Source organism: Agrobacterium sp. D14 (genome assembly GCF_001526505.1).
In the GTDB taxonomy this organism is placed as follows: Bacteria; Pseudomonadota; Alphaproteobacteria; order Rhizobiales; family Rhizobiaceae; genus Agrobacterium; species Agrobacterium leguminum.
The window spans coordinates 54105-109602 of the sequence record NZ_ASXX01000006.1; the positions used below are offsets into that span (position 1 = coordinate 54105).

Annotated in this window: 54 protein-coding genes, 2 tRNA genes and 1 pseudogene (2 of these 57 only partly in view); 31 read left to right on the forward strand and 26 right to left on the reverse strand. The window is 60.7% G+C overall.

Going from position 1 to position 55498, the window contains the following annotated elements:
* Nucleotides 1-129 carry the beginning of a cisplatin damage response ATP-dependent DNA ligase gene (locus L901_RS04870; protein ID WP_059754017.1) on the reverse strand. Its footprint begins 1497 nt before the window's first position, so only the first 129 of its 1626 coding nucleotides appear in the window; its start codon is at nt 127-129; its stop codon lies off the left edge, out of view.
* Nucleotide 130: 1 nt separating this feature from the next.
* A complete protein-coding gene (locus tag L901_RS04875) occupies nt 131-1141 on the reverse strand; it encodes a ligase-associated DNA damage response exonuclease (RefSeq protein ID WP_059754121.1) in 1011 nt (336 codons plus the stop codon).
* A 237-nt stretch (nt 1142-1378) separates the two neighbouring features.
* Here L901_RS04875 and L901_RS04880 point away from each other — a divergent pair, with 237 nt between their 5' ends.
* Both L901_RS04880 and L901_RS04885 read left to right on the forward strand, forming a co-directional pair.
* Entirely contained in the window at nt 1379-1693 is a 315-nt protein-coding gene (locus tag L901_RS04880) for a type II toxin-antitoxin system RelE/ParE family toxin (RefSeq protein ID WP_059754019.1), read from the forward strand.
* Nucleotides 1674-1973, forward strand: coding sequence for an addiction module antidote protein (locus tag L901_RS04885; RefSeq protein WP_080833761.1), 300 nt, complete (start codon nt 1674-1676; stop codon nt 1971-1973). Before L901_RS04880 ends, L901_RS04885 begins: the two co-directional genes overlap by 20 nt.
* Nucleotides 1974-2009: 36 nt before the next feature.
* On the opposite strand, the gene L901_RS04890 is transcribed toward L901_RS04885, so the two are convergent.
* Nucleotides 2010-3539 carry an MDR family MFS transporter gene (locus L901_RS04890; RefSeq protein ID WP_031234360.1) on the reverse strand — a complete coding sequence of 510 codons (1530 nt, stop codon included), beginning with the start codon at nt 3537-3539 and terminating at the stop codon, nt 2010-2012.
* A 141-nt stretch (nt 3540-3680) separates the two neighbouring features.
* Here L901_RS04890 and L901_RS04895 point away from each other — a divergent pair, with 141 nt between their 5' ends.
* Together L901_RS04895 and L901_RS04900 are read left to right on the forward strand one after the other, a co-directional pair.
* Nucleotides 3681-4196, forward strand: coding sequence for a MarR family winged helix-turn-helix transcriptional regulator (locus tag L901_RS04895; RefSeq protein WP_003522221.1), 516 nt, complete (start codon nt 3681-3683; stop codon nt 4194-4196).
* Between the two features lie 82 nt (nt 4197-4278).
* Nucleotides 4279-4938 carry a glutathione S-transferase family protein gene (locus L901_RS04900; RefSeq protein ID WP_059754022.1) on the forward strand — a complete coding sequence of 220 codons (660 nt, stop codon included), beginning with the start codon at nt 4279-4281 and terminating at the stop codon, nt 4936-4938.
* Between the two features lie 150 nt (nt 4939-5088).
* Here the strand turns inward: L901_RS04900 and L901_RS04905 are convergent, their stop codons facing one another.
* Nucleotides 5089-5709 carry a glutathione S-transferase family protein gene (locus tag L901_RS04905; protein WP_059754024.1) on the reverse strand — a complete coding sequence of 207 codons (621 nt, stop codon included), beginning with the start codon at nt 5707-5709 and terminating at the stop codon, nt 5089-5091.
* A gap of 134 nt (nt 5710-5843) precedes the next feature.
* Nucleotides 5844-6842 carry an asparaginase gene (locus L901_RS04910; RefSeq protein WP_059754128.1) on the reverse strand — a complete coding sequence of 333 codons (999 nt, stop codon included), beginning with the start codon at nt 6840-6842 and terminating at the stop codon, nt 5844-5846.
* Nucleotides 6843-6915: 73 nt separating this feature from the next.
* Between L901_RS04910 and L901_RS04915 the strand changes: the two genes are divergently transcribed.
* A complete protein-coding gene (locus tag L901_RS04915) occupies nt 6916-7668 on the forward strand; it encodes a DUF3750 domain-containing protein (RefSeq protein ID WP_059754130.1) in 753 nt (250 codons plus the stop codon).
* A 4-nt stretch (nt 7669-7672) separates the two neighbouring features.
* Here L901_RS04915 and L901_RS04920 read toward each other — a convergent pair whose 3' ends face one another.
* Nucleotides 7673-9016, reverse strand: a complete 1344-nt coding sequence (locus L901_RS04920) for a chloride channel protein (protein WP_059754027.1) — start codon at nt 9014-9016, stop codon at nt 7673-7675.
* Between the two features lie 150 nt (nt 9017-9166).
* Between L901_RS04920 and L901_RS04925 the strand changes: the two genes are divergently transcribed.
* Both L901_RS04925 and L901_RS04930 read left to right on the forward strand, forming a co-directional pair.
* The gene (locus L901_RS04925) at nt 9167-9439 is read left to right on the forward strand and encodes a YlcI/YnfO family protein (RefSeq protein WP_059754029.1); all 273 of its coding nucleotides are present in this window, start codon (nt 9167-9169) and stop codon (nt 9437-9439) included.
* Nucleotides 9436-9735, forward strand: coding sequence for a type II toxin-antitoxin system RelE/ParE family toxin (locus tag L901_RS04930; protein ID WP_003522214.1), 300 nt, complete (start codon nt 9436-9438; stop codon nt 9733-9735). The genes L901_RS04925 and L901_RS04930 overlap by 4 nt, the downstream gene beginning before the upstream one ends.
* A gap of 3 nt (nt 9736-9738) precedes the next feature.
* Here the strand turns inward: L901_RS04930 and betA are convergent, their stop codons facing one another.
* From betA to betI, 3 genes are all read right to left on the reverse strand, one after another.
* Nucleotides 9739-11388 carry a choline dehydrogenase gene (betA, locus tag L901_RS04935; RefSeq protein WP_020812507.1) on the reverse strand — a complete coding sequence of 550 codons (1650 nt, stop codon included), beginning with the start codon at nt 11386-11388 and terminating at the stop codon, nt 9739-9741.
* Nucleotides 11389-11617: 229 nt separating this feature from the next.
* Nucleotides 11618-13090 (reverse strand): betaine-aldehyde dehydrogenase, encoded by a 1473-nt coding sequence (gene betB / locus L901_RS04940; protein ID WP_020812508.1) that lies wholly within the window; start codon nt 13088-13090, stop codon nt 11618-11620.
* A gap of 12 nt (nt 13091-13102) precedes the next feature.
* Complete coding sequence (gene betI / locus L901_RS04945) at nt 13103-13723, reverse strand: transcriptional regulator BetI (RefSeq protein ID WP_020812509.1); 621 nt, start codon at nt 13721-13723, stop codon at nt 13103-13105.
* A 220-nt stretch (nt 13724-13943) separates the two neighbouring features.
* Here betI and L901_RS04950 point away from each other — a divergent pair, with 220 nt between their 5' ends.
* The 6 genes from L901_RS04950 to L901_RS04975 all read left to right on the forward strand — a co-directional run bounded on the left by L901_RS04950 (nt 13944) and on the right by L901_RS04975 (nt 18762).
* Entirely contained in the window at nt 13944-14492 is a 549-nt protein-coding gene (locus tag L901_RS04950; RefSeq protein WP_031234363.1) for an HdeD family acid-resistance protein, read from the forward strand.
* Between the two features lie 240 nt (nt 14493-14732).
* Nucleotides 14733-14969: a type II toxin-antitoxin system ParD family antitoxin gene (locus tag L901_RS04955; protein WP_020812511.1), complete on the forward strand. Its 237-nt coding sequence runs from the start codon at nt 14733-14735 to the stop codon at nt 14967-14969.
* A 182-nt stretch (nt 14970-15151) separates the two neighbouring features.
* Complete coding sequence (locus tag L901_RS04960) at nt 15152-16954, forward strand: GGDEF domain-containing protein (RefSeq protein ID WP_020812512.1); 1803 nt, start codon at nt 15152-15154, stop codon at nt 16952-16954.
* A gap of 88 nt (nt 16955-17042) precedes the next feature.
* Nucleotides 17043-18056: an NAD(P)H-quinone oxidoreductase gene (locus L901_RS04965; RefSeq protein ID WP_059754031.1), complete on the forward strand. Its 1014-nt coding sequence runs from the start codon at nt 17043-17045 to the stop codon at nt 18054-18056.
* A gap of 62 nt (nt 18057-18118) precedes the next feature.
* A complete protein-coding gene (locus tag L901_RS04970) occupies nt 18119-18400 on the forward strand; it encodes a DUF6516 family protein (RefSeq protein WP_003520460.1) in 282 nt (93 codons plus the stop codon).
* A complete protein-coding gene (locus L901_RS04975) occupies nt 18397-18762 on the forward strand; it encodes a helix-turn-helix domain-containing protein (RefSeq protein ID WP_020812514.1) in 366 nt (121 codons plus the stop codon). The genes L901_RS04970 and L901_RS04975 overlap by 4 nt, the downstream gene beginning before the upstream one ends.
* 738 nt (nt 18763-19500) lie before the next feature.
* Here the strand turns inward: L901_RS04975 and L901_RS04980 are convergent.
* The 5 genes from L901_RS04980 to L901_RS05000 form a co-directional block, all read right to left on the reverse strand.
* The gene (locus L901_RS04980; protein WP_059754133.1) at nt 19501-20541 is read right to left on the reverse strand and encodes a sulfate/molybdate ABC transporter ATP-binding protein; all 1041 of its coding nucleotides are present in this window, start codon (nt 20539-20541) and stop codon (nt 19501-19503) included.
* A gap of 11 nt (nt 20542-20552) precedes the next feature.
* Complete coding sequence (gene cysW, locus L901_RS04985; RefSeq protein ID WP_059754034.1) at nt 20553-21425, reverse strand: sulfate ABC transporter permease subunit CysW; 873 nt, start codon at nt 21423-21425, stop codon at nt 20553-20555.
* Complete coding sequence (gene cysT, locus L901_RS04990) at nt 21418-22275, reverse strand: sulfate ABC transporter permease subunit CysT (protein WP_059754049.1); 858 nt, start codon at nt 22273-22275, stop codon at nt 21418-21420. Before cysT ends, cysW begins: the two co-directional genes overlap by 8 nt.
* Nucleotides 22276-22466: 191 nt before the next feature.
* Nucleotides 22467-23492 carry a sulfate ABC transporter substrate-binding protein gene (locus L901_RS04995; RefSeq protein WP_035262358.1) on the reverse strand — a complete coding sequence of 342 codons (1026 nt, stop codon included), beginning with the start codon at nt 23490-23492 and terminating at the stop codon, nt 22467-22469.
* A gap of 245 nt (nt 23493-23737) precedes the next feature.
* Nucleotides 23738-24178, reverse strand: coding sequence for an Rrf2 family transcriptional regulator (locus tag L901_RS05000; protein ID WP_003520468.1), 441 nt, complete (start codon nt 24176-24178; stop codon nt 23738-23740).
* 204 nt (nt 24179-24382) lie between these two features.
* Here L901_RS05000 and L901_RS05005 point away from each other — a divergent pair, with 204 nt between their 5' ends.
* The 3 genes from L901_RS05005 to cysN are packed head-to-tail and all read left to right on the forward strand — an operon-like array spanning nt 24383 to nt 27630.
* Nucleotides 24383-25165 carry a phosphoadenylyl-sulfate reductase gene (locus L901_RS05005; RefSeq protein ID WP_161987652.1) on the forward strand — a complete coding sequence of 261 codons (783 nt, stop codon included), beginning with the start codon at nt 24383-24385 and terminating at the stop codon, nt 25163-25165.
* Between the two features lie 27 nt (nt 25166-25192).
* Entirely contained in the window at nt 25193-26146 is a 954-nt protein-coding gene (gene cysD, locus L901_RS05010) for a sulfate adenylyltransferase subunit CysD (RefSeq protein ID WP_003520470.1), read from the forward strand.
* Nucleotides 26146-27630 (forward strand): sulfate adenylyltransferase subunit CysN, encoded by a 1485-nt coding sequence (gene cysN, locus L901_RS05015; RefSeq protein WP_059754051.1) that lies wholly within the window; start codon nt 26146-26148, stop codon nt 27628-27630. Before cysD ends, cysN begins: the two co-directional genes overlap by 1 nt.
* Before the next feature lie 838 nt (nt 27631-28468).
* On the opposite strand, the gene L901_RS05025 is transcribed toward cysN, so the two are convergent.
* Nucleotides 28469-28545, reverse strand: a tRNA-Pro gene (locus L901_RS05025).
* 264 nt (nt 28546-28809) lie between these two features.
* Between L901_RS05025 and L901_RS05030 the strand changes: the two genes are divergently transcribed.
* The 4 genes from L901_RS05030 to L901_RS05045 all read left to right on the forward strand — a co-directional run bounded on the left by L901_RS05030 (nt 28810) and on the right by L901_RS05045 (nt 32120).
* The gene (locus L901_RS05030) at nt 28810-29232 is read left to right on the forward strand and encodes a hypothetical protein (RefSeq protein ID WP_003520473.1); all 423 of its coding nucleotides are present in this window, start codon (nt 28810-28812) and stop codon (nt 29230-29232) included.
* Nucleotides 29233-29620: 388 nt separating this feature from the next.
* Nucleotides 29621-31354: a malate dehydrogenase (quinone) gene (gene mqo, locus L901_RS05035; protein ID WP_059754053.1), complete on the forward strand. Its 1734-nt coding sequence runs from the start codon at nt 29621-29623 to the stop codon at nt 31352-31354.
* 183 nt (nt 31355-31537) lie between these two features.
* A complete protein-coding gene (locus L901_RS05040) occupies nt 31538-31819 on the forward strand; it encodes a type II toxin-antitoxin system ParD family antitoxin (RefSeq protein WP_035259884.1) in 282 nt (93 codons plus the stop codon).
* Entirely contained in the window at nt 31809-32120 is a 312-nt protein-coding gene (locus L901_RS05045) for a type II toxin-antitoxin system RelE/ParE family toxin (protein WP_059754055.1), read from the forward strand. Before L901_RS05040 ends, L901_RS05045 begins: the two co-directional genes overlap by 11 nt.
* 12 nt (nt 32121-32132) lie before the next feature.
* Here the strand turns inward: L901_RS05045 and L901_RS05050 are convergent.
* Nucleotides 32133-32207, reverse strand: a tRNA-Gln gene (locus L901_RS05050).
* Nucleotides 32208-32409: 202 nt separating this feature from the next.
* Here L901_RS05050 and L901_RS05055 point away from each other — a divergent pair.
* Nucleotides 32410-33318 (forward strand): MBL fold metallo-hydrolase, encoded by a 909-nt coding sequence (locus tag L901_RS05055; RefSeq protein ID WP_059754058.1) that lies wholly within the window; start codon nt 32410-32412, stop codon nt 33316-33318.
* Nucleotides 33319-33575: 257 nt separating this feature from the next.
* Here the strand turns inward: L901_RS05055 and L901_RS05060 are convergent, their stop codons facing one another.
* Nucleotides 33576-34496, reverse strand: coding sequence for a DUF1499 domain-containing protein (locus L901_RS05060; RefSeq protein WP_059754059.1), 921 nt, complete (start codon nt 34494-34496; stop codon nt 33576-33578).
* A 519-nt stretch (nt 34497-35015) separates the two neighbouring features.
* On the opposite strand from L901_RS05060, the gene L901_RS05065 reads away from it, so the two are divergent.
* From L901_RS05065 to L901_RS05080, 4 genes are all read left to right on the forward strand, one after another.
* Complete coding sequence (locus tag L901_RS05065; RefSeq protein WP_059754062.1) at nt 35016-36380, forward strand: dicarboxylate/amino acid:cation symporter; 1365 nt, start codon at nt 35016-35018, stop codon at nt 36378-36380.
* Between the two features lie 151 nt (nt 36381-36531).
* Nucleotides 36532-36930: a hypothetical protein gene (locus tag L901_RS05070; RefSeq protein ID WP_059754066.1), complete on the forward strand. Its 399-nt coding sequence runs from the start codon at nt 36532-36534 to the stop codon at nt 36928-36930.
* A 193-nt stretch (nt 36931-37123) separates the two neighbouring features.
* Complete coding sequence (locus L901_RS05075; RefSeq protein WP_059754068.1) at nt 37124-37720, forward strand: demethoxyubiquinone hydroxylase family protein; 597 nt, start codon at nt 37124-37126, stop codon at nt 37718-37720.
* Between the two features lie 171 nt (nt 37721-37891).
* Nucleotides 37892-38164: a hypothetical protein gene (locus tag L901_RS05080; RefSeq protein WP_035260597.1), complete on the forward strand. Its 273-nt coding sequence runs from the start codon at nt 37892-37894 to the stop codon at nt 38162-38164.
* Here L901_RS05080 and ppdK read toward each other — a convergent pair.
* Entirely contained in the window at nt 38142-40868 is a 2727-nt protein-coding gene (gene ppdK / locus L901_RS05085; protein ID WP_059754071.1) for a pyruvate, phosphate dikinase, read from the reverse strand. The two genes, L901_RS05080 and ppdK, sit on opposite strands and share 23 nt — an antisense overlap.
* Before the next feature lie 228 nt (nt 40869-41096).
* Between ppdK and L901_RS05090 the strand changes: the two genes are divergently transcribed.
* A complete protein-coding gene (locus tag L901_RS05090; RefSeq protein WP_059754085.1) occupies nt 41097-42074 on the forward strand; it encodes a VOC family protein in 978 nt (325 codons plus the stop codon).
* Between the two features lie 454 nt (nt 42075-42528).
* Here L901_RS05090 and L901_RS05095 read toward each other — a convergent pair.
* The 5 genes and pseudogenes from L901_RS05095 to L901_RS05115 all read right to left on the reverse strand — a co-directional run bounded on the left by L901_RS05095 (nt 42529) and on the right by L901_RS05115 (nt 48555).
* Nucleotides 42529-45995: pseudogene (locus L901_RS05095) on the reverse strand (chromosome segregation SMC family protein).
* Nucleotides 45996-46079: 84 nt separating this feature from the next.
* Nucleotides 46080-46760, reverse strand: a complete 681-nt coding sequence (locus tag L901_RS05100) for a DsbA family protein (RefSeq protein WP_059754089.1) — start codon at nt 46758-46760, stop codon at nt 46080-46082.
* Nucleotides 46761-46967: 207 nt separating this feature from the next.
* The gene (locus L901_RS05105; protein WP_059754138.1) at nt 46968-47426 is read right to left on the reverse strand and encodes a hypothetical protein; all 459 of its coding nucleotides are present in this window, start codon (nt 47424-47426) and stop codon (nt 46968-46970) included.
* Between the two features lie 112 nt (nt 47427-47538).
* Nucleotides 47539-48063 carry a DUF721 domain-containing protein gene (locus tag L901_RS05110; protein ID WP_059754141.1) on the reverse strand — a complete coding sequence of 175 codons (525 nt, stop codon included), beginning with the start codon at nt 48061-48063 and terminating at the stop codon, nt 47539-47541.
* Nucleotides 48064-48090: 27 nt separating this feature from the next.
* Nucleotides 48091-48555 (reverse strand): hypothetical protein, encoded by a 465-nt coding sequence (locus L901_RS05115; protein WP_059754091.1) that lies wholly within the window; start codon nt 48553-48555, stop codon nt 48091-48093.
* A 128-nt stretch (nt 48556-48683) separates the two neighbouring features.
* Between L901_RS05115 and mutY the strand changes: the two genes are divergently transcribed.
* Together mutY and L901_RS05125 are read left to right on the forward strand one after the other, a co-directional pair.
* Nucleotides 48684-49796, forward strand: coding sequence for an A/G-specific adenine glycosylase (gene mutY / locus L901_RS05120; RefSeq protein ID WP_059754092.1), 1113 nt, complete (start codon nt 48684-48686; stop codon nt 49794-49796).
* The gene (locus L901_RS05125; RefSeq protein ID WP_059754095.1) at nt 49793-50404 is read left to right on the forward strand and encodes an HAD family phosphatase; all 612 of its coding nucleotides are present in this window, start codon (nt 49793-49795) and stop codon (nt 50402-50404) included. The genes mutY and L901_RS05125 overlap by 4 nt, the downstream gene beginning before the upstream one ends.
* Before the next feature lie 333 nt (nt 50405-50737).
* Here the strand turns inward: L901_RS05125 and L901_RS05130 are convergent, their stop codons facing one another.
* Entirely contained in the window at nt 50738-51883 is a 1146-nt protein-coding gene (locus L901_RS05130; protein ID WP_059754097.1) for a site-specific DNA-methyltransferase, read from the reverse strand.
* 237 nt (nt 51884-52120) lie between these two features.
* On the opposite strand from L901_RS05130, the gene L901_RS05135 reads away from it, so the two are divergent.
* The gene (locus L901_RS05135; RefSeq protein ID WP_059754099.1) at nt 52121-53221 is read left to right on the forward strand and encodes a hypothetical protein; all 1101 of its coding nucleotides are present in this window, start codon (nt 52121-52123) and stop codon (nt 53219-53221) included.
* Here L901_RS05135 and L901_RS25975 read toward each other — a convergent pair.
* Together L901_RS25975 and L901_RS05140 are read right to left on the reverse strand one after the other, a co-directional pair.
* Complete coding sequence (locus L901_RS25975; RefSeq protein ID WP_082710480.1) at nt 53181-53642, reverse strand: DUF1284 domain-containing protein; 462 nt, start codon at nt 53640-53642, stop codon at nt 53181-53183. The two genes, L901_RS05135 and L901_RS25975, sit on opposite strands and share 41 nt — an antisense overlap.
* Nucleotides 53643-53687: 45 nt before the next feature.
* Entirely contained in the window at nt 53688-54368 is a 681-nt protein-coding gene (locus L901_RS05140; RefSeq protein WP_059754101.1) for a GntR family transcriptional regulator, read from the reverse strand.
* Nucleotides 54369-54590: 222 nt separating this feature from the next.
* Here L901_RS05140 and L901_RS05145 point away from each other — a divergent pair, with 222 nt between their 5' ends.
* Together L901_RS05145 and L901_RS05150 are read left to right on the forward strand one after the other, a co-directional pair.
* Nucleotides 54591-55280: an HAD family hydrolase gene (locus L901_RS05145; protein WP_003520496.1), complete on the forward strand. Its 690-nt coding sequence runs from the start codon at nt 54591-54593 to the stop codon at nt 55278-55280.
* A gap of 71 nt (nt 55281-55351) precedes the next feature.
* Nucleotides 55352-55498, forward strand: partial view of a BrnT family toxin gene (locus L901_RS05150; RefSeq protein ID WP_059754104.1) — the 5' portion only. Its footprint extends 132 nt past the window's final position; the window shows 147 of its 279 coding nt (coding positions 1-147); its start codon is at nt 55352-55354; its stop codon lies off the right edge, out of view.

Sequence of the window (55498 nt, forward strand, 5' to 3'; positions counted from 1 at the left end):
AATCGCCGCCAGCCCGTAACCCCGGTCGGGATCGGGCGTATCGCGGAAATAATCGGTCAGCAGCTTCAGCTTGCCGTTGCGCGAGGGGGTGAGAACGAGACGGTCGAGCAGCGTGGCGAAGGCTTTCATCTCAATCCCCCTCATCCTCGTAACCGACAAGATGCAGCGGCTTGGCGGCAATGCCCTGCAATTGACACCAGCGCACCAGCGCCTCCTCACGGCCATGGGTGACCCAGACGGCCTGCGGGGAAATTTCCCTGATCGTCTCCAGAAGTTCCGGCCAGTCGCAATGATCCGATATCACCAGCGGCAGCTCCACACCGCCCTGTTTGGCGCGCTGCCGCACCATCATCCAGCCGGAAGCGAAGGCAATAAGCGGTTCGTTGAAGCGCCGCGCCCAGCGTTCCTGAAACGCCGAGGGCGGACCGACGACGATGGCGCCCTTGAAGGCGGAGGGATCGCTTTTTTCGAGCGTTGCCGGGCGCAGATCGCCGAGATCGATGCCCTGCGAGATGTAATAATCGCAAAGCCGCGCCAGCGCGCCGTGAATATAAATGGGATCGGAATAACCGTTGTCCCGCAAAAGCCGGATGACGCGCTGCGCCTTGCCGAGTGAATAGGCCCCGACAAGATGGGTTCGTTCGGGAAACTGTTTTATGGAGGTGAGCAGCTTGCCGATTTCCACGCGCGGCAGCGGATGGTGAAACACCGGCAGGCCGAAGGTGGCCTCGGTGATGAAGACATCGCAGGGCACCGTCTCGAAGGACGCGCAGGTGGGATCGACGCCGCGCTTGTAATCGCCAGACGCGACGATGCGCCGGCCGTTCATTTCCACCGAGATTTGCGCCGAACCCAGCACATGGCCGGCGGGATGGAAACCGACGGTGACGCCGTTCACCTCCACCCTCTCGCCGAAAGCGACCGCCTGCTCGCTGCCGCAGAAATCCTCACCGTAACGGATACGCATGATATCCAGCGTCTGACGCGTGGCCAGCACCGCGCCATGGCCGGCGCGGGCGTGATCGGAATGGCCATGGGTGATGAGCGCCCGCGCCACCGGTCGCACGGGATCGATATAAAAATCGCCCGCCGGACAATAGAGGCCCTTGGGCGTGGAATTCAGGAGCTGTTCCGGCTTCATATTCATTGAGATAGGGCCGCCCGCGCGAATGTAAAGTGCTGCGAGAATAACGCGGAACGGGCGTTAAATTTCCAGCGGCGGTGTTTTTGTTTTGCCACCCGTCATTTCGGCGTTGAGCCGGGGCTGTATGGCGTTTTGGTACGAAGTTCGCGGGCGCAACGCCAACGCACGACCGGCTTACAGGGTCGCCATGGGATTTAAACTTGCAGAAATGTATCCAATCGGATACATGTTGTCATGAACAGCTTTGAGAAATCGGCGGAGTTCGACGAATGGCTGAAGGCATTGAAAGATCGTGCCGGAAAGGTGCGGGTTCTTCATCGTCTCACCGCGGCCGAGCATGGGAATTTCGGCGATTGCGAGCCGGTGGGTGAAGGCGTTTCTGAAATGCGTATCCACTTCGGTCCGGGTTATCGGGTCTATTTCACTCGCGTTGGCAAGAGGGTTTATTTCCTTCTGATCGGCGGGGACAAGTCTTCGCAAAAGCGGGACATAAAACGCGCAATCGGGATGGCACAGACAATAGGAAGGGATGGCAGTGACGGAATTTAGCCAATTCGATGTGTCGGACTATCTGGATAGCGATGAAGCCATGATCGAATATCTGGCGGTCGCGATGGAAGACGAAAACCCCGATGTGTTCATTGCCGCCCTTGGCGCAGTCGCCAGGGCGCGCGGAATGTCACATGTTGCGGATGCTTCGGGTCTGGGTCGCGAAAGCCTCTACAAAGCACTTAAGCCCGGTTCCAAGCTTCGCTATGAAACCGTGCAGAAAGTCCTGCATGCGCTGGGCTTCCGACTGGCCGTCGAAAAATCATTGAGCGCCGCGTAAGGCTGGGATTTACGCCAGCCTTACGACTACGCGTCACTACTCCCCCGCCCCTTCGGCCGGCTTCGCCTGCACCGCCGCCGGCAGTCGCACCGGTTTCAGCATCAGCGCCGCCGCAAGGCCGATGGCGGCGGTTGCGGCTGCGGCGAAGAAGAGCGGCGTAAACGCATCCGAATAGAGTGAGGCGACGGCGGCCTGCGAGGCGGCCGGAAGTTCGGAGAGCATTTTCGGCGTCAGTTCCTCGATCTTGCCGACGCCGGGAATATCGACCGCCACGCCCTTGAGGCTCGACGATACGATGGCGCCATAGACCGAAATGGCAATGGCAGCACCACCCATGCGGGTCAGGGTCACCGCGCCGCTCGCCGCGCCGATATCCGCCTTGGGCGCGGAATTCTGCACGCCGATGATCGGCGCCTGCTGGCCGAGGCCGACAGCAAAGCCTTGTGCCAACATGAGGACCGCAATGACCCACAGCGGCGTTCCGGCATGCATCTGCGTGAACAGCAGCATGGCGACGAGGTTGATGGAGAGACCCGCCACCGAGAAGGGCTTGTAGACGCCTGTGATCGAAATCAGCCGTCCCGCCGAAAGCGAGCCCATAACGATGCCGCTGGTGACGGCGATGAAGAACAGGCCGGCATGGGAGGGCGAAAGCCCGGTCGTGGTCTGCAGGAACAGGGCGTAATAATTGACCATGCCGATACCGATGCCGCCGCTGGTCAGCGAGACGATCATCAACAGCGGAAAGGTGCTGTCCTTGAAGAGACGCAGCGGCACGACCGGTTCCGGTGCGCGGCGTTCCACCTGCACCCACAGGAAAGCGGCGATGACGGCGAAAGCGATGATGCCGAGGCTGGGGCCTGCGATCAGCGAGCCGAACAATTCGCTGCTGTCTGCCCAGAAGACCACGCTGGCAATGGTGGCTGCCAAGAGGACCGCGCCGAGATAATCGATCTTTGGCTGGCGGGCCGGACGGCGATAGGGCAGCATCAACGCCAGTCCTGCAATGACGATAATGCCGAGCGGCAGGTTGATGAGGAAGATCGACCGCCAGCCGAACAGGTCGCTCATCGTGCCGCCGAGGATCGGGCCGACGCTGCCTGACGCCATGATGGTGAGGCTGGAATAGCTCTGGTAGCGGGCGCGCTCGCGCGGTTCGAACAGATCCGCATTGACGGAGAAGATCGATACCATGATTCCGCCGCCGCCAAGCCCCTGCAGAACGCGGGCGGCAATCAGCGAATCCATCGACCATGCCAGACCGCAGGCGAGCGAGCCGAGCGTGAAGATGACGACCGCCGCGATCATCACATATTTGCGGCCGAACAGATCGCCGAGCTTGCCATAAACCGGCATGACCGCGCTGGTCGCCAGAAGATAGGCCGAGCCGATCCAGCCGAAACGCTCCAGCGCGCCGAATTCACCGACGATGGTGGGCAGCGCTGTCGATACGATCTGGTTATCGAGGGTCGCCATGAACATGGCCAGCATCAGGAACAGAAAAACGATGAGCCTGCGCCGATGATCCGACACAAGCGGCGCCACGGGGGCGGTGGACATATCCATGAAAAATCTCGTTGGCTTCCGGCAGTTTTGCTGCGACAATTTGTGTGCTATCAGCATATATATGTCAATGGCAAGTTTTTGACATCTGTGTTAATGCCGCTAAATGTGATCGGAAAACAGCATCGAAAGGGACGATGAAGCGTGGCGACTGAGGAAAACTGGAACGAGGATCTGCCCGAGGACATCAAGCGGATCGGCAATACAATGACGCGCATGCGCATCATGATCGGCCGCCGCATCATCGGCCGCATGGCGCTTGCCAAGCTCGCTCCGGGTCTCGAACTCTCCCATATCGACGTTCTCGATATTCTGCGCCGGGCGGAAGGCGATGTTACCGTGGGTGCGATTGCCGAGGGCATGCGCATCGACCCTTCCCGCGGCAGCCGGGTGGTGGCGGATATGGTGGGGCGCGGCCTGCTGAAACGCGGCGTTTCCCAGGAGGACGGCCGCCGCAGCATTGTCGAGATCACGCCGCTCGGCACCAGTCTTTTGCAGGAAATGCGCCGGACCAAGATGAGCGTCATCGAGGACGTGATGGATGGATGGCCGGCGGAGGATGTGGAAACATTTGCCCGCCTGTTCGAACGCTTTATCGACCGTTTCGAATATCGTCTGTCGCCGGATACGGACTTCTTCACGGATCAGAAAAAATCATAGCTGCCCCGGCGATCTGCAACTTCACTTTAAAACGACGAAACCGTAACGTGCCGCGCATCGAACTGGTCAAGGGGTAATTTCGATGTTGACGATCTACGGTGTCTACCGTTCCCGTGCCACGCGCACGCTGTGGCTTGCGGGTGAACTGGGCATAGAATTCAAGCATGTGCCCGTGATACAGGCCCGCCGCCTTGCCGATCCGCTGGCTGCGGATGCGCCGCTCAACACGCTGTCCCCCGCCTTCCTGGCCGTCAACCCGATGGGCACCATTCCCTGCATCGAGGATGACGGCATGGTGCTTTACGAATCCATGGCCATCAATCTCTACCTTGCCCGCAAATATGGCGGACCGCTGGCTCCGATTGATCTGAAGGAAGATGCGGCGATGCTGCAATGGTCTTTCTTCGCCGCCACCGAAATCGAGACCAATTCGCTGAAGATTTCCTCCGCCATCGCCGAAGGCCTGTCGGAAAGCGATAGCGGCAAGGCCGTGATCGATGTCGCCGCCCGTCTGCTGAAACGCCCCTTCCGGGTGCTGGAGCAGCACCTTTCCAGCCATGATTATCTGGTGGGCGACCGTTTCACCGTGGCCGATCTCAACGCGGCGGAAATCGTTCGTTACGCGCAGGGCCACAAGCCGCTGTTCGATGCCCATCCGGCGTTGAAGGCCTGGCTGGATCGTTGCCAGGCCCGCACAGCGTTCAAGACGATGTGGGACAGCAGGGCCGCCGAGGCGGCCTGAGCGGGTGAGCCCCTTACACCTCCGTCATGCCGGACCTGATCCGGCATCCAGCCAGCCCAAATCCTTGGGCTGAAAGGACTCTTCTCGCCGCGCAGACGCGCGTCGGCTGGATTCCGGCTCAGGGCCGGAATGACGGAAATACTGAGCCTCTCAGCCCCTCTCGCCCGCCAGCGCCCGCTGCACCGCCGGGCGGTCGTTCATGCGGCGGAAGTGGTCGTGCACTTTCGGGAAGCGGGCAATATCCACGCCATCGCTTTCCAGCCAGCTGGACATGACGAAAAGATAGGGATCGGCAACCGAATAAGCGGTGCCCAGAACCCATGGGCCGTGCAGCATGCCGTGCTCGATCAGTTCGAAGCACTCGCCCATGGTCTGCGGCACTTTCGCCTTCATATCGGCCAGCGAACTATCCTCATTCGCCCAGCGGCTGCCGCGCCGGCCATGCGCGTGGGCGACATGCACGGTGGAGGAAATGAAGGCGTTGAAGGACTGCATCAGCGCGAATTCGAACGGATCGTCGAGCGGCGCGAGCTTCTTTTCAGGCGCCATCTGCGCGATGAAGGCGAGTATGGCGGGCGTCTCCGTCAGCACGCCGCTTGCCGTGGCCAGTGCGGGCACGCGGCCCTTGGGATTGATCTTTAAAAATGCCTCGGAGCGTTGCTCGCCCTCCGCGAAATTGACGCGATGGGCCTTGTAAGGCAGGCCGGATTCCTCAAGCACGATATGGCTGGCGCGGGAGCAGGAACCGGGGGAGAAAAACAGTGTGAACATGGATATGCGACCTCCAAAGCAATGAAGCGCCCGTTTCTTCCTCATGCGGACGCCGCCCCTCGGCGGCCATGGGATGGCCGTCACACGCAGGGCACGTCATCATCGTGCCCGCAACCGGCCGCGTCAAAGGTTATTTAAAGCCCGACGACGCGGATATCGCCGACATGGATGCCGTTCCAGTTGCGCATCTGCCGGTTCGCCATGCCGCTCAAAGCCTGCTGCTCGGCGCTGCCTTCATCGAAATAGCGCGCAAGCAGTGCCGAGACCATGGCTTCCGCTGCACGCGTCGTGCCGTCTTCGCATTTCACCGCCATGGCAATGCCCTTTTCCGGCAGGGCGGCGACAAAAACGCCCTCCGCGCCGGTCTTTGCGAAGATTTTTCCCGGCGCGATCTGCATCAGTTTCGTGCAGGCGCGGCCCGTGCCCGCAACGTAAAAGGGCTCCGCCATGCAGGCCTCGACGAGACGGCGCGAAGCTTTCGCACGGCCCGCTTCCAGCCCCCTGCCCGTCGCCATTTTCGCGAAACCATGCGCCAGCCCTTTGAGCGGTACGGCATAGGTGGGGATGGAGCAGCCATCCACGCCGCAATTGTCCTGGCCGAGAGCAGCACCCGTCAGGCTTGCCATCGTGGCGCGGATTTCCCTCTGCAGCGGATGATCGTAACCGACATAACCTCTGGGATCCGTGCCGGTGTGGCAGCAGGCGCAGATGAAGCCCGAATGTTTGCCGGAGCAATTATTATGGAGCGCCGTCGGCTTTTCCAGCGTGCGGGCCTGATGGATGATGGTTTTCTGGTCGGAAGACCAGTGCGCGCCGCATTCCAGCGTATCGGCATCCCTGCCCGCTTTCGCCAGCATCGAAGCGGCGAGCTCCACATGCGCGTCCTCGCCGGAATGGGAGGAACAGGCAAGCGCCAGTTCGCGGTTGCCGAAGCCGTAGGCATCCGCAGCACCGCTTTCCACCAGCGGCAGCGCCTGCATGGCCTTGCAGGCGGAACGCGGGAAGATGCCGCGCTCGATATCGCCAGCCGAAAACAGCACGCCGCCATCGCCATCCACCACCACGGCAAGGCCCTGATGGCGGCTTTCCACGAGGTTGCCCCTGGTGACTTCGACGGTAACGGAATTGTTCATTTTCGCAGCCTCAAAAAATTCTGATTTCATGTGGTTGATACCGCAATTGATTTTTCGATGCACGGGGCTGTTCGTGAAATTTGCAAAACGTCTGCTGCTGGCGATTGCCGTTATCTATCTGCTTCCCGCGCTGGCATTGGCCGGGCTGTGGGCCATGAAAGACCATCCGCGCGGCTGGAACGCCGCCAGATGGTCGTCCTCCGGCATGCTGCCGGCGGCGTCCAGCGACGGAGAAGCCGCCGTCTATATCTTTTCCGCCATGACCGGCGGTTTCAAGGGCTCCGTCGCCAGCCATGCCTGGGTCGTTCTGAAAAAGCCGGGCGCCACGAGCTATGACCGTTACGACAAGGTGGGCTGGGGCACGCCGATCCGCCACAATGGTTATGCGGCGGATGCCTACTGGTATTCCAACATGCCGCGCCAGGTGGTGGCCATTCATGGCGCAGAGGCGGAAAAGCTGATCCCGAAGATCGAAAAGGCGATTGCCGATTACCCCTATGGCCGGCCGGGCGGCTATCGCATCTACCCCGGCCCCAACTCCAACACCTTCGTCGCCCATGTGCTGCGCAGCGTGCCGGAACTCGGCGTCGTGCTGCCGCCGGATGCGGTCGGCCGCGATTATCTGCCGGACGGCGCGTTTTACCACATCGCCGATGACTGGAAGGATGCGAGCGTTTCGCTCGGCGGCCTGTTCGGCATTTCGGCGGGTGCGCGCAGCGGTTTCGAGATCAATTTTCTCGGTCTTGTCGCCGGCATCGATTTCAGCCGGCCCGGCGTGAAGATACCGGGGCTCGGTTATTTCGGCGTGGCGGGCATCCGCGCATAAACGGTTACGTTTCGCTGGCCTGAGCAGCGCGTCTGGCGCGCATGCTCTGGGCGATGAAGACCCGCGACAGGCCATGATAAAGCGGCTCGCGGGAGAAAAGCCGTGACGTCAGATATCCGAGCATCGATGCAGCCATGATGGGCATGACGCCTTCATGATTTCCGGTCATTTCAAGGATGATGACAAAGGCTGTCATCGGCGCCTGCACCACGCCGGCAAAATAACCCGCCATGCCGACGATAGCGCCAAGGCCGATGCTGGTGCCGAGCAAGGTGGCCATGGTGCTGCCGAAGCCCGCGCCCACCGACAAAGACGGCGCGAAAATGCCGCCGGGAATGCCCGACATCATGGCAAGGAACGTCACCGCCAGTTTTTCGATGAAGAAGAATGCGGGCGCGGCCTCACCCTCGATTGCCGCGCGCGCCTGTTCGTAACCGGTTCCGAAGGTCGCGCCGCCCGTTGCGATGCCGAGGACGGCGGAAGCAAGGCCGCAGGCGGCGGCGACCGCCAGCATCCGCTTCAGCGGCATGGCCTGGGCGAAGCGCCGGATGCTGGCGGAAAGACGCAAGGCGCCTGCGCTAAACAGCGCACCGAACGCGCCGCCGCCAATGCCACAGACCAGAACCAGCAGCCAGTCCATGGTCGTTTTCGCCATCACCGAACTGGTGCCGAAATAGGTATAGCTGCCGACCAGCGCCAGCGAAGCGAGGCCCGACAGGATGACGGCGGTGAGGACGAGGCCATTGGCGCGGGATTCATAGGTCTTGCTCATTTCCTCGATGGCAAAGACGATGCCGGCGAGCGGCGTGTTGAAAGCCGCCGCGATGCCCGCCGCCGAGCCAGCGAGAATGAGACCCTTCGCCTGCGCCATGCCGCCCCAGCGGGCGGCCTGCAGCATGATCGAGGCGCCAACCTGAACGGTTGGACCTTCACGGCCGATGGAGGCACCGGATAAAAGCCCGGCGACCGTCAGCACCACCTTGCCGAAGGCGAGTTTCAGCGACAGAAGCCGCGAACGGTCCGCATCTTCCCGTAGGTGCCGCGCGGCGATCGCCTGCGGAATGCCGCTGCCGCCGGCATTGGGAAAAACCGTGATCGCGAGCCATGCGCAGATTGTGAAGCCGAGCGGCGTGATGATGAGCGGCAGCAGAAACGCCCATTCCCCCGATGAGGTTGCCGCAAAGAAAAGGTGCTGGGCTCGATCCGCCGCCCACGCAAACCCGACGCTGATAAGGCCAACCGCAATCGCGCCAATCCAGAAAACCGCCCTCGGCCTCCACACCCGCCACGAACCCCAGACGACGCGGGAACGGCGGAGCATCTTCAGCTTTTTGTAGTCGACGGGCATGGCGGTCCAGATCGGTGATTTTGATGGTCGTCATCAGGCGGGAAGCCCGTTTATCCGCCTCTCGGGCGGGGATTGCAAGGTTTTGCATTTGACAGACCGCCCCTATCGGCGCATTCTACGCATCGCAATTGCAACGCATGGAGACGCAATATGAAAACGGCGACATTGCCTTCGCTGCGGGTAACGGCGGATTTTCGCGAGGCGGCGGAAAGCGTTCTGAAGGAAGGCGAGACGCTTTCTTCCTTTGTTGAAGAGTCCGTGCGCAGGCAGGTGCAAATCCGTAAATCACAGGCAGAGTTCATTGCGCGCGGGCTGGCCTCGCTCGAAGATGCTGAGCGCACCGGCGTCTATTATACCACCGACGATGTTCTTTCGATGATGCAAAGAAAACTTGATGCTGCGAAAGCCGCGAAGCGCAAATGACGTATGAGCTTCGCTATACCGAAGAAGCCTTGGCCGATTTTGATCGCATCTATGATTTTCTGATCGCCTACGACATCGATGTGGCTGAGAAAGCAATCCGCGCCATAAGAGCAGGACTGGAGATTCTCGGCGATTTTCCCTTCAGTTGCCGCAAGGCATCTGCCGAAAACAGCCTCATACGCGAGCTCCTCGTGCCCTTCGGTTCCTCCGGCTATATCGTGCTTTTCCGCATTGATGGCCCGGAAACCGTCACCATTGCCGCCGTTCGCCACCAGCGCGAGGATGATTACCATTGACCCTCACCGGTCGCTGACGGCCGCGCGCGGGTTGACCCATGGTTCCTGATTGGAACGCGGCAGCGGGGTCTTGCCGAGAATATGATCCGCCGCCTTTTCGCCGGTCATGATCGACGGGCCGTTGAGGTTGCCATAGGTCACATGCGGGAAGATCGAGCTGTCCGCCACCCTCAAGCCCTCCACGCCGATGACCCGGCATTCGGGATCGACAACGGCCATCGGGTCGTCCCTGTCGCCCATCCGGCAGGTGCCGCAGGGGTGATAGGCGCTTTCCAGATGCTCGCGCAAAAAGGCATCGATCTCCTCATCCGTCTCCACATTTTCACCGGGCTGGATTTCCGGTCCGCGAAAATCGTCAAAGGCTTTCTGGCTGAAGATGTCGCGCGTCAGGCGCACGCAATGGCGGAACTTCTCCCAGTCTTCCGGGTGGCTCATATAGTTGAAGCGGATGACCGGGTCGTCATGCGGATCTGCCGAGCGCAATGTAACATTCCCGCGCGATTTCGACAGGTTGTAACCCACATGCACCTGAAAACCATGGCTTTTCGCCGCCGCTTTGCCATCATAGGAAATGGCGACCGGCAGGAAATGATACTGGATGTCAGGCTGTTTCAGACCGGGTGCTGAGCGCAGGAAGGCGCAGGCCTCGAACTGGTTAGAAGCGCCAAGCCCGCCTTTCGACAGCAGCCATTGCGCACCCGCCACGCCCTGCCAGAACCATGGCAGCCAGGAATAGAGCGAGACCGGCTTGGTGGAGACCTGCTGGAAATAAAACTCCATATGGTCCTGAAGATTTGCGCCCACGCCCGGGCGATCCGCCTTCACCTCGATGCCCATGTCTTTCAGATGGGCGGCGGGGCCGATGCCTGAGAGCATCAGCAGTTTCGGCGAATTAAAGGACGAGGCGGAAACGATGACCTCGCGATTGGCCGTGATGGTTTCCACCACGCCCTTGCGCTCAATCTCGACACCAACGGCCCGGCCGTTCTCGATGACGATCTTGCGGGCGAAACCGTTGACCAGCGTGACATTGCCGCGCTTCAGCGCCGGTTTCAGATAGGCATTGGCGGCGGACCAGCGGCGGCCATTGTGGATGGTCTGCTCCATCAGGCCGAAACCTTCCTGTTTGGAGCCATTATAATCGTCGGTCAGTTCGAAACCGGCCTCAGCGCCGGCCTGAATGAAGGCGTGGAACAACGGATTGTTGACCGGGCCGCGCTGCACATGCAGCGGCCCATCCGTGCCGCGCCAACCTTCCTCGCCGCCATGGCTGTGTTCCATGCGCTTGAAGTAAGGCAGCACATCCGCATAGGCCCAGCCATGCGCGCCAAGCTCTTCCCAGCGGTTGAAATCCTCGGCATGGCCGCGGACGTAAACGAGGCCGTTGATGGAGGACGAACCGCCGATGACTTTTCCGCGCGGCGCCGTAATCCTGCGGTTGTCGAGGTTCGGTTCGGGCTCGGAGAGATAGCCCCAATTGTAGCGCTTCATGCTCATTGGCCAGGCGAGTGCGGCCGGCATCTGGATGAAGGGGCCGAAATCCGACCCGCCGGCCTCGATGACGATCACCGAATAACGACCGTCTTCCGACAGGCGATAGGCGATGGCGGAGCCTGCGGAACCCGAACCGACGATGACGTAATCTGCATGCATGATCTGCTCTCTCCGATGAGCGTTGGTCCGATTAATTGCTGGCGGGTGGGGCTTACCCCCCTCTGCCCTGCCGGGCATCTCCCCCTCAAGGGGGGAGATCGGCAAGCGGCGCTACCACCGCTTCATTCGCAAACGTTGAGATGGGCGCGACCTCGCCGCATATCGATCTCCCCCCTTGAGGGGGAGATGTCCGGCAGGACAGAGGGGGGTAAGCCCCACCCGCTGACCATCAATAAGGCGCGTCCACCTTCCCAGTGCTCACATAAACCGTCTTCAGCTCGCTATAATGCTCCAGCGCCGCCGCCGAATTCTCGCGACCAAACCCGGATTGTTTCGAGCCGCCGAAGGGGATTTCGACCGGGCAGAGATTATAGGTATTGATCCACAACGTGCCCGCCTCCAGCTGATCGACCACGCGATGGGCGCGGGCGAGATCGGCGGTGAAGACGCCGCCGGCGAGACCGAATTCGGTGGCGTTGGCGCGGGTGAGAACCTCGTCCTCATCGTCGAAATCCAGAACGCACATGACGGGCCCGAAGATTTCCTCGCGGGCGATGGTCATGTCGTCAGTCACATCGGCGAAGACGGTCGGCTGCACATAGGCGCCCTCGCCCGAAACATTGTTCGGAATGCCGCCGCCGGTGATGAGCGTCGCACCTTCCGCCCTGCCCTTTTCGATATAGGAAAGGACCTTCTCCTGCTGGGCCTTGGAAACCAGCGGACCGAGATGGGTGGCGTAATCGAGCGGATCGCCGAGGATCATCGCTTCGGTGCGGCGCTTCAGGTTTTCGAGGAAACGCTCCTTCGCCTTTTTCTGCACGAAGACACGGGTGCCGTTGGAGCAGACCTGGCCGGAGGAATAGAAATTGCCGAGCATGGCCCCGCCCACAGCGCTTTCGATATCGGCGTCGTCGAAGACGATCAGCGGCGACTTGCCGCCGAGTTCCATGGTCACGTGCTTCAGATGCCCGGCAGCGGCAGCGGCCACCTTGCGGCCGGTCGGGACTGAGCCGGTAAGCGAGACCTTCGCCACATCCGGGTGATTGACCAGCAGCGGCCCGGTATCGCGATCACCCTGAATGACGTTGAACAGGCCCTTGGGCAGGCCGGCCTCGATGAGGATTTCGGCGATCTTCAAGGCGCCGAGCGGGGTGTTTTCCGAGGGCTTGAAGACCATGGCGTTGCCGGCGACCAGCGCGGGTGCCGCCTTCCAGCAGGCGATCTGCTGCGGATAGTTCCAGGCGCCGATGCCGACGCAGATGCCGAGCGGCACGCGCTTGGTATAGGCGAAATCGCCGCCGAGCGGGATGTAATCGCCGTTCAGCGCGGAAGGCGCAATACCGCCAAAAAATTCGAAGGCATCCGCGCCGGACGTTGGGTCGGCGACGATGGTTTCCTGAATGGGCTTGCCCGTATCCAGCGTCTCCAGCGTCGAAAGCGCATCGTTGCGCTCGCGCATGATATCGGCGGCGCGTTTGAGGATGCGGCCGCGCGCCATCGGGCTCATCGCCGCCCATTCCTTCTGCGCACGTTTGGCCGAGGCGATGGCGCGCTCGACGATGGCGGGCGTTGCGGCATGCAGCCTTGCAATCACCTCGCCGGTGGCCGGAAAGATGCTCTCGAACGGCGTGCCGGCCGTGTCTTCGACATAATCCCCGTCGATGAAATGCGAGGCTTTCGGCTGCGCCTTGAGCGTGGTCATGTCGAAGTCTCCTTAAAGAACGCGGATGGACGGCTTTTGGCGCTGTCCATCGGGAAAAGATTTGAGCTGCATGTCGAAATAATCCTCGACAAGCGCCGGTGCGGAGGCAAGGCCGAGCGGCGCCGAGCGCAGGCTGTGGCGAATATAAAGCCCGTCGATCAGGGCCGCCGCCCCTTCCGCGATGCGCGCGGCATCGTCCGGCGGGCAGAGCCGATTGAGGCTTGCCATGAGGTTGGACCTGAGGCGGCGGGAATAGAGCACGAGCAGGCGGCGGGTTTCTTCCGAGCGCTGCGCCTCGACATAAAAGGCAAGCCACGCCGCCACCGTTTCGGGCGTGAACTGGTCGCTCTGGAAGGAGACATGCACGATGGCGCTCAGCCTTTCGCGCGGGCCGGAAGCGCGGGTCAAAGCCGCCACCGCATCCCGCCTGAGATCGCGCAGCAGGCTGCGAATGGTTTCCAGCAGAAGCTGCTGCTTGCTACCGAAATAGTGATGCGCGAGCGCCGCCGACACACCCGCTTCCCGGGCGATATCCGACATCGTCACATTCAGCGAACCGTGATGGCCTATGGTGCGAAGCGCCGCATCCACCAGCGCCTTGCGGCGCAGAGGCTCCATTCCGATCTTGGGCATAAGCGTCTCCTTGATGGCGGCAAAATATTCTTGATTGATCGATCAATCAATAAAAAACGCGCCATTTCATGTCGCGGATTGGCGTCTGCGCGGCAGGGGAGAAAACCGAAGCGGTTTTCCCGTCTTCCGACTCATGATCTGGATCAAATCTTCGACAGGCGCATTGCGCTACGGTGCATTCGTGATAGCGTTACCCCCGACCATTCAGGGAGACAGCGACATGACGCAGAGTCTCAATGCATCTGGATTTTCACCGCTGAAAGCAAAGTCGGGCTGGTTGCTGGCCCTTGGCCTCGTTCTCCTGGCCTTCGGCATCATCGCGCTCGGCAATCTTCTGGTCGCCACCGTCGCCTCCGTCTTTTATGTCGGGGTCATGATGCTGATGGGCGGCGTGCTGCAGCTTTTTCATGCCTTTCAGGTGAAGGGATGGGAAAGCGTGCTGTTCTGGACGCTGAGCGGCCTGCTTTACGCCATTGCCGGCGTCATCGCTTTCCAGAACCCCGATCTGACGGCGGCGGTGCTGACCTTGCTGATGGCGATTTCGCTCATTGTCGCCGGCATTTTCCGCCTCGTCGTCGGCTTCCGGCTGAAACCGGCGACGGGCTGGGGCTGGGTTGCCACGGCAGGTGCGGTAACGGCGCTGGCGGGTCTGGTGATTGCCGCCGGCTGGCCGGTCAACAGCCTCTGGGTGCTGGGCCTGTTTCTGGCGATAGACCTTATCATGCAGGGTTTTGCAACCATCGCTCTGGCCATGGCCATGCGTTCATGAGGGTAGTGTGCGGCCCGTATCGGATCCGTGCCGATCAGGGAAAAACTAAACCCCAATATACTGCAAATTGGGTATGGAACGCGTTTCGTGGTAAGATAAGCGATGATACCAATTTCGCTGGATGCGGCGTCCAGACGAAAGCTCTTAAAAACGACCGCCCATAAAAGACCGCCCGCCCCGTCCGTGAAACGGGCATTTATTGGGTTCGCGTGGCGGCCATGGAAAGAAGGGAGTGATATCATGCCAATGGTGACAGTATCGATTTCCCCGGAACAGGCAGCAAGAATGCGCGAGGCCGTGAATTGCGGCGCTTACGCATCCGGCAGCGAGGTCGTCAGGGCAGCGCTGAGACTATGGGCGGCCTCCGCAGAACATGGTGTGGGCGCAAAGTCCACGGAGCCTGTCGAAGCGGACCGGGAACGCATGAACGTTGCGGAACTTTATGCCGCGCACAGCGGGCATGTCCGCCGGGCATAAGGCCCGGCGTAACAACCCTCCATATTGAAAGGGTTGTAACAAAACGTTCATCAAAGCTTCACAGTCGTGAAAGCTTTTGTTGACCTGTAATCTGCGATTGTTCGCCGCAAAAGAGACGGGTTCCCGATGGCGCATTCCACACGGCGCGCCACCAAAGGGACCGGCAATAGCGGAGAATAGAAATGCAGGCCGTCACGCTGGAGAACGATGTCATAAGGCGTTTTGCCTCCGGGCACATGTTTCCCATGGCGAAACTGGTGCTCGAAACGGCGTTTCAGCCGATTGTCGAGGCGACGACAGGCACGATCTTCGGTTATGAATCGTTGATGCGCGGCCATGACCGGCTTGGTTTTTCCAATCCGCTGGCGCTTCTCGACCAGGCTGCCGCGGATGGCGAGCTGAAGGCCTTCGAGCAGATGCTGGCGAGCCGGGCGCTGGCGAAATTCTCCACCCTGCCCGATTTTTCTTCCGCCACCCTGTTCCTCAATCTCGATGTGCGGCTGATCCCGCATGGCGACGCCATTCTCGACAAGCTCGTCGGCCACTTGGCGCGGGCGGGCATTCCCGCCTCCTCCATCTGCTTTGAGCTTTCCGAGCGTTTCGACAATACCAGCGTGCCGGAATTCACGGCGCTGATCGCCCGCATGCGCAAGGAAGGCTTCAAGCTGGCCATCGACGATTTCGGCGCCGGCCATGGCGAGATGAAACTGCTCTGCGACTTCCCGCTGGATTACCTGAAGATCGACCGGCATTTCATCACCGGCGTCGACCAATTGCCGCGCAAGCAGCACCTTGTGCGCAACATCGTCAACATCGCCCATGTTCTTGGCGTCAGGGTCATTGCGGAAGGCATCGAAACCGAAGCGGAATTTCTGACCTGCCGCGAATTCGGCGTCGATCTGGTGCAGGGCTGGCTGATCGCGAGGCCCACGGTCTTCACCAGCGAACTGCCGGAGAGCTTTCCCCACATCAACCGCATCGGCGTGGCGCGGCGCAGCAGCCAGACGCTGGATGAGATTCTCATCCGCCGCGAAATAGAGCGTCTTCCCACCGTCTTCGAGCATGACAGCGTCGACAGCGTCTTCGAACTGTTCCGCAGAAATCCGCAGCAGGCGTTTTTCCCGGTTCTCAACGCCAATGGCGAGCCGCGCGGCGTCATCAACGAGTATCACCTCAAGGAATATATCTACCGGCCCTTCGGCCGCGACCTGCTCAAGAACAAGATTTACGAGCGCACCATTTCCCATTTCGTCGATCCCGCGCCGATTGTCGGCCTCGATGCCGATGCCGACCAATTGATGAACATGTTCGCCAGCATGGGCGGCAGCGCCTGCATCATCCTCACCGAAAACATGCGTTACGCCGGCATTGTTTCCGCCGCTTCGCTCATCAAGGTCATCAACGAAAAACAGCTGAAGATGGCGCAGGACCAGAACCCGCTGACGGCGCTGCCCGGCAACCGGGCGATTGGCGGCTTCATTGCCGACCGTTGCAGCGACGGCGACGAGGCGCGCTTCTTCTGCTATTGCGACTTCGATAATTTCAAACCCTTCAACGACAAATACGGCTTCAACGCCGGCGACCACGCCATCACCCTGTTTTCGGCGCTGATGCGTCGTTACTTTTTTGCCGGCGATTGTTTCCTCGGCCATATCGGCGGCGACGATTTCTTCATCGGCGTGCGCGACTGGACGGTGGAGGAACTGACGGAAATCCTCGAGCGGCTGCTCAGCGATTTTCACGACGACGTCGCCGAACTCTACTCGGACGAGGACCGCGCCGCCGGCTGCATGAAAGGCCAGGACCGCCACGGCAATGAGCGGGACTTCGCGCTGCTGCGCTGCTCCATCGGCGTTCTGACTTTGCCGAAGGGGTTGATCATCGCCAATCCCGAGCGGATCGGCAGCGAGATCGCAGGCGTGAAGGCGGCTGCGAAGGAAAACGAAGGCGGTCTCGTGGTGCGGGTGTTCGGCGAGACAAATTGACACTCGTGACAAACGGCCTCCTTCCCTAAGCGGTGCATCTGACCTACATCTTCAGGCGACGCCGACACGCGAGGAGTTGCCCCTGGCCATGCCCGACACCAAGACCCTGCCCGAAACAATGCGCTTCATCGACCTTCCCTCCCATGGCGGTCCGGAGGTGATGCGGCTTTCGCAAGCGCCTTTGCCGAAGCCCGCAAAAGGCGAGGTTCTGGTGAAGGTCGAGGCGGCGGGCGTCAACCGGCCGGATGTGGCGCAGCGGCAGGGCATCTATCCGCCGCCGAAGGATGCAAGCCCGATCCTCGGCCTTGAAATCGCCGGCGAGGTGGTTGCGCTGGGTGAAGGCGTTACCGAATTCAAGGTGGGCGACAAGGTCTGCGCGCTCGCCAATGGCGGCGGTTATGCGCAATATTGCACCGTGCCGGCCGGGCAGGCCCTGCCCTTCCCCAAGGGTTACGACGCCGTCAAAGCGGCCGCATTGCCGGAAACCTTCTTCACCGTCTGGGCCAACCTCTTCCAGATGGCAGGCCTCACCGAGGGGGAAAGCGTGCTCATCCACGGCGGCACCAGCGGCATCGGCACGACGGCGATCCAGCTCGCGCGGGCTTTCGGCGCGGAAGTCTATGCGACGGCGGGCTCAGCGGAAAAATGCGAGGCCTGCGTGAAGCTCGGCGCCAGACGGGCGATCAACTACCGCGAGGAGGATTTCGCCGCCGTCATCAAGGCTGAAACCGACGGCAAGGGCGTCGATGTCATTCTCGACATGATCGGTGCGGCCTATTTCGAAAAGAATCTTGCCGCACTTGCCAAGGACGGCTGCCTGTCCATCATCGCCTTTCTCGGCGGCGCGGTCGCCGAAAAGGTCAACCTCACCCCCATCATGGTCAAACGCCTCACCGTCACCGGCTCCACCATGCGCCCCCGCACGGCCGACGAAAAACGCGCCATCCGCGACGACCTTGTCGCAGAGGTCTGGCCGCTCATCGAAAGCGGTCAGCTGGCACCTGTCATCAACCGGGTCTTTACGCTGGATGAGGTCGTGGAAGCGCACCGGCTGATGGAAAGCAGCAATCATATCGGCAAGATCGTGATGCGGGTATCGTGACACTCTGAGCGGGATCGTTGTTTTCATTGACAACACACTAAAGTGTTGTCAAAAATAACAACATGAAGGCCATTCTGCTCGAAAAGACGCGCAAAGTGATCGACGAGACGGCCTTCTTCGAGGTTGTCCTGTGGCATCTGCCTGAGCCTGTTCCCGGAAGTCTCCACCCGTTCAAATATCGGCTGGCGCTGGTGATCAAAGGGGAATGTGTTCTGCGTTATGACAATGAGCGTGGTAAAGGCGATCATCGTCATATGGACGGGCGTGAAGACACCATCGCCTTCACCACGCTCGAAGCCCTGTTCGATGCCTTTCAGGCGGATATGGAAAGGATTTTGTCATGACCGCACTCACCGTCCGTCTCAGCACGATCAAGGATATCAAGAGCCGCTTTGTTGCCGCCGGTAATCTGGCCATGTCCGGAAAGCCGGTGGAGGCGAAACCATCCGTCGAATTTTCCAGCTATGAGGACCTGCACCGCATTCTCGCGCCGCTTCGCCTTGCCATCGTCAAGGCTCTGGCCGGACAGGGGCCGCTTTCTATCCGGGAGGTTGCCCGTCGGGTTGGACGGGACGTACAAGCCGTTCATCGCGATGTGACGTCGCTCCTCCATGCGGGCGTTATCGACCGGAACGAGGCCGGCATCGAGTTTCCCTATGACAGCATCCACTTCGAATTCGACGTGAAGGCCGCAGACGCGGCATAGGTGCCGGGCGTCCCCTGGAAGTAATCCCTCTTGCATTACTGACGAATCGTACTACCTTCTAGTTATGTTCAACGTATCGGAAGGAGGTGATCCAATGTCTAGTGAGATTTCGGTCTCTGGTGCAGGCAATGGAAAGGGTGTGTTTTCGACGGGGCAGCCCTCGTTGTAAACCTCTTGCCTTCGGAACGTTGAGAAACAGTCCCGGGTCTGTAAACAGGACCAAACTCATGGAAGGGTCGCTTCGGCGGCCCTTTTCCGTTTTTGCGTATTGCTTCGACGATTGGGGAAATCTGTGCCTCGAGTGCCGGTGCGGCTCTCCCACGATGAGAAGAACTCCTTTCAGCCCAAGGACTTGGGCTGGCTGGATACCGGCCCGAGGCCGGTATGACGGAGTACCAAAGCGCGTCGCATGAAGCAGATCACAGTACACCACAGTTGAAAACCATCGACGGTGCTGGGTGTCGTTACCCCCCTCTGTCCTGCCGGACATCTCCCCCTCAAGGGGGGAGATCGGCAAGAGGCTTTCTCGCCACTTCATTCTCGACCGTCGAGAGGTGCAAGACCTCGCCACGGAACGATCTCCCCCCTTGAGGGGGAGATGTCCGGCAGGACAGAGGGGGGTAACGACACCCAGCACACTCGATGATTTTCAACTGTGGTGAACTGTGGAATCAGATTAAACGTGACGCGCGTTAAAGAGCGACAAATCATCGACCGTCAACTGCGGTCACCTCTCCCTTATTTCTTCCCGAACACCTTCCACCGCGTCGGGCGGAATCGTAGCTCCGCGCCCACGGCCACGGCGGCATTGAGCGGCACTTCGATTTCGAGGTGATAGGGTTCATGGCCGTTATTGGCGATGTCGATTTCGGCGATGCGGGTGCCCGCGAGGCGGCGACAGGTGGTGACCTTGCCGTAAAGCGCGTCCTTCTCTTGCGTCAGCACCACATCTTCCGGGCGGAAGAAAAGCTCGCCCTCGCCCGTGCTGTTCTCGTCGATGCCGATGCTTTCGCCCTGGAACAGCACGTGGCCGTCGCGGATCGTCACCGGCAGGCTGGAGGATTCGCCGATGAAGGAGAAAACGAAGGGGGAGTTGGGCGTGTCGTAGACATCGTCCGCCGTGCCGACCTGTTCGATCTTGCCCTGGCTCATGACGACGACGCGGTCGGCCAGTTCCAGCGCCTCTTCCTGATCGTGGGTGACGAAGACGGTGGTGTGGCCGGTCCGGTCGTGGAATTCGCGCAGCCAGCGGCGCAGCTCCTTGCGCACCTTGGCGTCGAGCGCGCCGAAAGGTTCATCGAGGAGCAGCACCTTCGGCTCGATGGCGACGGCGCGGGCGAGCGCCACGCGCTGGCGCTGGCCGCCGGAAAGCTGCGAGGGGTAACGCTTCTCAAGACCGGAGAGATGCACCATGTCGAGAAGTTCGGAGACCCGCCTGCGGATTTCGGCCTTCGGCGGACGCTTGGCAGAGGGCCGGACCTTGAGGCCGAAAGCGATATTGTCGGCCACCGTCATATGGCGGAACAGGGCGTAATGCTGAAACACGAAGCCGACATTGCGCTCCTGCACCGTGCGGTGCGAGGCGTCCTCGTTGCCGAAGAAAATCTGGCCGGTTGTCGGCTGCTCGAGACCGGCGATGAGACGCAGCAGCGTCGTCTTGCCGGAACCGGAAGGACCGAGCAGCGCGATCAGCTCGCCGGAACGAATGTCGAGCGACACATCGTTCAGCGCCGGAAAGCGGTCGAACTGCTTGGTGATGCCGGAAACTTTCACTTCCATGAAGATGCCTTTCAATGCTTGCCGGCTGCGTTGCCCGCGCCAAAGCGTATTTCGAGAATGGTTTTGAGAATGAGCGTCACGAGCGCCAAACCGGCGAGCAGCGTCGCCACCGCAAAGGCCGCGCCCATATTGTACTCATTATAGAGTATCTCGACATGCAGCGGCATGGTGTTGGTCTCGCCGCGAATATGGCCCGAGACCACCGAGACGGCGCCGAACTCGCCCATGGCGCGGGCGTTGCAGAGCAGCACCCCGTAAAGCAGGCCCCATTTGATATTCGGCAACGTGACATACCAGAAGGTCTGCCAGCCGGAAGCACCGAGCGAAATCGCCGCCTCCTCGTCGCCATTGCCCTGATCCTGCATCAGCGGGATCAGTTCGCGCGCGACGAAGGGAAAGGTGACGAAGATGGTGGCGAGCACGATGCCCGGCACGGCGAAGAGTATCTCGATGCCGTAGCTCTTCAGCCATGGCCCCAGAACGCTGTGGGATGAGAACAGGATGACATAGACGAGGCCCGATATGACCGGTGAGATCGAAAACGGCAGGTCGATGAGCGTGATCAGGAAGGCCTTGCCCTTGAACTCGAATTTCGCAATTGCCCAGGCGGCCATCACCCCGAAGACCAGATTAAGCGGCACCGAAATGGCGGCGACGAGCAGCGTCAGGCGGATGGCGGAGAGTGCATCCGGCTCGACAATCGCCTCCCAGAAGCTTTCCGCACCCTTGCGGAAGGCTTCGAAGAAGACCGAGACCAGCGGCAGAACCAGAAAAGCAGCGAGGAAGACGAAGGCAATCGCGGTCAACGCCAGCCGGGCGGGAAAGCTCTCGCTGGCGGGATCACGGAACGGCCGGGGGGACGTGCGGGAAGCGGTCTCAGACATAACCGTACCTTTTGCGGCTCCAGGCCTGAATGAGATTGATGAGGAACAGCATGGCGAACGAGATGATCAGCATGATGGTGGCGATGCCGGTCGCGGCCGCATAATTGAACTCCTCCAGCCGGATGACGATGAGAAGCGGCGCGATTTCCGAGACGTAAGGAATATTGCCGGCGATGAAGATGACCGAACCATATTCCCCGACACCGCGTGCGAAGGCGAGTGCGAAACCCGTGAGGATGGCGGGTGTCAGGCTCGGCAGCAGAACGCGGGTGATGGTCTGGAAACGGTTGGCGCCAAGCGTCGCCGCCACCTCCTCCACCTGCCGGTCGATTTCTTCCATGACCGGCTGCACGGTGCGCACCACGAATGGCAGGCCGATGAAGATCAGCGCGATGACGATGCCGGTCGGCGTAAAGGCGATCTTGATGCTGAAGGGTTCGAACAGCGATCCGACCCAGCCGCGATTGGCATAAAGCGTGGTCAGCGCGATACCGGCGACCGCCGTTGGCAGGGCAAAAGGCAGATCGACGATGGCATCGACGAAGCGGCGACCGGGAAAACGGTAACGCGTCAGCACCCAGGCGACGATGACACCGAAGACCGCGTTGACCAGCGCGGCAAGAAATGCCGTTCCGAAACTGACACGCAGCGCATTCAGCGTGCGGCTATCCGTGGCAATCGCAATGAAATCTGAAAAACCCAGTTTCGCCGTGGACCAGACAAGGCCGCCCAGCGGAATAAGAATGATGAGAAACAGATAGGTTACTGTGTAACCAAGCGTCAGGCCGAAGCCCGGTATGACGCTCGACTGCCGCCATTTCCACCTGTTTCCGGAAGTATTGTTGCTCATCAAGGCTCCGGATAATCTTTAGTTTTGCGCATTTCCGGACAGGAAACCGGGGTCCGCTTTTCCTGGAAATGCTCTCTGGGAGCCGGTGTTCCCCGGCGTTTATTATAAAGTATCGACCGGCACGGTGTCCGGTCGATCAGGCTTTTTCTCTGTTGTCTCAGCGAACGGGCGATTTTCAGCCTATCATCCGCTTACTTTGCGGGCTTGTAAATCTGGTCGAAGATGCCGCCGTCACCAAAATGTTCAGGCTGCGCCTTGGCCCAACCGCCAAACTGCGGGTCGTCAATGGTGACGAGCTTGATGTCGGGCAGCTGCTTGAGCAGATCCTTGGAGACGACAGCCGGGTTCGACGGGCGGTAGAAGTGCTTCGCCGCAATGTTCTGGCCCTCGTCGGAATAGAGATATTGCAGATAGGCTTCCGCCGCCTTGCGGGTGCCCTTGGCGTCGACATTGGCGTCAACCACGGCGACCGGCGGTTCGGCAAGGATCGAGATCGGCGGCACGACGATATCGAAGGCGTCAGCGCCGAATTCCTGGCCGGCGAGATAGGCTTCGTTTTCCCAGGCCAGCAGCACGTCGCCGATCTGGCGCTGGGCGAAGGTCACCGTGGAGCCGCGAGCGCCGGTGTCGAGAACCGGGGCGCGCTTGTAGAGCTCGCCGACATAGGCCTTGATCTTGTCCTGATCGCCCTTGAACTCTTCGTTGGCCCAGGCCCAGGCCGCCAGATAGTTCCAGCGGGCGCCGCCCGATGTTTTCGGGTTCGGCGTCACGATCTGCACGTCGCCCTTCACCAGATCGCCCCAATTATGGATGCCCTTCGGGTTACCCTTGCGCACCAGGAAGACGATGGTGGAGGTGTAAGGCGAAGAATTATGCGGCAGGCGGGTGCGCCAGTCCTTGTTGATCTTGCCGGAATTCTGGACGATGGCGTCGATATCGCTCTGCAGCGCCAGCGTCACGACGTCCGCCTCCAGACCGTCGATGACCGAACGCGCCTGCTTGCCGGAGCCGCCATGCGACTGCTGGATCGTGACGTCCTCACCGGTGTCAGCCTTCCACTTCTTGGCGAAGGCTTCGTTGAAGTCCTTGTAGAGTTCACGAGTCGGATCGTAGGACACGTTGAGCAGCTTGGTCTGCGCGGCGGCCGAGCCAGCGCCGCCAAGTGCCAGTGAGAGGCTAAGCGCAACAACGCTCAAACCGGACAGAAGCTTGGACATCGGTATTCCCTCCTGATTGCGATGGCTTAACTCTACCGGTTGAGTAGAGTTGGTCAATGAGGCCGAATACGATCGAAAAAGTGTTTCCCGAGAGCGTTTTCCCGGGCAACAAATACAGCGCAGCATAAGCGAAAGGCGCAACAAGCGTCGTGTAAAACTTTGCTGAATGCAAAACCGTTTCACATTTTTGACGATTTTTTGCGCTGGCGGCGAAAAATATTATGGGGTTTTAGACGATTTTTTCGTCAGGCCGTCAAAAGCTCGGGCACTTCGACACCGGCTACGGCATCGGCGATGGTGGTGTTGAAAAGGATGTTGCGGGTGGCATCGGCCACGCGGGCAAAGACGTGGCGAATCTCGCACTGCTTCTCGCCGTCGCAATCCTCGCAGCGGCGATAGGCGGTCTGCGACAGGCAGGGCAAGGGAGCAAGCGGCCCGTCGATGAGGCGCAGCACCTCGCCGAAGGTGATATCCGCAGCCGGGCGCGCCAAGAGATAACCGCCCTGCTTGCCACGCCGGCTTTCGACCAGGCGTTCCTTCTTCATTTCGAGAAGGATCTGCTCCAGAAACTTTTTCGGAATGGCCTGTTCGCGGGCGATGTCGGAAATCTGCACAGGACAGGCCCCGTCGGCCTTGGCCAGCGAAAGGAGCGCCCTCAGCGCATATTTTGCCTTCTGCGAAATCATCGTAAAACCAGTAGACCACAAGCCCGGAAACCCGGCAATTCCGGCTTAGCGCAGAAGTTGTCACAATTCAAATCCAAGCTGCGAAGAAGGTGAACGGGTATCTTTTGCTCATACCCTGCGCGCGTGAGGCATTTTTGCTCTCAAGTGCAGCGCACAAAGACTGTCATTTCTGTTCGCGGATAAGGATTTCAACAATAATCGGCCATGGAAATCCCGGACGTGACAATGACGATCAATTCAGCAAATGCCTCTGCCGATGCCGCTTCCCTCGACGCCACGCTTGCCGGGCTCGATCTGGCGGGTCGGCTTTCGTTTATCGCCGGCCTCGGCGGGCGGGCGGTCTTCACCACCAGCCTCGGCATCGAGGATCAGGTCATTACGGCCGCCATCGGCACGCATCGCCTGCCGATCGACGTCGTGACGCTCGAAACCGGCCGGCTGTTCAAGGAAACCGTCGATCTCATCGATGAAACCGAAGAGCGTTTCGGTATCGAAATCCGCCGCTTCCGCCCGGAGCAGGACGATATCGACGCCTATGCCGAAAAATACGGTCTCAATGGCTTTTACGAGAGTGTCGAAGCCCGTCACGCCTGCTGTCATGTCAGAAAGCTCATCCCGCTCGGCAAGGCGCTGGAAGGCGCTGCCTTCTGGATCACCGGCCTCCGACGCGGCCAGTCGGGCAATCGCGCCACGACGCCTTTCGCCGAGTTCGATGCGGAGCGCAATCTCATCAAGATCAATCCCCTGGCTGACTGGGATATCGACCTCATCCGGGCGCATGTCGCCCAGGAGAACATTCCCGTCAATCCGTTGCACCAGCGCGGTTACCCCTCCATCGGCTGCGAGCCGTGTACGCGCGCCATCAAGCCCGGCGAGCCTGAGCGCGCCGGACGATGGTGGTGGGAAAACGACGAGAAGCGCGAATGCGGTCTTCACGTCGCCGGTGCGGAGCAGACATCCGCCGTTTCCGCCATCCCGCAACGATAATCATTCAGTACATTCCCGGAGTTCACAATGTCCAACGCAGTCCACGAGACGGACAGCAAGAATACTGTCGCATCCAAGCCGCCGCTCGATCCCCATCTGAAGGCGCTTGAAAACGAAGCCATTCACATCTTCCGCGAAGTCGCCGCCGAATTCGACAAGCCCGTGATGCTCTATTCCATCGGCAAGGATTCGTCCGTGCTGCTGCATCTCGCGCGCAAGGCGTTTTTCCCCGGCCGCATTCCCTTCCCGCTGCTGCACGTCAATACCGGCTGGAAGTTCAAGGAAATGATCGAATTCCGCGACAATATCGTCAAGGAATACGATCTCGACCTGATTTCCTACACCAACCCGCGCGGTGCGAGCGAAAACGTAACGCCCTTCACCCACGGTTCGGCGCTTTACACCGACATCATGAAGACCGAAGCGCTGCGCCAGGCGCTCGATGCCGGCCAGTTCGATGCGGCCTTCGGCGGCGCGCGTCGCGATGAGGAGGCGAGCCGCGCCAAGGAACGCATCTATTCCTTCCGCACGCCCGACCATAAATGGGACCCGCGCAACCAGCGCCCGGAACTGTGGAACATCTATAACGGCATGGTCCGCAAGGGCGAAAGCGTGCGCGCCTTCCCGCTCTCCAACTGGACCGAAGTGGATATCTGGCGTTACATCGAGGCGGAAAACATTCCGCTGGTGCCGCTCTATTACGCCGCCGAGCGCCCCTATGTCGAACGCGACGGCATGATGATCCTTGCCGAAGACGAGCGGCTGGAGCTGTTGCCCGGCGAAGAGATCAAGCATGGCTCGATCCGCTTCCGCACGCTCGGCTGCTTCCCGCTGACCGGCGCGATCCGTTCCGAGGCGGCGACGCTTCAGGAAGTCATCGCGGAACTCGAAATCGCCACCGTTTCCGAACGGCAGGGCCGCGCGATTGACCGCGACCAGTCCGGCTCGATGGAGAAGAAGAAGCGCGAGGGGTATTTCTGATGAGCACTGCCGCCGCCAACACCCCCTCCTCTTCCGCAACCATTCTGCCCTTTGCCGAGCATTCGAAGGCGGCGCGCGATACGCGCCCGCTGCGTCTCATCACCTGCGGCAGCGTCGATGACGGCAAGTCGACCCTGATCGGCCGTCTTCTCTGGGATACCAAGGCCGTCAAGGAAGACCAGGCCGCCACCCTGCACCGCGACAGCGGCAAGCAGAACGATCTTGGCCTGCCCGATTTCGCGCTGCTGCTCGACGGTCTTCAGGCCGAGCGCGAACAGGGCATCACCATCGATGTCGCCTATCGTTATTTCGCCACCGACCGTCGCGCCTTCATCGTGGCCGACACGCCCGGTCATGAGCAATATACCCGCAACATGGCGACCGGCGCTTCCACGGCCGATCTCGCCGTGCTGCTCGTCGATGCGCGCACCGGCATTCTGGAACAGACGCGCCGCCACGCCACCATTGCGACGCTGATGGGCATCCGGCAATTCGTGCTGGCCGTCAACAAGATCGACCTGACCAATTACGACAAGGCCGGTTTCGAACTGATCGCCCATGAGTTCCGCGATTTCGCCTCCAATCTCGGCATCAAGCAGATCACCGCTATTCCGATGTCGGCGCTGAAGGGTGAAAACGTCGTGCTGTCAGGCAAGGCCTCCATGCCGTGGTATGAAGGCCCGACGCTGGTGGAAACGCTGGAGCTTGCCACAGTGCGCTCCGCGCAATCCGGCGGCTTCCGTCTGCCGGTGCAGCGCGTCTCGCGTCCGGGTGAAAGCTTCCGTGGCTATCAGGGCACGGTTGCCGGCGGTTCGGTAAAGCCGGGCGACAGCGTCGTCGTCCTGCCTTCCGGCATGGTCGCGAACGTCAAGCAGATCGTCACCTTCGATCTGGTGCGCAACGCCGCCGTCGCGGGCGATGCGGTCACGCTCGTCCTCGACCGCCAGGTGGATGTGTCGCGCGGCGATATGATCGTCTCCATCGAGGCGCAGCCGCAGACCGGCCTTGCCTTCGACGCCCAGATCGTGGCGTTGCAGCCGGGCGGCATCGAGGCAGGCAAGCGCTACTGGCTGAAAAGCGGCAGCCGCCGCCAGCGCGTCAGCGTGCAGCCTGTCAGCCAGCTGAACCTGAAGGAAGGCGAATGGCAGGCGCATGAAACCTCGCTGCCGATGAACGCCATCGGCAAGGTGCGGCTTTCCTTCGACGAGACGGCGATCTTCGATCCCTATGAACAGAACCGCTCGACCGGTTCCTTCATCCTGATCGACCCCGACACCAACAACACGGTTGCGGGCGGCATGATCGCCGGCAAGCGCAGCGTCGGTGCGACGGAAGAAAAGGGCGACCGGGTCATTCTCTCGCTGCCCGCCGATCTTGCGGAAAAGCTGCTGGCCAGCGAGCTCCTCGCCAAACACCGCGACGAGATTGACATCCGCCGCACGGACGGCGCAACGGCCGCGCGGCTGATCGGCGATCTGGGCTGACACGCACCCGCTCGAACAAACAAAAGGCGACCGTCAAAGCGGTCGCCTTTTTCGTTTCAGAGCCCTTTCCGTGTCAGAGACTGCGGATGGCTTAAAACACGAACATATAAAGCAGAATGATCACGAAGATCGGAACGCCCATAGCCCACAATGCGATACCCTTCAGCATGCTATCCTCCATTGTTGTATGGTTGAATAACGGCTGAGGCGGCTTTCCGATCCATGCCGCTCTCCTGATTTTTACGGGTTGTTTCTCGGCGACATAAAAAGCTGTTTGTTCATTCGACGTTCATGCACGAAAGGCGAATTTGCATGCGGTCGCTCCGCCAAGCGGCCCAACAGAGGCTCGTTGTTTGAAAAAGCAGCGGGCCTCTTTTTTGATCGCGATAAGTTGATCGCGACGATGCCCCTGAAATTCAGGGCCCATGGCGGTGATGGATAACTTCTTGGATTGTGAAGAAGAATTGAGGCTTCTAAGACGATTCCTGTCGCGCGTCCCCTGAAACAGGCCGCGACATTGAGGCCTGGCGCTTGGCGGAGCGACGGGCCTCTTTTATTGGGATGCCGGGTGGCGACAACAAAAGCCCGCAGAAGCGTTGATGGTGACGATTCGCATTCGTGAGCGGATGCGGAAAGAAACACTCCCTCCCAAAGCGGATACCGGTTGAAGAACGGCAATTTGAACGCAGTTACTCGCATCTGCGCCCTGATTTTCAGACGCGAGCGGCGAATGCAGTCCAGCCTGAACAGGTTTTCGCAGATCCGGTTTCGGTGCGAGATTTCGATCTTGGAATTTTCGGGATGAGTTGCAAGCCGCTGTAACTATTGGGCTTCAAGCTGGTCGGAGTGAGAGGATTCGAACCTCCGACCCCCACGTCCCGAACGTGGTGCGCTACCAGACTGCGCTACACTCCGTGACCAGCGGCGCTTCTATAGACCAGCCTCCGGCATTCGACAAGCGGCTTATTGCATTTTTTGTGACAAGTTTTTTCCATCTGTTGAAACAACCCTGCCAGGAGCCTGTGGCACCGGCTGGAAGGCCTCAAAACGTTACAAAAAAGCAATTGTGGCAGGAAATTTTCATCGAGCCGCACACCTCCCCTGCCCGCCGTCTCCAAATCTGCTAGGGGAACGGAATGACCGGCGGAAAGCCGGACACGGCACAAAGGACATTTCACCATGCTATCTCGCAGCGTAACGCTTGCAGCGTTTGCCATTGCGCTCTCGGCCTGCACCACTTCCACGGGCGGCTCCACTCCCTCTTTCACCCAGAAGAGCCCCGTTGAGACCCGCTGGGTCGGCCAGTCCGCAGGTATTTTCTTCGCAAAATTCGGCCCGCCGCTGAGCGATACGGAAACCGGCAGCTCCACCGTCTATAACTGGCGCGGCGGCTACAGAAAGGCCACCATTCCGGCCAGGTTCGAAGAAGGCAAGGATGGCAAGAAAGGTCGCCAGATCTCGCCCGCCCGCACCGCCTCGCTCTCCTGCACGGTGCAGCTTGTCGTTTCCAGCGATTACAAGATTACCGCGGTGCGCACGGTTTCCGACCGCCCCGGCATCAACGGCCCGAGCTATTGCGCGGAATTCCTCGCCGCAGACTGATCTTCGGCCACATGCCAGATGCAGCAAGGCCCGCCCGAACAGGCGGGCCTTTTCACTTTTTTGGGATTATTGTCATTTTTCTGAAAAAAATTTTGCCTATAGCCGCACCCTGCGACCCGTGACGCGCCGGAAACAGCGTCATATCCGCCTTTCCGCGATATCCCGCTCACAGAACCCTTTCAACCGTTTGAAAGCGTCGGCTAATCTTCGCCGTCATAAAAATGACGATCGGCAAAACCGCAAAATTGGCCGTTGCGACCATATGTCCCTGCAAAATCCCTGCAAAACTGCTTGAACTGGAGTGAAAGAGTCCGGGTTGTGCCGGTTTGCGCTTTGCTGTAACGGGGCGAACGGGAGGAATGTTTTTAACACAAAACAAGAATCAGGTATGGCCGTGACTCCCATCGATCAAGACAAATCCCAGCTCACTGATCTTTCCCAGGAAACCTCCCTTTCCAACGCATTTCCCATGAACCGCCGACAGGTTCTGGGCGGCGCGCTTGCCGGCATTGCCGCAGCGGCGCTGCCCTCCTCCCCGCTTCTCGCCAATACGGCCGCCAAGAAGGTCGACGTGCTTTTGATCGGCGGCGGCATCATGAGCGCGACGCTCGGTGTTTGGCTGCGCGAACTCGAGCCCACCTGGTCGATGCAGATGCTGGAGCGGCTGGATGGCGTGGCGCTTGAAAGCTCGAACGGCTGGAACAATGCCGGCACCGGCCATTCCGCTCTCGCCGAACTCAACTACACGCCGGAAGACGACAACGGCAACATTAAGATCACCCAGGCCGTCAACATCAACGAATCCTTCCAGATTTCCCGGCAGTTCTGGGCATGGCAGGTGCGCAACGGCGTTTTGAAGAACCCACGCTCCTTCATCAACCACACGCCGCATATGAGCTTCGTCTGGGGTGATGAGAACGTCGCCTATCTGGAAAAGCGCTATCAGGCGCTCAAAGCCAGCCCGCTTTTCGCCGGCATGGAATATTCCACCGATCCTGAGCAGATCAAGAAGTGGGTGCCGCTGATGATGGAAGGCCGCGATCCTTCCCAGAAGATCGGCGCGACATGGTCGCCGCTCGGCACCGACATGGAATTCGGCGAAATCACCCGGCAGTTCGTATCGCATCTGCAGGGCGACCAGAATTTCGACCTTCAGGTCAATAGCGAAGTCTCTGACATCCAGCGCAATGCCGATGGCAGCTGGCGCGTGACCTATACCAACACCAAGACCGATGCCGAACAGGTGGTGGATGCGAAATTCGTGTTCATCGGCGCCGGCGGCGGCGCGCTGCATCTGTTGCAGATGTCCGGCATTCCGGAAGCGGACGATTATGCCGGCTTCCCGGTGGGCGGCTCGTTCCTCATCAACGAAAATCCTGACGTGACGATGCAGCATCTGGCCAAGGCCTATGGCAAGGCCTCGGTCGGCTCGCCGCCCATGTCGGTTCCGCATCTCGATACACGCGTGCTGGGCGGCAAGCGTGTCATCCTGTTCGGACCTTTCGCCACCTTCTCCACCAAGTTCCTGAAGGAAGGCTCCTATTTCGATCTCGTCTCCTCCGTCACCACCAGCAATGCCTGGCCGATGGTGCGGGTGGGCATCGATGAATATCCGCTGGTGGAATATCTCGCCGGCCAGCTGATGATGTCGGATGACGACCGCTTTGCCGCGCTGAAGGAATATTTCCCGAATGCCAAGCAGGGCGAATGGCGCCTGTGGCAGGCCGGCCAGCGCGTGCAGATCATCAAGCGCGACGAAGAAAAGGGCGGCGTGCTGCGGCTCGGCACCGAAGTCGTCGCCGCCAAGGACGGCAGCATCGCCGGCCTGCTCGGCGCTTCGCCGGGCGCCTCCACCGCAGCGCCGATCATGCTCAGCGTTCTGGAAAAGGTCTTCAAGGACAAGGTGGCGACGCCTGAATGGCAGGCCAAGATTCGCCAGATCGTGCCGAGCTACGGCACGAAGCTCAATGACGACCCGGAAAAGGTGCAGCAGGAATGGGCTTACACCGCCGAACACCTGCAGCTGCCCACCCCGCCGCAGATCGACCTTGAGGCGCTGAAGGGTGCCGGTGCGGCGCCTGCGGGTGCGCCGGTGAAGAAGGTGCCGGATATCGCGCTTTAAGGCTTGGCCGCGATTTAGGATTGGACGCCGCGTGTCTCTGGATGCGCGGCGTTTTTGTTGGAGACGGCTTCTCCACCCGCACCGGCATCCTCCGGTGCATTACCACCAGGGCGTCGGAAAAATATCTCGCGCCAAAAACCAGTTGGTGGTAATAATTCCTACCAATATCCACGGAGAAATGAGATGGCCAACGTTGAAAAGATCAGCGTTTCGATGACGCCCCAGCACGCCGAAATCTTGCGTGATGCCGTGGAAAGCGGTGCTTATGCCAGCAGCAGCGAAGTCATTCGTGAAGCGATGCGAGACTGGTCGGCAAAATGGGTTCAGCGACGCGACGACATCGCCAAGCTGCGCGCATTGTGGGCTGAGGGCAAAGCCAGTGGCGGTTCAACCGAAGTGGATTTCGACGAGGCGCTCAATGAAGCGCGTGCAGAACTGGCCTCGTTGAAAAATCGTGACCACTAAGCTTGTCTGGACGCCCCGCGCACGCAGCGATGTGAAGAAAATCTATATCGATATCGGCAAATCACAGCCTATTGCCGCAGAGCGATATTTCGCTCGGTTCCGCGCCAAAGCGGAGCGCTTGGTCGACCATCCTCACCTCGGGGAGCGCCACCCGGAAATTTTTCCGTCCGCCCGTATGCTCGTTGAAGCACCTTATGTCATTCTCTACGAAACCGTGCCGGATACCGATGACGGCGAAATATATTCCGTGGAAATCGTTCGCGTGATCGATGGTCGCCGGGATCTGCGAACGTTGTTCTGACTTTGGGATAGATGGCTGGGGCGCCAGGATTCGAACCTGGGAATGCCGGTACCAAAAACCGGTGCCTTACCGCTTGGCGACGCCCCAACAGGGCAGCGAAGGCGAAACGCCGCTGCCTGAACCGCGCCTGATTAGCAAAGCCTGCCCGGCCCGGCAATGACCCGGCGACTTATTTTTTCACAAAATTCAAGCTTTTTGGGTGCCGTGGCGAAGTTCGCATGTTAGGGCTTGGCGATGGCGCGGTTGAGGCTGCGGCTCAAGCTGGCATGGCATTTTTCAGGAGGTCTCGATGGCGGACCCGGCATTCGATCTCGATTTCCAGCCGGCCTATGGCGAGGCGGTTCCCGTAGCCCCGCTGATCCAGCGCATCACCGTCAACAATCCTTCCGCCTTCACTTTCCATGGCACCAACTCCTATATTGTCGGCGACCGTTCCGTCGCCGTCATCGATCCCGGTCCGGAGGATGAGGCGCATTTTCAGGCGCTGATGGCGGCGCTGAAGGGCCGCGAGGTCACCCATATCTTCGTCAGCCATACGCACCGCGATCACTCGCCGCTTGCCCGCCGGCTGAAGGAGGCGACCGGGGCGCTGACGGTGGCGGAAGGTCCACACCGTGCCGCGCGCCCGCTGCACGTGGGCGAGACAAACCCCTTTGCCGAAAGTTCCGATACGGCTTTTGCACCCGATATCGCGCTTGGCGACGGCCAAAGCCTTTCCGGCGATGGGTGGCGGCTTACCGCGCTGCATACGCCGGGACACACGGCCAACCACGCCGCCTTCGCGCTTGATGGCAGCGGCATCGTCTTTTCCGCCGATCACGTCATGGCCTGGGCCACCACCATCGTCGCGCCGCCGGATGGGGCGATGAGCGATTACATGGCCTCGCTGGAACGGCTGCTCACCCGCGACGACCGGCTGTTCCTGCCCGGCCATGGCGGCCCGGTCACCGATCCCGCCGCCTTCATGCGGGGCTTGCGCGCCCACCGCCGTATGCGGGAAAAGGCGGTTCTGAAGCGTATCCGCGAAGGCGACCGGCTGATCGCCGACATGGTGAAGGTAATCTATGCCAGCACCGACAAGCGCCTGCATGGCGCAGCCGCACTTTCCGTGCTGGCGCATATCGAAGACCTGATCGAAAAGGGCGAGGTGCAGACGGATGGTGCGCCTTCGCTGCTGGGTGAGTATTTTCCGGCGTAGCGGATATTTTGGGCACGCGAGATTTCAGGGCGCGTTGCGACCTCACCTCTCACTCCAAGCCTCGATTGGATCGAGCGGGTGCCACTTGTTTCTTCTCCCCGAGGGGGAGAAGTCCGCGGCAGCGGGATGAGGGGGCAAGGATAAAGATATTCGGAGAGCGTGCCCCCTCATCCGACCCTTCGGGCCACCTTCTCCCCGTCGGGGAGAAGAAACAGGCGGCACCCGCTCGTCCCATCAAGACAACACGCAGCGACACATCAATTGTCGTTCAACCCCTGCATTTCCGCATCCAGCGCATCGAGATAGGCTTCGGCAATCGCAGCACCCATGCCGAGATCGTGCGGGCCGTAGCGGGAAGCGACGCGGACATCGACGATGGTGGTTTCAGCCTCTTCCTTGAGGCGGATGAGGATATCGAAACGCAGGCCCCAGATGCGCGTGCGCGTTTCGCCCTGCATCAGCACCACGCCGCTACCGTTAAAGAAGGTGGGCAACGGCGCGTCGGTCGGGCGGGCCATGGGCACCGGCACGATGGAGGGCAGATCCTCGACCGGCCCTTCTTCCGCAGGCTGCGTCCTGTCCTGCTCCGGAACGCCGACGGAGGGCGCATCTTCCGCCCCGATCACCCCCTTCGTGTGGACGATGCGGATATTCTGGGCGGTGGCCATTTTTTTGGCGGCGGCATAGATGCGGTCGATTGCGCCTTCATAACGGCGCCCCGCGAGGCTGGCATAGGCTTCGGCCTGCGCGTCGCGGTCGGCCTTGGTGATAGTCGCGGGCCGCACCAGCCATTGCTGATTGGCTGCGGGCGTCACCAGCCATTCCGGCACGTCGCTCAGATCGGTGGAAATGTCATAAATCTTCGGTTGTTGCCAATAAAGAAAAGCGCCGTAACCGACCGCGCCGAGCGGCAGGGCCGAAAGAAGCAGCGCCGCCAGCGCCGAAAGGCCGCCGCGCGCGCCCTTGGTCCACAGCCGCTGAAGCCCGATCAACGCCAGAAGCACGGCCGCGAAAGCGATGCCGGCGGCGATGATGATGAGACCGACGAGATCGGGCGTCGTCAGCGGCCCGAAACGATGAATGCCGGCGGCGATGAGAAACAGCACAAGCGCCGCAAGACCCAGATAGCGGGAAAGATAGGCTGCAACCGAAAAAGGCCGGACGAAACGCACAGTCATGAAAGCGGATATCCGTTAGATCGCATTGGCTAAAAAGCGTTGCACCCGAATTCTGGCAGGGAATCACCTGCATATGATGTCATAGACCGGATTTGCGGCGAGGAAAACAAAGGAGGAGGCGATCCCTACGCTAAAGCATGCGAACTTCTGCGTCATGCCGGTCCCCGGAACAAGCCCGAGGATGATCCGGTATCCAGCCATGCTGCGCCGTGAGGAATGAGTCTTTTGCGATCAAGGACTTGATCGCGCTGGACCCCGGATCAGGTCCGGGGTGACGGAATATCAGGCTATGACACTGCCAAACTGTAGGTTTTAGGACTCTGACGTCGAAGGCGACGAAGGAGCGGAATATTTTTCCGCATTGCCTCACCTAAAGAGAATTATTCCCCGACAACGCAATAAATACGCATGTTCATCCCTTAATTGCTGAGGAAATCGGCGTATTCTCGACGACCTCCCTCGAGAATGCGTGTAAAAAGTGCAACATTCTCGTTTTCTTGCACAATAAAGAGACATGTCATGTCACAGGCAACGACGTCCGCCGGCCCCTCCGGGCCCAAACCCTTTTATCGCAATTTCGGCTTTCAGGTTCTGATCGCCATGGTCATCGGCCTGCTGCTCGGGCTCGTTGCGCGCAACATCGGTCCCGATGCCGCCGGCAGCCCGAACTGGCTTTCGGTGACGCTGCAGACCATCGGCAGCATTTTCGTGCAGCTTTTGCGCGCGCTGGTTCCGCCGCTGATCTTCACGGCCATCGTCGCCTCCATCGCCAATCTCAAGAACCTCTCCAATGCGGCGAAGCTCGTCTGGCAGACACTTCTCTGGTTCGCCATCACCGCACTGATCGCCGTCGTCATCGGTATCGTGCTTGGCCTCGTCATTCAGCCCGGCGTCAACACGGCGATTGCCAATACGGCAGCGGCAGCGCCTTCTTCCACCGGTTCCTGGCTGGATTTCCTGAAGGGGCTGATCCCGGCCAACGTCTTCGGCCTCGAAGCGTCTACCAAGCTCAATAATGGCGCGGCCAGCACCTCGTTGAACTTCAACGTGCTGCAGCTGCTCGTGGTGTCGATCGCCTTCGGCGTCGCGGCGCTGAAAGCGGGCAAGGCGGCGGAGCCGTTCCTCGCCTTCAACCAGTCGCTGCTCGCCATCGTGCGGAAAATCCTGTGGTGGGTCATCCGCCTCACCCCCATCGGCACCATCGGCCTGCTCGGCCGCGCGGTCGATCAATATGGCTGGACGACGCTGTCGCAGCTCGGCTGGTATGCGGCGGCCGTTTATATCGGTCTGGCGCTGGTGCTCTTTGTGGTCTATCCGGCGCTGCTTCTCGCCCATGGCCTGAAGCCATCGCGCTTCTTTGCGGGCGCATGGCCGGCCATCCAGCTCGCCTTCGTGTCGCGTTCCTCCATCGGCACGCTGCCCGTCACCGAAACCGTGACGGAAAAGAGCCTCGGTGTGCCGCGCGAATATGCCGCCTTCTCCGTGCCGCTCGGCGCCACCACCAAGATGGACGGCTGCGCCGCGATCTATCCGGCGATTTCGGCGATCTTCATCGCGCAGTTCTTCCAGGTGCCGCTCGGCATCCAGGAATATGTGCTGATCGTCTTCGTCTCCGTGCTCGGTTCCGCCGCAACGGCAGGCCTCACGGGTGCCGTGGTAATGCTGACGCTAACACTTTCGACGCTCGGCCTGCCGCTGGAAGGTGTGGGCCTGCTGCTCGCCATCGACCCGATCCTCGACATGGGCCGCACGGCGGTCAACGTCGCCGGCCAGGCGCTGGTGCCCACCATCGTCGCCAAGCGCGAGGGCATTCTCGATGAGGCGGTCTATAACAACGCCAAGGATATCGACGCACTCGACGACCGGGAAGCAGCGCCGGCCTGACAGCGGCAATCGTGGGGCGTTTCCGCTGAAAAGGGAGACGCCCCATGCGGACCATTCCCGTTATTCCCTGATAGTTTGGGGTTGACGGCGATGATTTCATCGATAGCGATAGCGGCACGGGCAATAGCGCAATTTAGAGCGGAAACTGTGCATGGCGAAACGTAACTGGATCTATGTCGGCCTGCTCGCTTTCATCTCCCTCGGGCTTCTGATCGACGCGGCCGTCTGGCCTGCCGGGCCTCCAGCATCCTTTACCGCAAACGATCTGGTGCAGATGATCGGCATCATCACGCTATTTGCCTGGTGGCAGATAGCGGATGCCGAAAAGCGGGACCTCCGGCGCAGCTCCGCCGCCAAAATCACCACCGTTCTGCTCGCACCCATCGGGCTTGCGATTTATCTCTATCAAACCCGCCGCTGGACCCGCGCCACGCTCGGCCTCTTCGCATTTATCGGAGGCATCGTCCTCATCGCCATCCTCACGGTTCTGCTCGGCGACTGGCTCATTCAACAGGGTTTGTTCCCGCCGTCCTTTCTTCGCAATCCCTGAGCGAAATCAGGATGTTTGGTTTCAGAACCGGCGGAGGCTGCGAGATCTGCATCTCCGCTCCGGCGGATGTAACTTTCCGCGCCGAATGGGGTTCTCCCGGCATCGAAACAGGCTTATCAATCGTGGTCACAGCCGCCTCTCTTAGTACCGGTAACATCTGCTGCATTTAGCTGGAATGGAACGCGCCTTGGTAATGTTTCGAACGTCCGGCAGTCCCGGCAAATACGACCCGGCGCTTACCGTTCGGCGTATTCTCAAGGTCAATCACGCCGGTGAGTTTGGCGCTATTCGTATCTACGGCGCGCAGATATGGATGGCTCGCCGGCTGTTCCCGGACATCGTACCCGCTCTTCAGGAAATGCGGGAAGACGAGATCGATCATTGCCCCCGGTTTCGGAACGCCATGCCATCCAGAAACGCAAGGCCTTGTCGCGTAATGGCGTTTTGGAGCCTTGGGGGTCTCCTGCTCGGTTTTCTGACCGCGCTCGGCGGACGCAACATGGTCTGGATTTGCACCGAAGCCGTTGAAAGCACCGTTCACCGCCATCTGGAAGATCAATTGGCCTTCCTGCAAACGAGAGATCCCGAGCTTCATAGGCTTATCGCTTCGATTCAGGAACAGGAATTGGCTCATCTGCACGAGGCCGAGAAAAACCAGACGACGCGCGGTTTGGGCCATATGCTTCTGCTGCCGATTATCGGCTTTCTCACCGATCTGATGATCTGGCTCTCGACGTGGGGAGACTCAAGCTGGATGCGCGCTGAAATGGCGCGTTCCAGACAGTCCTGATGCCAAGGCTCAGGCAAGTGGATGCCGGTTCAGGGCTCGCATGACGGCGAAGAGGTTCGCCTGCCAAACGCAACTTTCCGCCTCTACGCGGCTTTTCCCCGTATCAAAACAGGCGTATCAATCGCGGCAATAAAAGTGCCGTACGGCTGTCATGTTCAAGGGAGAAACAAAATGCGCGTTTCCATCGTCTTCGGTGCGCTTGCCGCCATGCTGGCGCTCACCGCCTGCCAGACGCTGACGCCGGAAGAGCGTCGGGCGCGGGATGAGGCGACTTGCCGGGGTTACGGTTTCCGCCCTGGCACGGACCCGATGGCCGGTTGCCTTCTCGATCTGGAAATGGACCGCCGCGCCGACAACCGCGCCTGGCAGGCGCAGATGAACCGCGACATGTTCTACCGCCCCGTGGTGGTGGAGCGGCGCATCATCGTCCAACAGAACCCCTGACGGGAATGAAGGCGACATTGCTCGCCACCCTGCCCTCATCCCTCTTCGCCGCCAGCGTTGCCTGTGCCGCGGCCAGGCGTGCGATGGGCACGCGGAAGGGCGAGCAGGACACGTAGTCGAGATCGGCGTCCTCGCAGAAATGGATCGAGGCCGGGTCGCCGCCATGTTCGCCGCAGATGCCGAGCTTCAGCTCCGGCCGCGTCTGGCGGCCGCGTTCGGCGGCGATGCGGATCAACTCGCCCACGCCATCGAAATCGAGCGAGATGAACGGGTCGCGCTCGATGATGCCCTTGCGCTGATAGGTATTGATGAAACGCGCCGCATCGTCGCGGGAAATACCGAAGGTGGTCTGCGTCAGGTCGTTGGTGCCAAAGGAGAAAAATTCCGCCGCTTCCGCAATCACATGGGCGCGCAGTGCCGCGCGCGGCAGCTCGATCATGGTGCCGGTGAGATATTCGATCTCCATGCCGGTTTCCTGCGCCACCGCTGCGGCGACGCCGTCGATGACCTCGGTGACGTAATCCAGTTCCGCGCGCAGTCCGACCAGCGGCACCATGATTTCGGGCACGACCGGCGCGCCGGTGATGCGCGCCGCCGCAACGGCCGCTTCGAAAATGGCGCGTGCCTGCATTTCAGCTATTTCCGGATAGGAAATGGCGAGACGGCAGCCGCGATGGCCGAGCATGGGGTTGAATTCGTGCAGCGCATCCAGCCGCTGGCGGAACACCGTCTGCGGCATGCCCATGGCGGCCGCCACCTCGACGATCTCACCATCGGTCTTCGGCAGGAATTCGTGCAGTGGCGGGTCGAGCAGGCGGATCGTCACCGGCAGGCCGTGCATGATCTGGAAAAGTTCGGTGAAATCCGAGCGCTGCATCGGCAGAAGCTCATCGAGCGCCGCCCGCCTGCCCTTTTCGCTTTCGGCGAGGATCATCTCACGCATCACATGAATGCGGTCACCTTCGAAGAACATATGTTCGGTACGGCAGAGGCCAATGCCTTCCGCGCCGAAGGCGCGGGCAGCGCGGGCGTCGGCCGGGGTATCGGCATTGGTGCGCACGGTCATGCGGCGCAGGCTGTCGGCCCACTCCATCAGCTTGCCGAAATCGCCCGAGAGTTCCGGCTGCGTCATCGGCACCTCGCCCTTCAGGACGCGGCCGGAAGAACCGTCGATGGTGATGACATCGCCGCGCTTGAGCATACAGCCGACGCCGATCAGCACCTTGTTGCGCATGTCGACCCGCATGGAGCCGGCGCCGGTGACGCAGGGAATGCCCATGCCGCGCGCCACCACGGCGGCGTGGCTGGTCATGCCGCCGCGCGTGGTCAGAATGCCTTCGGCGGCGTGCATGCCATGAATATCTTCCGGGCTGGTTTCGATGCGCACCAGAATGACACGGCGGCCTTCGGCTTCCGCCGCAACCGCCTCTTCGGCGGTAAAGACGATTTCGCCCGTCGCCGCCCCCGGCGAAGCCGGCAGGCCGGAGCCGATAATGGGACGCGATGTGCCGGGATCGATGGTGGGGTGAAGCAACTGGTCGAGCGACGAGGGCTCGATGCGGCAGACGGCTTCCTCCTGCGAGATCAGCCCTTCCTCGACCATATCGACGGCGATCTTCATGGCCGCGCGGGTGGTGCGCTTGCCGGAACGGGTCTGCAGCATCCAGAGCTTGCCGCGCTCGATGGTGAATTCCAGATCCTGCATGTCGCGATAGTGGTTTTCCAGCCGCTTGCAGATCGCCAGAAATTCGCTGAACGCCTCCGGCATCAGCTTTTCCATCGAGGGCTTGTCGGAGCCGGAGGCCAGACGCGCGGCCTCGGTGATGGATTGCGGCGTGCGGATGCCCGCCACCACATCTTCGCCCTGAGCGTTGACGAGGAATTCGCCGTAAAGCTCCGCCTCACCCGTCGAAGGATTGCGGGTGAAGGCGACACCGGTTGCCGAGGACGAGCCGAGATTGCCGAAGACCATGGCCTGCACGTTGACCGCCGTGCCCCAGTCGCCCGGAATATTGTGCAGGTGCCGGTAGGTCACGGCGCGGTGGTTGGTCCAGCTGGCGAAGACGGCGCCGATTGCGCCCCAGAGCTGGACATGACAGTCCTGCGGAAAAGCTTCGTCCAGCTCATCCTCGATCAGCTTTTTATAAAGCGAAACGACATGCTGCCATTCGACCGCCGACATGTCGGTATCGTATTCGTGGCCGAGGCGGCCTTTTTCGTCCTCGAGAATTTCCTCGAACAATTCGTGGTCGAGGCCCATGACGACATCGGCATACATCTGGATGAAGCGGCGGTAGCTGTCCCAGGCAAAACGGGCGTCGCCCGCATCGTGGCCCAGCGCCTCGACGGTGCGGTCGTTGAGACCCAAGTTCAGCACGGTATCCATCATGCCGGGCATGGAGGCGCGCGCGCCGGAGCGGACGGAGATGAGCAGCGGCGAGTGGCTGCCGCCGAAGGTTTTGCCGGTCACGGTTTCCATGCCGTGCAGGCCGGCCATGACCTGCAGCTTCAGCTCTTCGGGAAGATCGCGGCCGTTCTTGTGATAAAGGGCGCAGGCATCGGTTATGATGGTGAGGCCGGGGGGAACGGGAAGGCCGAGACTTGCCATTTCGGCAAGGTTCGCGCCCTTGCCGCCCAATATCGCAACGTCACCTGCCCTGCCTTCGGCAGCACCGTTGCCGAAGGTATAAACCCACTTTTTCATTCCACGCTCTCCACCCAGAAGCGTTGTCATTTTTCTATCATCTACAGCATTGGCGGCACGTTGGAAACGCCGCAACGTGCAGTTTACATCGCAGTGCAGCATAATTGCGGCAAATTGCGCGCAAGAATTGCCGCAAAGGCCGAATAACGGCATGATTGACGCATTCGTGTAATGCGCTGAACTGGAGTGTTGCCTAAGCCATTCAAATCGCCGACAAAGAGATTATTCATGCAATTTACCCGCCGCCATACGCTTAAATTTGCCGGAATTTCCTGTGCCGCCAGCGCGCTTGCCGGGGCGCTCAGAGCCGAAGGCGCAGTGCCCGTCGCAGGCGCCGCCTCCGCCCTTCCCTTCGCGCTGACTACGCCGATGCATATCGGCCAGGCCGCGCTGCGCGTGCGCGATCTCGACCAGATGATCGAGTATTACCGTTCAGTGCTGGGCATGAACGAGGTGGAGCGCACGGCCAGAGGCGTGACGCTCGGCGTCGGCACCGTGCCGCTGCTCGATCTGGTGCACAAGCCGGCGGCGGATTTCGAAAGCCCCACCTCCGCCGGCCTGTTCCACATCGCCTACTTGATGCCCTCGCGCAAGGATCTGGCGCGCTGGCTGGTACATGCGGCGCTGAAACAGGTGCCGCTTACCGGTTTTGCCGATCACAATGTCAGCGAGGCGATCTATCTCAACGATCCCGAGGGCAACGGCATCGAGGTTTACAGCGACCGGCCGAAGGACACATGGGTCTGGAGCGGCCGCGTGGTGAAAATGGGCACCGAACCGCTCGATGTCGACGACCTGGTGAAGCTGACCGATACCAAAAGAAGCGACTACGAGGCTGCCCCGCCGGGAATGCGCATCGGGCATGTTCACCTGCGGGTCGGCGAAATCGCCGCCGCCCGCGCCTTTTACGAAACCGCCGTCGGCCTGCAACCGACGCAGGACGCGCGCTCCGATGCCTCGTTTCTCTCTTCCGGCGGGTATCATCATCATCTGGCGGTGAATACATGGAACAGCCGTGGCGCGAAGGAACGCAACGCCATGGAAACCGGTCTCGACTGGTTTTCCCTCACCGTTCGCAACCCCGATGATCTGGAGGCGCAGAAGACGCGGCTGCGGGCCGCCGGTTATGTGCTGGTGGAGATGGAGAATAACGTCGTGGAAGCGATAGACCCCTGGGGCACGCGGCTGCGGCTGGTGCCGGGGTGAGCAGGCGGTAGCGCTCCGCACCGCACGATTGACAGTTATGGCAGGCTCGGCGTTTACCGGGATTCGTAGTGTCCTCTCCTTCCGTCATTTCGACCTTGAGCCGGAATCAGATCGACGCGGCTCTCGCGCGACGGGAAGAGTCCTTTCAGCCCAAGGACTTGGGCTGGCTGGATACCGGCTCAAGGCCGGTATGACGGAGTAGTTTTGCGCCCCGGAAACGATTACCAGCCATACACCCACATCACCCTATGAACCCGGAAAAAGAAAGCCTTGCGAGGCCACGGCAGCGGCCTCGCAAGGCATTCCATCCGGTACAGGAAACCGGATGGTGGGGTCTGTGACGGGCCCTTTGGCCCTTGCGGAAAACATAGCAAAACACCGCGCGTTGTCGCTCACCCGAATGGGTGATACGGCCAGATAAATTCGCGATGGTGGGCGAAGGGAAAAAGAAACCTCAGACGGCTTCGCGCAACTGCTCGGCGGTCTGCAAATCCACGGATACGAGCTGCGAGACGCCCTGTTCGGCCATGGTGACGCCGAAGAGGCGGTTCATGCGCGCCATGGTGATGGGATTGTGGGTGATGATGACGAAGCGGGTTTCGGTGGAGGCCACCATCTCGTCCATCAGGTTGCAGTAACGCTCGACATTGTGGTCGTCGAGCGGCGCGTCCACCTCGTCCAGCACGCAGATGGGCGCGGGATTGGTGAGGAAGACCGCGAAGATCAGCGCCATGGCCGTCAGCGCCTGTTCGCCGCCGGAAAGCAGCGTCATGGTCTGCGGTTTCTTGCCCGGCGGGCGGGCGAGGATTTCCAGGCCCGCTTCCAGCGGATCGTCGGATTCGATCAGCTGCAATTCCGCCGTGCCGCCGCCGAAAAGATGGGTGAAAAGCCGCTGGAACTGCGAATTGACCACATCGAAAGCGGCGATCAGCCGTTCGCGGCCTTCGCGGTTGAGGTTCTGGATGCCGGCGCGCAGCTTGCGCACGGCGTCGATGATGTCGTCGCGTTCCTTGATCAGCGCTTCGAGCTTGGCGGAAAGCTCGGCCTGCTCTTCCTCGGCGCGCAGATTGACCGCGCCCAGCCGCTCGCGTTCGATCTTCAGCCGGTCGAGATCGCGCTCGACGTCGCGAATATCCGGCTTCGGCTGGTCCGGACCGAGGCCGGTCAGGCGGAACGCCATATGCGGCTCGGTATTCAGTGTTTCGCGGATGCGGTGTTCGGTTTCCTGCCGCTTTTCGCGGGCGGAAACCAGCCGTTCTTCGGCACGGCCGCGCTTTTCGCGGGCTTCGGCCAGTTCGGAAAGGGCCGTAGCCGCCACACGGTCGGCGGCGCGCTGCAGGTTCTCTGCCTCGGCCAGCCGGTCGGCGGCCTCGCGGCGAGCCTCTTCGGTCTTTTGCAATTCATTGAGCAGGCTGCGGCGTTTCTCGTCGAACTCCTCCGGCGCTATGTCCAGCTCGGCGATTTCCTCGCGCGCCTCTTCCTCGCGTTCGCGCAGCGTGGCGATGTGATCGGCCGCACTTGCCGCACGCGATTGCCAGGTGGAGCGCTCCTGCCCTATCGCCTGAATTCTGCGCTGACGGCTTTCCGCCTCGCGGCTCACGCCCTCATGGCGGGCACGGGCCTCCGCCAGAAGGCCGCGGTCGGTCGCGACTTCAAGCTGGCTTTCGCGCAGCCGCAGATCCAGCACGGAAAGATCGGGCGCGTCTTCCATTTCGATGCGGGCGTTCTCCTCCTGAACGGCGATCTCATCGATCTGCGCACCGATCTGGTTCAGTGCTTCGGACACGATATCGCGACGGCGCAGCAGATCGCCCGAGGCCTTTTCGGCGGCGGTGAGCGCCTCGCGCGCCTCGGCAAGATGGCGGGTCGCAAGCCGGCTTCTGTCGCGCACTTCCCAGAGCCGCAATTCGCTGCTGCGGATTTCTTCGGTTTTCGCGGCAAGCTGGTCTTCGGCCTCATCCAGAATGGAGCGGGCCTCATCCAGTTCTGTCTCGATTTCAGCAAGGCGGTTCTTCTGCGACAGGCGAAGCGCTGCGGCACCCGGCGCATCGGCGCTGGCAATGTGACCGTCCCAACGAAACAGCGCGCCTTCGCGCGTCCCAGCCGCTGTCCGGCCTTCAAACGCGGCAGCAGGCGCAGGGCTTCCGCCGTGTTTGCGACGACGCCGATCTGCGCCAAAGCGCGGCGCAGGGCTTCCGGCGCCTGCGCATAATCCAGAAGCGGTTTCGCGCCCTGAGGCAAGGCGGGATCATCAGCGCCATCGCCATTTCCGGCCCAATAGGCGGGCGCGGCGGGATCGAGCGGGCTTTCGAGATCGTCACCGAGGGCGGCACCCAATGCCGCCTCGAAACCGCGCTCCACCGTCATTTCTTCGGCCACCGGCGTAAAGCTGCCATTGGCGGCGGCGCTGGAGGCAAGAATCTTGGTGATGGTGCGTGCTTCCGTATCGAGCGCGTTCAGTCGGTTCCGCGCCGTTTCCAGCGGCGCGCGCGCCAGCGCTTCGGCGGAACGCGCCTCGGCGACGGCGGCTTCGGCTTCCTCCACCACGATCAGGGCATCCTCGACCGCGATCTCCGCCGCCTCGACCGCTTCGCGCCGTTCGGACGGGTCGGGAAGGCCGGAGAGTTTTTCGTCGATGGCATCGATCTCGGCGGATGCCTCCTGCGATTGCCGCTCCAGCCTCAGCTTACGGTCGGAAAGATCGCGGATCGCCCGCTCCAGTTGCTGGCGGGCGGCGGATGCCTCGGCCCGTTCGGCAGTAATCGCGGTGAAGATGGCTTCGCTTTCCGCCAGCTTGACAGCGGCGGCTTCGAAGGCGTCGCGCATCTCTTCCGCATGGCGGCCGGAATCGGAGAGGATTTCCAGAAGTTCGGCCTCTTCTTCATCGAGCCGTGCGAGTATCTGGGCATTATCGGAGACCAGCCGTTCCTCGCGGACGATATCCTCGCCAAGCTGCGACAGGCGGCGGGCAAGCTCGTCGCGGCGGCGCAGCAGGCGGTTCGCTTCGTCATCCAGCTGGGTGCGGGCAATTTGCAGGCGTTGCAGGGCGGCGGCGACTTTCGCCTCGTCCTCGCGCAGCTCCGGCAGCTTCAGGCTGGCGATACCCTGCTGCTTGGCCGCCTCCATCTGCGCCTGCGCCTTTTCAGCGACGATGTTGGTCGCCTGATTGAGCGCGCTTTCCGCCTCGCCTTCGGCTTCCTTCGCCTCGACCCAGCGAATATGCAGAAGGGTCGCCTCGCGGGCGCGAATATCGGCGGACAGCATCTTGAAACGGTTGGCCTGCCGCGCCTGGCGTTTCAGGCTTTCGATCTGGCTTTCCAGCTGGGCGGTGACGTCTTCCAGCCGCTCCAGATTGGTCTCGGCGGCGCGCAGGCGAAGCTCGGCCTCGTGGCGGCGGGAATGCAGGCCGGAAATGCCGGCCGCCTCTTCCAGCAGCTGGCGGCGGGCCTGCGGTTTGGCATTGATGAGTTCACCGATACGGCCCTGCCCCACCATGGAGGGCGAGCGCGCGCCGGTGGAGGCGTCCGCAAACAGAAGCTGCACATCCTTGGCGCGGGCTTCCTTGCCGTTGATGCGGTAAACGGAGCCGTTTTCGCGCTCGATGCGGCGTGTGACCTGAATTTCATCGGCATCGTTGAAGGCGGCGGGCGCGGTGCGGTCGGAATTGTCGAGATAAAGGCCGACTTCGGCGGTGTTGCGGGCCGGGCGATTGCCGGAACCGGAGAAGATGACGTCATCCATGCCGGAGGCGCGCATGTTCTTGTAGGAATTCTCGCCCATCACCCAGCGCAGCGCTTCGACCAGATTGGACTTGCCGCAGCCGTTCGGCCCGACGACACCGGTAAGCCCCGGCTCGATGATGAATTCGGAAGGCTCGACGAAAGACTTGAAACCGACGAGACGGAGCTTGTTGAACTTCATGCCGTCACGCCCCGGCAAGAATATGGGCAATAAAAAACGGGCGTGCGGAAATATCCGCCGCCCGTTTCTTTCAGGGTCCGGCGATCAGAGCAGCTTGTCGATGACAGCCGACATGGTTTCAACCGACATGTCTCCCGCATATTTCTTGCCGTTGATGATGAAAGTCGGCGTGGAGTTGACGCCGAATTCCGTCGCACCGCGTTGCATGGTTGCGTTCACATCATCCAGAAGTTTCTGGTTCGTCAAGCAGGCCTCGAAAGACTCCTGTGAGAAACCGGCCATTTTCGACATTTGCAGCAGGGCGGCGCGCGCATCCTGCGCAACTGCCCAGCTCTGCTGCTGCTTGAACAGCATGGAAACGAAGGGGAAATACTGACCTTCCGGTGCGCAGCGCGCCAGCATGAAGGCGGCAGCGGCGCGCGGATCGAACGGGAATTCGCGCAGCACGAAATAGACCTTGCCGGTATCAATGTATTTCTTCTTGATCTCTTCGAAGGTCTTGTTGTGGAAGTTGGCGCAGTGCGGGCAGGTCATCGACATGTATTCGACGATTTTGACGGGTGCGTTGGCATCGCCGAGCGCGGCTTCCGGCAGCGGGCCGGGCTTCATCACCGCAGCCATATCCACATCGCCGGTGGATTCAGGCAATTCCTGTGCCTCGGCGATACCGGGCGTGAAGGCAAACGGCAGGGCCGTGGCAACGGCAGCGAGAGCAACGCCGCCGAGAAGGCCGCGTCTGGTAATATTCAATTCGGAAATCGGCATGGAAACACCCGTGTTGATTTGAAACTGCCTGATGCGCAATTCGCTAACCCGATACCACCAGCACCGGCAGCGCGACAAGCGGGCTCTGGAACTTCCTTGTCAAAGAATCGTGACTTCGAGAAGGCGAAAACGCAAAAACAACGAAGAGAAACAAGCCCTGAATACAGAGGGTGCGGGCAATGGTCGCAGCGAGCGCCCCTTATGACCTCAACGCGATAGACCAAACTGGATTTCGATATTGTGATAAGACGAGCCGTGCCCGTTCCAGCCGTGATAAATTTCACGGCTCTCACCCGAGAAATGGTGGCGAGACATTTCTATCTCCGCAACCAGCGGGGCATATCCTTTGGTGAATAACGATCTCAGTGATCCTTGATGCACCCTGCTTGCAACGATGATTGGTTCGAGATGATGCAGCTCGATTGTCTCATCCCACTGCACGGGTTTTCTTATCGGGCGGCATATCTCCCAGTCGAACAGGGTTTTGCTATCTCTTGGCAGGTTGTGGGAAATGAAAATCCAAGGCCCATCGGTTTCCAGGCGGTGCTCGGCGAGCTGCCTGTCTATGATTGCCGAATATTCGGCAGCAGCCTGTCTGACATCGGGTATCCGCAGGCGTTGACCAAAACGCACAACCCACATTTCTGGTGTTTCCTTGATTTCCATCGGCATACTCCTTTGAGCCATGGAGTAATTCGGAAATCGTCGGCCAACAAATTGAAATCGAGAATGAAATTCTATTTACCGCGCAATCAGAAGCCGCCTCTGAAATTTCTTCCTATTTCAAACTTCGTTGCGGTGGCTTTTTCTGCAATACCGCCGTGCCCAGCCTCTCCACCGCCTTGCGCAGCGCCTCGCTCTCGATGCCGTCCATCATGTCATCGAGACGTTTTGCCGCATCGCCGCGCAGGGGTTGCGGTTTGCGCCGGCGGTTGACGGTTTGGGACACCGGTTTCTGCACGATCCTGATCTGGCGCACCGCCGGAAAGCCGAAAAAGCCGTTGATGCGGGCAATCAGTTCGCCCTGCGCATGGGTGAGAAACAGGGCGCGCGCGCCTTCGCAGGCAATCGTCAGCACGCCCGGCTGATAACCGCCGCGATCCGGCCCCTCGTCGCGGCGCGGCCAGGTGATCTTTTCCGGCCGGGTGCAATCGGCGAAGTCGTCGCCGGCGATCTCGTCCCAGGAGCCGAGCAGCGCCGTGTTGATGCCCGCCCGTTTGGACAGCACGGGGTCCATGATGCCATTGGCGACTTCGGCGATCTGCACGACGCCTTTGCGGAATGAATCTGCGGGTTTCTTCATGCTCTCCTCGACAGAGGCCAAGCGGCCTCAAGCGGTCGCGCCATCGTCATCTTCTTCTCCACGCAACAATGCGCGGAATCGTCGCCAGTCCCGGCAGGCACCCAAGCGTATCATTCCCGCCACCAAACATCCAAAGAGGAAATAGGCCCCAGCCAAAAACTTCAGATGCGATATTCCCGGCTTATCCGACATAACGGCAATCACCAACATGCAGGTGAGCACGATGGAGAGGTATATCCACAGGCCATGGCAGAAAATCGCCCAGAAACCGGATTCGATAATTCGAAAGCGGCGCGAGGGCTTGCCTCTCATCTTCTCCAGTTCACGGACTTCGCCGATCAGGCGGGAAACCACAAAGGCCACGCTGTTCTGACGCCCGAAACACAGACGGCCAATATGGTTCAGCAACCACCCTATCAGGCACAGTGCCAGCAAAACTCCGATAGTGTACTGGAGTGGCGGGGGTATCATTTCCAGCAGCGCGTTTGGCATGGGTTCGTTCCTCCTGAATCGAATGGAGGAATTCTATGTCAGGGCGCTCATTGCGGGATACGGTTTTCCACGCCGTCGCAACGGGTATCCTGTTGCAGATTGCCGTGCCGTGTCTATGTTCAGCGGCGATGAACACACATACGCGGCAACACATATCACATCCGACGGCGGAACAACTTCTCGCATGGTACGACCGGCACCATCGCGAACTGCCATGGCGCACGTCTCCCGCCATGGCGGCACGGGGAAAACGCGCCGATCCCTATCACGTCTGGCTGTCGGAGGTCATGTTGCAGCAGACGACGGTGCAGGCGGTTAAACCCTATTTCCTGAAGTTTCTCACCGCCTGGCCAAGCGTCAGCGATCTGGCCGCGGCACCGGTCGAAGATGTCATGGCGGCCTGGGCGGGGCTCGGTTATTATGCTCGCGCCCGCAACCTTAAAAAATGCGCCGAAGCCGTGGCGCGCGAGCATGGCGGCACCTTTCCGGACAGCGAAGAAGGCCTGAAGCAACTGCCCGGCATCGGCGATTATACCGCCGCCGCCGTGGCAGCCATCGCATTCAACCGGCAGGCGGCGGTGATGGACGGCAATGTGGAGCGTGTCATCTCCCGCCTATTTTCAATAGATGCCCCCCTGCCCGGCTCAAAGCCCGCCATGAAAGCGAAGGTGGCCGAGCTTACCCCTTCCGACCGGCCCGGCGATTTTGCCCAGGCGATGATGGATCTCGGCGCGACGATCTGCACGCCGAAACGGCCGGCCTGCGCGCTCTGTCCGTTCAACGGCCACTGTCTTGCGCTTGCCCATGACGAGCCGGAGCGTTTTCCGGTCAAGGCGGCGAAGAAGGCAAAGCCCGTGAGGCTCGGGGCCGCCTTCGTGGCGGTGAATGCGAGCGGCGAAATCCTGCTTCGCCGGCGCATCGAAAGCGGGCTTCTCGGCGGCATGACCGAGGTGCCGACAACGGCATGGACCGCCCGCATGGACGGCGGCACGGAGGCGAGCCATGCGCCCTTTGCCGCCGGCTGGCAGGCGGCGGGCGTCATCGTGCATGTCTTCACCCATTTCGAACTGCGGCTCACGGTCTACCGCGCGCAGGTGCCAGACGGCCTTAAAGCCGGCCCGGATGACGGATGGTGGGAGCCGGTTACAAATCTTGACGCGCAGGCGCTGCCAACGGTGATGAAAAAAGTCATCGCCCAAGCTATTCCATCCGCATTCGACGAAAGCAGGAAATTTCGATGACCAAGATTGAGCATATCGTATTCGACATCGGCAAGGTGCTGATCCATTACGATCCGCATATTCCCTATAGCCGTCTCATTCCCGATGCCGATGAGCGCAAATGGTTCTTCGAGAATGTCTGCACCCATGACTGGAACCTCGAACAGGATCGCGGACGCCGCTGGGAAGATGCCGAAGCGCTGCTGGTGGAGCAGTTTCCGGAGCGGGAAGAGCACATCCGTTCCTTCCGCAAGTTCTGGCACGAGATGGTCTCGCATTCCTATGACGACAGCGTCGCGATCATGGTTGCGCTGATCGACAGCGGCCATGACGTGACGATGCTGACCAACTTCGCCTCCGACACCTTCCGCGAGGCGCAGAAAATGTTCCCCTTCCTCACTTTGCCACGCGGCGTTACCGTTTCCGGCGATGTGAAGCTGTTGAAGCCCGATGTGGCGATCTACGATCTGCACGCCAGGGAATTCGGCCTCAATCCGGCCGCCAGCCTCTTCATCGACGATACGCTTGTGAATGTCGAAGGCGCGAAGAAAGCAGGCTGGCAGGCCGTGCACTTCACCGGCGCGGAGAAACTGAAGCAGGATCTGCGGGGTTTTGGGGTGGACGTCTAATAAACTTCCACATCAGGAAAAGAAATTGGCGCAGGCGGAAATGGCGGTCTCCGGCCTGCGCCAGTCCTGCCGCAAGCGGCATCGGACGCAATGTTTTTGTGATTTTTCCGAACCGGATTTTCACAACCACTGCTCTGATTTGAGACAGTATTGCCGATCTCTTGCGCGAAACTTGTCTTGCTAAAATAGGATACTCGAAAATACCAACGCCCGACACCGAAGTGCCGGGCGTTGGTCGTTCTCCATCCGGGACTGAAGGTACTAAACCGGGCGGAGACATAGGCTGACAAGGGCGGGCGGTGGATCGTTGCGTCTAAGCCTTTTGGGCTTTGACTATTCGGCCTTTGCCAGTTCACTGCGGATGATCGCTCTCAGATCGTCGATCGGCTTCAGCGTGTCGCCGTCTTCGAAATGCCAGAACGTCCATCCGTTGCATGCGTCGAGACCCTGCACCTTCGCGCCGAGGCGGTGAATGGAGCCGGCGGTCCCGGCGGATGCGAGAGTACCATCGGCACGAATAATGGCGCTATAACGGCGTCTTGCATCGGTCAGCACCTGACCCGGGCGGACGAGGCCGCTTTCCACCAGCGTGTTGAAGGCAACGCGAGGTTCGGCCTTCTTGCCGGTCATCACGGTCAGTTCCGCCTTGCCGAGCGGCTCGACGGCGGCGATGCGGGCGGATGCCGCATCGATATAATCCTGTTCGCGCTCGATGCCGACGAAGTGACGGCCGAGACGTTTTGCAACGGCACCCGTGGTGCCGGAGCCGAAGAACGGGTCGAGCACGATATCGCCCGGCTTGGTGGAGGCCATGATGATGCGCGCCAGCAGCGCTTCCGGCTTCTGGGTCGGATGCACCTTCTTGCCGTCGTCGCCCTTCAGTCGCTCGTTGCCGCTGCAGATCGGGAACAGCCAGTCGGAGCGCATCTGCACATCGTCGTTGGAGGCCTTCAGCGCATCGTAGTTGAAGGTGTAGTTCTTGGCTTTCGGATCGCGGCTGGCCCAGATCATCGTCTCATGCGCGTTCTGGAACCGGCGGCCCTTGAAGTTCGGCATGGGGTTGGTCTTGCGCCATACGATGTCGTTCAGGATCCAGAAATCGAGGTTCTGGAGCATGGAGCCGACGCGGAAGATATTGTGGTAGGAACCGATGACCCAGATCGTGCCGTTCGGCTTCAGGACGCGGCGGCAGGCGAGCAGCCAGGCACGGGTGAAGGCGTCATAGGCGTCGAAGGAGGCGAACTGGTCCCATTCGTCATCGACGGCATCGACCAGCGACTGATCGGGACGGTGCAGCGTGCCGCCAAGCTGGAGATTATAGGGTGGATCGGCGAAAATCGCATCGACCGACTGGCTCGGGAGGGCATCCAAGGCAGCGACACAATCACCTTTGATGATGCTGTCTTTCCAGGCGTCGCTCTCGCCCGCACGATCAAAACCGGCACGCCGAAAATCGGCCAGCGGAAAAACTGCTGCCATTGGTACTCGCTCCATACGCTTACTCTCTACTGATGCTTATGGTTACCGAAGATGGTTATCAAAGCCTGAACAAGTCACGGAAAATGCGAAATAAATGGCTGTCGCGGCCCGCAGGCGCGATTTGCGGCGGCCGGCGGGGGAACCCGAAGTCGGGCAAAAACGTTGTGCACAACGGGTTCTCCTGTCCCCGCATATCGGCGCGGCAGGAAGAGCCATGATGGCAGGGGGTAATCCGCAATGGGGTCCGTGATGAAAATGGCTTCTTTTTCCATGAATGTCGTCTGCGCCGCACTTTTCGCAACGGCGCTGCCGGCGCCGTCGCAGGCGCAGCAACCGGCCCCGCAATATAACGTCGTCACCGATGCGGTCCTGTTCGATGGCGGCCCGTCGCTCGGCAACAGCGACAGGGTGCGGTGGGATTTCTACAAGGCAGACCGTTCCGGCGGGCGTACCGACGACAATGCCGGCGGTTCCTATGACGCCACCTTCGAGGCGAAACTGCCGGCGGGCAAATATGTCGGGGTGGCGGCGCTGGGCAATGTGACCCGCGAAGTGTCGTTCGAGGTGAAGGACGGAAGCGTCGCGAGGCCGAAGGTGAATTTTGATGCTGCGGAATTGACCGTCGTGCCGAAACGCAGCGCCGGCGGCGATGTGGAAACGCAGGCGAAGACGGAAATCACCAAGGGCGATTTCAAGGACAGCGTCTATGGCCAGAACACCGTCTTCGTGCCGGCCGGAGACGTCGTCCTCACCGGCAGCATCGGCCCGGCACGGGCTGAGGAGACGCTTGCCATCAAGGCGGGCGAAAAGATCAGCCACGAGCTGGTCATTCCAAGCGGCGTGGTGATCGCCAAGGCCGTTTATGCGGAAGGCGGCAGAGCGGTGGAAACGGACGATATCCGCTTCGAAGCGATGTCGGCCAGGGAAACGCTGGATGGCACGCGTGAGACCATCAACGGCATTTACGGCACCGGCAAGATCATGGAAATGCCCGCCGGCGATTTCGTCATGCGCGCGCGTCTGGGCAAGGTGACGGTGGAACAACCATTCACCGTGACTGCCGGAAAACGAACCGAAATCACCCTCGATCTCGATGCGGGCGTTCTCGCCATCAAGGCGCCTGGTGCGGAACGGATCGATATCGTTGAAACCACCAGGGATCTTCAGGGCACGCAGAAAGAGATTTCCGGCCGTTACGGCACGCAGCATCAGGAAACCCTGCATCCCGGCGAGTATTCGGTGAAGGTGAGCTACGACAAGAAATCCGGCCGCGAGCCGAAGGAGATCAAGGCGACGGTCAAGGCCGCCGAGAGAACCGAGACGGATGTGCCGGAGTAGGCCTCGGCCGCCGCCCGGCCGGAGGCTCCGGACGTTCTCCGATTTTCACGCCTGCGAAGCCTGACGCCGCGATACGGTCGCACAGTCTTATCCACTGACAGCCTCGACAGGCCGGCCTGATCTCGCCTGCGGCGAAAGCCAGACGCATCTTCGCAAGAAAGTCGGGCGTCGCCTGCAACCGCCTGCCGGCGGTCAGTGTCTCGCCCAAAAGCGCTGACACCGAAAGGCGGGCCGTCTCATCCCGCTGCACCACGCCTTCGTTAAAACAGTGGGCATGGCTTTCACACAACAGGCCTTCGCAAATATCGTCCGGACCATCCACCAGCTCGATATCCTCCTCGCCGGCATTCAGGAGGGCGGCGACACGGTCGTAATTTTCGACGAAGCCGGACGTATATCCCTTGCCCACATAAGTGAGCATACAGAGAAGATGGTGGGGCCGGAGGCGGACGGTCACGGGCCCGCCCTATCCAACGATAGCGAAGGCGTCGCGCACCGAGCCGGACGAGGTGCGGATCGCCTTCCGGCCGATCCATTGCACATGCCCGTCGAGGATACGCACCGCCTCTTCGGCGCGGCCGCCGCGCAGCGCATCGATGATCGCGCGGTGATCGGTATCGGTGCGGCGCTCCCAGCCGGCGCGCCAGGCGGAAAACAGGAAGCGGGCGCTCGCCGCATGCAACCCGTCGATCGCCTCCATCAAGCGCGGCATGTTGCAGGGCGCGGTGATGAGGCGGTGGAAGCGGCGGTTGGCCTCCTCCCAATGCTGCACATCGACGGCGCTGTCGCCTTCGAGCGTCGCTGCCTCCGCCTGGTCGAGAATGGCGGGCGTCATGTTGGGAATGGCGTGGCGCAGTGCCAGAACCTCAAGGGCGGCGCGCATTTCCGCCACTTCGCGCACATCGTCAAGGCCGAAATCCGCCACCCGGACACCCCGGCGCGGAATGCTGGCGGCAAGCCCCTGCGCTTCCAGCCGGCGGAATGCCTCGCGCACCGGCACATGCGACGCGCCGAATTCGGCGGCGATGTGATCCTGCCGCAACCTTTCGCCCGGCGACAGCTCACCGCGAACAATGCGGTCGGCGAGCGTGCGGCTGATGCGCGCGGCAATGGTGTCTTCGGGCGTGTTCTTCACTGGCTTGGGCATAACATCCCATAACGCATATAGCGCGGCCGTGTGTAGCTGTTTTTGCGCGAAAGAGTAACGCCAAACCAAATATTCGAGGCGGCACAGTCGCTTACACAGGCCGACCGAGCTATGAGCCTGATGGGACCGACCTTTGCGGGTGAGCCGGTTGAGCTTGGCGCGGACATGGTCTAAAAGCCCGGCATCATTTTCTTCCAGCCAAATCCGATACAGGGAGCGCCCATGAGCGGCTTCGACCTCATTATTTTCGACTGTGACGGCGTTCTGGTCGATTCCGAAATCATCGCGGCGCAGGTGGAATCCCGCCTCTTGACCGAAGCCGGATATCCGATCTCCGTCGAGGAAATGGGCGAACGTTTCGCCGGCATGACCTGGAAGAACATTCTTCTGCAGGTGGAAAGCGAAGCCAGCATTCCGCTCTCCGCCTCGCTGCTCGACAAATCGGAAAAGCTGCTCGACATGCGGCTGGAACGCGACGTGAAGATCATCGAGGGCGTAAAATTCGCCCTGTCGCGCCTGACCACGCCGCGTTGCATCTGCTCGAACTCATCGAGCCACCGCCTCGACATGATGCTGACGAAGGTGGGCCTGAAGCCCTATTTCGCACCGCATATCTATTCCGCCAAGGACCTTGGAGCCGACCGCGTGAAGCCGAAGCCCGACATCTTCCTGCATGGCGCGGCGCAATTCGGCGTTTCCCCCGACCGCGTGGTCGTGGTCGAGGATTCCGTGCACGGCATCCATGGCGCAAGAGCCGCCGGCATGCGCGTCATCGGCTTCACCGGCGCATCCCACACCTATCCGAGCCATGCCGACCGGCTGACGGATGCGGGCGCCGAAACGGTGATCTCGCGCATGCAGGACCTGCCGGCCGTGATTGCAGCGATGGCGGAGTGGGAAGGCGCTTTTTGAGTTGTGAAGGGGCTTCTTTCGTGATCTGAGTGGCAGCATTGATATTTTAATAAATGTAGCTACATTAATTCATGAAAATCATATGGGATGAGCACAAGCGGCTCGCCAATATCGAGAAGCACGGCTTCGATTTTGAAGATATCGATGGGTTTGATTGGGAGAACGCCATCATCGAGAAAAGCCTGACCGAACCGGGAAGTTCGCGCTTCAAAGCGATC

What these genes read in the sequence shown, in the direction of transcription:
- L901_RS04890 (WP_031234360.1), bottom strand. Translation starts at nt 3,539, where the DNA reads ATGGATATGTCCACCGCCCCCGTGGCGCCGCTTGTGTCGGATCATCGG.
- L901_RS05125 (WP_059754095.1), top strand. Translation starts at nt 49,793, where the DNA reads ATGACCAAGATTGAGCATATCGTATTCGACATCGGCAAGGTGCTGATC.
- L901_RS05030 (WP_003520473.1), top strand. Translation starts at nt 28,810, where the DNA reads ATGCTATCTCGCAGCGTAACGCTTGCAGCGTTTGCCATTGCGCTCTCG.
- L901_RS04905 (WP_059754024.1), bottom strand. Translation starts at nt 5,709, where the DNA reads ATGTTCACACTGTTTTTCTCCCCCGGTTCCTGCTCCCGCGCCAGCCAT.
- betI (WP_020812509.1), bottom strand. Translation starts at nt 13,723, where the DNA reads ATGCCCAAGATCGGAATGGAGCCTCTGCGCCGCAAGGCGCTGGTGGAT.
- L901_RS04925 (WP_059754029.1), top strand. Translation starts at nt 9,167, where the DNA reads ATGAAAACGGCGACATTGCCTTCGCTGCGGGTAACGGCGGATTTTCGC.
- L901_RS04970 (WP_003520460.1), top strand. Translation starts at nt 18,119, where the DNA reads ATGAAGGCCATTCTGCTCGAAAAGACGCGCAAAGTGATCGACGAGACG.
- L901_RS05090 (WP_059754085.1), top strand. Translation starts at nt 41,097, where the DNA reads ATGCAATTTACCCGCCGCCATACGCTTAAATTTGCCGGAATTTCCTGT.
- betB (WP_020812508.1), bottom strand. Translation starts at nt 13,090, where the DNA reads ATGACCACGCTCAAGGCGCAGCCGAAAGCCTCGCATTTCATCGACGGG.
- cysD (WP_003520470.1), top strand. Translation starts at nt 25,193, where the DNA reads ATGTCCAACGCAGTCCACGAGACGGACAGCAAGAATACTGTCGCATCC.
- ppdK (WP_059754071.1), bottom strand. Translation starts at nt 40,868, where the DNA reads ATGAAAAAGTGGGTTTATACCTTCGGCAACGGTGCTGCCGAAGGCAGG.
- L901_RS04880 (WP_059754019.1), top strand. Translation starts at nt 1,379, where the DNA reads ATGAACAGCTTTGAGAAATCGGCGGAGTTCGACGAATGGCTGAAGGCA.
- L901_RS05065 (WP_059754062.1), top strand. Translation starts at nt 35,016, where the DNA reads ATGTCACAGGCAACGACGTCCGCCGGCCCCTCCGGGCCCAAACCCTTT.
- L901_RS25975 (WP_082710480.1), bottom strand. Translation starts at nt 53,642, where the DNA reads ATGCTCACTTATGTGGGCAAGGGATATACGTCCGGCTTCGTCGAAAAT.
- cysW (WP_059754034.1), bottom strand. Translation starts at nt 21,425, where the DNA reads ATGTCTGAGACCGCTTCCCGCACGTCCCCCCGGCCGTTCCGTGATCCC.
- L901_RS05110 (WP_059754141.1), bottom strand. Translation starts at nt 48,063, where the DNA reads ATGAAGAAACCCGCAGATTCATTCCGCAAAGGCGTCGTGCAGATCGCC.
- L901_RS04960 (WP_020812512.1), top strand. Translation starts at nt 15,152, where the DNA reads ATGCAGGCCGTCACGCTGGAGAACGATGTCATAAGGCGTTTTGCCTCC.
- L901_RS05140 (WP_059754101.1), bottom strand. Translation starts at nt 54,368, where the DNA reads ATGCCCAAGCCAGTGAAGAACACGCCCGAAGACACCATTGCCGCGCGC.
- L901_RS04950 (WP_031234363.1), top strand. Translation starts at nt 13,944, where the DNA reads ATGACGCAGAGTCTCAATGCATCTGGATTTTCACCGCTGAAAGCAAAG.
- L901_RS04900 (WP_059754022.1), top strand. Translation starts at nt 4,279, where the DNA reads ATGTTGACGATCTACGGTGTCTACCGTTCCCGTGCCACGCGCACGCTG.
- L901_RS04920 (WP_059754027.1), bottom strand. Translation starts at nt 9,016, where the DNA reads ATGCCCGTCGACTACAAAAAGCTGAAGATGCTCCGCCGTTCCCGCGTC.
- L901_RS05115 (WP_059754091.1), bottom strand. Translation starts at nt 48,555, where the DNA reads ATGCCAAACGCGCTGCTGGAAATGATACCCCCGCCACTCCAGTACACT.
- mutY (WP_059754092.1), top strand. Translation starts at nt 48,684, where the DNA reads ATGAACACACATACGCGGCAACACATATCACATCCGACGGCGGAACAA.
- L901_RS05060 (WP_059754059.1), bottom strand. Translation starts at nt 34,496, where the DNA reads ATGACTGTGCGTTTCGTCCGGCCTTTTTCGGTTGCAGCCTATCTTTCC.
- L901_RS05075 (WP_059754068.1), top strand. Translation starts at nt 37,124, where the DNA reads ATGTTTCGAACGTCCGGCAGTCCCGGCAAATACGACCCGGCGCTTACC.
- L901_RS04910 (WP_059754128.1), bottom strand. Translation starts at nt 6,842, where the DNA reads ATGAACAATTCCGTTACCGTCGAAGTCACCAGGGGCAACCTCGTGGAA.
- L901_RS04965 (WP_059754031.1), top strand. Translation starts at nt 17,043, where the DNA reads ATGCCCGACACCAAGACCCTGCCCGAAACAATGCGCTTCATCGACCTT.
- betA (WP_020812507.1), bottom strand. Translation starts at nt 11,388, where the DNA reads ATGCATGCAGATTACGTCATCGTCGGTTCGGGTTCCGCAGGCTCCGCC.
- L901_RS05080 (WP_035260597.1), top strand. Translation starts at nt 37,892, where the DNA reads ATGCGCGTTTCCATCGTCTTCGGTGCGCTTGCCGCCATGCTGGCGCTC.
- L901_RS05040 (WP_035259884.1), top strand. Translation starts at nt 31,538, where the DNA reads ATGGCCAACGTTGAAAAGATCAGCGTTTCGATGACGCCCCAGCACGCC.
- L901_RS04955 (WP_020812511.1), top strand. Translation starts at nt 14,733, where the DNA reads ATGCCAATGGTGACAGTATCGATTTCCCCGGAACAGGCAGCAAGAATG.
- L901_RS04885 (WP_080833761.1), top strand. Translation starts at nt 1,674, where the DNA reads ATGGCAGTGACGGAATTTAGCCAATTCGATGTGTCGGACTATCTGGAT.
- L901_RS05135 (WP_059754099.1), top strand. Translation starts at nt 52,121, where the DNA reads ATGGGGTCCGTGATGAAAATGGCTTCTTTTTCCATGAATGTCGTCTGC.
- L901_RS05130 (WP_059754097.1), bottom strand. Translation starts at nt 51,883, where the DNA reads ATGGCAGCAGTTTTTCCGCTGGCCGATTTTCGGCGTGCCGGTTTTGAT.
- L901_RS04975 (WP_020812514.1), top strand. Translation starts at nt 18,397, where the DNA reads ATGACCGCACTCACCGTCCGTCTCAGCACGATCAAGGATATCAAGAGC.
- L901_RS05105 (WP_059754138.1), bottom strand. Translation starts at nt 47,426, where the DNA reads ATGGAAATCAAGGAAACACCAGAAATGTGGGTTGTGCGTTTTGGTCAA.
- L901_RS05000 (WP_003520468.1), bottom strand. Translation starts at nt 24,178, where the DNA reads ATGATTTCGCAGAAGGCAAAATATGCGCTGAGGGCGCTCCTTTCGCTG.
- L901_RS05055 (WP_059754058.1), top strand. Translation starts at nt 32,410, where the DNA reads ATGGCGGACCCGGCATTCGATCTCGATTTCCAGCCGGCCTATGGCGAG.
- L901_RS04875 (WP_059754121.1), bottom strand. Translation starts at nt 1,141, where the DNA reads ATGAAGCCGGAACAGCTCCTGAATTCCACGCCCAAGGGCCTCTATTGT.
- L901_RS04995 (WP_035262358.1), bottom strand. Translation starts at nt 23,492, where the DNA reads ATGTCCAAGCTTCTGTCCGGTTTGAGCGTTGTTGCGCTTAGCCTCTCA.
- L901_RS04930 (WP_003522214.1), top strand. Translation starts at nt 9,436, where the DNA reads ATGACGTATGAGCTTCGCTATACCGAAGAAGCCTTGGCCGATTTTGAT.
- L901_RS05100 (WP_059754089.1), bottom strand. Translation starts at nt 46,760, where the DNA reads ATGCCGATTTCCGAATTGAATATTACCAGACGCGGCCTTCTCGGCGGC.
- L901_RS05070 (WP_059754066.1), top strand. Translation starts at nt 36,532, where the DNA reads ATGGCGAAACGTAACTGGATCTATGTCGGCCTGCTCGCTTTCATCTCC.
- cysN (WP_059754051.1), top strand. Translation starts at nt 26,146, where the DNA reads ATGAGCACTGCCGCCGCCAACACCCCCTCCTCTTCCGCAACCATTCTG.
- mqo (WP_059754053.1), top strand. Translation starts at nt 29,621, where the DNA reads ATGGCCGTGACTCCCATCGATCAAGACAAATCCCAGCTCACTGATCTT.
- L901_RS04980 (WP_059754133.1), bottom strand. Translation starts at nt 20,541, where the DNA reads ATGGAAGTGAAAGTTTCCGGCATCACCAAGCAGTTCGACCGCTTTCCG.
- L901_RS05145 (WP_003520496.1), top strand. Translation starts at nt 54,591, where the DNA reads ATGAGCGGCTTCGACCTCATTATTTTCGACTGTGACGGCGTTCTGGTC.
- cysT (WP_059754049.1), bottom strand. Translation starts at nt 22,275, where the DNA reads ATGAGCAACAATACTTCCGGAAACAGGTGGAAATGGCGGCAGTCGAGC.
- L901_RS05005 (WP_161987652.1), top strand. Translation starts at nt 24,383, where the DNA reads ATGGAAATCCCGGACGTGACAATGACGATCAATTCAGCAAATGCCTCT.